At 35.2% G+C, this 57,671-nt stretch carries 53 protein-coding genes, 1 tRNA gene and 1 pseudogene (1 of these 55 running past the window's edge); 23 read left to right on the plus strand and 32 right to left on the minus strand.

The features are described from left to right. The 3 genes from KBJ98_RS08005 to KBJ98_RS08015 all read left to right on the plus strand — a co-directional run. A partial coding sequence (locus KBJ98_RS08005) for a DUF7507 domain-containing protein (protein ID WP_210789316.1) occupies nt 1-1,466 on the plus strand: 1,466 nt, incomplete at its 5' end. A 52-nt stretch (nt 1,467-1,518) separates the two neighbouring features. Then, nucleotides 1,519-2,433: a PorP/SprF family type IX secretion system membrane protein gene (locus tag KBJ98_RS08010; RefSeq protein WP_210789318.1), complete on the plus strand. Its 915-nt coding sequence runs from the start codon at nt 1,519-1,521 to the stop codon at nt 2,431-2,433. A gap of 1 nt (nt 2,434) precedes the next feature. After that, complete coding sequence (locus tag KBJ98_RS08015) at nt 2,435-4,393, plus strand: OmpA family protein (protein WP_210789319.1); 1,959 nt, start codon at nt 2,435-2,437, stop codon at nt 4,391-4,393. Between the two features lie 152 nt (nt 4,394-4,545). Here the strand turns inward: KBJ98_RS08015 and KBJ98_RS08020 are convergent, their stop codons facing one another. Next, a complete protein-coding gene (locus KBJ98_RS08020; protein WP_210789321.1) occupies nt 4,546-4,878 on the minus strand; it encodes an ArsR/SmtB family transcription factor in 333 nt (110 codons plus the stop codon). A gap of 179 nt (nt 4,879-5,057) precedes the next feature. Between KBJ98_RS08020 and KBJ98_RS08025 the strand changes: the two genes are divergently transcribed. Next, entirely contained in the window at nt 5,058-8,186 is a 3,129-nt protein-coding gene (locus tag KBJ98_RS08025) for a TonB-dependent receptor (RefSeq protein ID WP_210789323.1), read from the plus strand. Nucleotide 8,187: 1 nt separating this feature from the next. Here the strand turns inward: KBJ98_RS08025 and KBJ98_RS08030 are convergent, their stop codons facing one another. From KBJ98_RS08030 to KBJ98_RS08040, 3 genes are all read right to left on the minus strand, one after another. Beyond that, the gene (locus KBJ98_RS08030; protein WP_210789325.1) at nt 8,188-9,480 is read right to left on the minus strand and encodes a type II toxin-antitoxin system HipA family toxin; all 1,293 of its coding nucleotides are present in this window, start codon (nt 9,478-9,480) and stop codon (nt 8,188-8,190) included. Beyond that, a complete protein-coding gene (locus tag KBJ98_RS08035; protein WP_210789327.1) occupies nt 9,480-9,827 on the minus strand; it encodes a helix-turn-helix domain-containing protein in 348 nt (115 codons plus the stop codon). The genes KBJ98_RS08030 and KBJ98_RS08035 overlap by 1 nt, the downstream gene beginning before the upstream one ends. Before the next feature lie 274 nt (nt 9,828-10,101). Then, nucleotides 10,102-10,175: transfer RNA gene (locus KBJ98_RS08040), tRNA-Arg, on the minus strand. A 93-nt stretch (nt 10,176-10,268) separates the two neighbouring features. Between KBJ98_RS08040 and KBJ98_RS08045 the strand changes: the two genes are divergently transcribed. Continuing rightward, nucleotides 10,269-10,781, plus strand: coding sequence for an adenine phosphoribosyltransferase (locus tag KBJ98_RS08045; protein ID WP_210789329.1), 513 nt, complete (start codon nt 10,269-10,271; stop codon nt 10,779-10,781). On the opposite strand, the gene KBJ98_RS08050 is transcribed toward KBJ98_RS08045, so the two are convergent. The 4 genes from KBJ98_RS08050 to KBJ98_RS08065 form a co-directional block, all read right to left on the minus strand. Then, on the minus strand, nt 10,778-10,918 hold the full coding sequence (locus KBJ98_RS08050) for an SsrA-binding protein (protein WP_210789330.1): 141 nt from the start codon (nt 10,916-10,918) through the stop codon (nt 10,778-10,780). The genes KBJ98_RS08045 and KBJ98_RS08050 overlap by 4 nt on opposite strands. A gap of 68 nt (nt 10,919-10,986) precedes the next feature. Then, a complete protein-coding gene (locus tag KBJ98_RS08055) occupies nt 10,987-12,762 on the minus strand; it encodes a M56 family metallopeptidase (RefSeq protein ID WP_210789331.1) in 1,776 nt (591 codons plus the stop codon). Nucleotides 12,763-12,798: 36 nt separating this feature from the next. Then, the gene (locus tag KBJ98_RS08060; protein WP_210789332.1) at nt 12,799-13,167 is read right to left on the minus strand and encodes a BlaI/MecI/CopY family transcriptional regulator; all 369 of its coding nucleotides are present in this window, start codon (nt 13,165-13,167) and stop codon (nt 12,799-12,801) included. A gap of 331 nt (nt 13,168-13,498) precedes the next feature. Continuing rightward, nucleotides 13,499-14,725, minus strand: a complete 1,227-nt coding sequence (locus tag KBJ98_RS08065; RefSeq protein ID WP_210789333.1) for an MDR family MFS transporter — start codon at nt 14,723-14,725, stop codon at nt 13,499-13,501. Between the two features lie 210 nt (nt 14,726-14,935). Between KBJ98_RS08065 and KBJ98_RS08070 the strand changes: the two genes are divergently transcribed. The 5 genes from KBJ98_RS08070 to KBJ98_RS08090 all read left to right on the plus strand — a co-directional run bounded on the left by KBJ98_RS08070 (nt 14,936) and on the right by KBJ98_RS08090 (nt 18,603). Next, nucleotides 14,936-15,538 (plus strand): DUF1684 domain-containing protein, encoded by a 603-nt coding sequence (locus KBJ98_RS08070; RefSeq protein ID WP_394369369.1) that lies wholly within the window; start codon nt 14,936-14,938, stop codon nt 15,536-15,538. Beyond that, complete coding sequence (locus KBJ98_RS08075) at nt 15,538-16,191, plus strand: TatD family hydrolase (protein ID WP_210789335.1); 654 nt, start codon at nt 15,538-15,540, stop codon at nt 16,189-16,191. The genes KBJ98_RS08070 and KBJ98_RS08075 overlap by 1 nt, the downstream gene beginning before the upstream one ends. Before the next feature lie 40 nt (nt 16,192-16,231). Next, nucleotides 16,232-16,945, plus strand: coding sequence for a tRNA threonylcarbamoyladenosine dehydratase (locus KBJ98_RS08080; RefSeq protein WP_210789336.1), 714 nt, complete (start codon nt 16,232-16,234; stop codon nt 16,943-16,945). A gap of 84 nt (nt 16,946-17,029) precedes the next feature. Further along, a complete protein-coding gene (locus tag KBJ98_RS08085) occupies nt 17,030-17,704 on the plus strand; it encodes an HAD family hydrolase (protein ID WP_210789338.1) in 675 nt (224 codons plus the stop codon). 53 nt (nt 17,705-17,757) lie between these two features. After that, on the plus strand, nt 17,758-18,603 hold the full coding sequence (locus tag KBJ98_RS08090) for a DUF2911 domain-containing protein (RefSeq protein ID WP_210789341.1): 846 nt from the start codon (nt 17,758-17,760) through the stop codon (nt 18,601-18,603). Nucleotides 18,604-18,769: 166 nt separating this feature from the next. Here the strand turns inward: KBJ98_RS08090 and KBJ98_RS08095 are convergent, their stop codons facing one another. The 12 genes from KBJ98_RS08095 to KBJ98_RS08150 form a co-directional block, all read right to left on the minus strand. Continuing rightward, nucleotides 18,770-19,342, minus strand: coding sequence for a hypothetical protein (locus KBJ98_RS08095; protein ID WP_210789343.1), 573 nt, complete (start codon nt 19,340-19,342; stop codon nt 18,770-18,772). A 38-nt stretch (nt 19,343-19,380) separates the two neighbouring features. Further along, nucleotides 19,381-19,677 carry a hypothetical protein gene (locus KBJ98_RS08100; protein ID WP_210789345.1) on the minus strand — a complete coding sequence of 99 codons (297 nt, stop codon included), beginning with the start codon at nt 19,675-19,677 and terminating at the stop codon, nt 19,381-19,383. Nucleotides 19,678-19,751: 74 nt separating this feature from the next. Continuing rightward, entirely contained in the window at nt 19,752-21,476 is a 1,725-nt protein-coding gene (locus tag KBJ98_RS08105) for a sodium:solute symporter (protein ID WP_210789347.1), read from the minus strand. A 120-nt stretch (nt 21,477-21,596) separates the two neighbouring features. After that, nucleotides 21,597-24,128 (minus strand): PIG-L family deacetylase, encoded by a 2,532-nt coding sequence (locus tag KBJ98_RS08110; protein ID WP_210789349.1) that lies wholly within the window; start codon nt 24,126-24,128, stop codon nt 21,597-21,599. Between the two features lie 158 nt (nt 24,129-24,286). Continuing rightward, on the minus strand, nt 24,287-24,820 hold the full coding sequence (locus tag KBJ98_RS08115; protein WP_210789350.1) for a hypothetical protein: 534 nt from the start codon (nt 24,818-24,820) through the stop codon (nt 24,287-24,289). Nucleotides 24,821-25,102: 282 nt separating this feature from the next. Next, on the minus strand, nt 25,103-26,926 hold the full coding sequence (locus tag KBJ98_RS08120; RefSeq protein WP_210789352.1) for a hypothetical protein: 1,824 nt from the start codon (nt 26,924-26,926) through the stop codon (nt 25,103-25,105). A gap of 86 nt (nt 26,927-27,012) precedes the next feature. Further along, nucleotides 27,013-28,218, minus strand: a complete 1,206-nt coding sequence (locus tag KBJ98_RS08125; protein ID WP_210789354.1) for an AI-2E family transporter — start codon at nt 28,216-28,218, stop codon at nt 27,013-27,015. Nucleotides 28,219-28,371: 153 nt separating this feature from the next. Then, a complete protein-coding gene (locus KBJ98_RS08130; protein WP_210789356.1) occupies nt 28,372-28,908 on the minus strand; it encodes a mechanosensitive ion channel domain-containing protein in 537 nt (178 codons plus the stop codon). Between the two features lie 5 nt (nt 28,909-28,913). Further along, complete coding sequence (locus tag KBJ98_RS08135) at nt 28,914-29,498, minus strand: Maf-like protein (protein WP_210789358.1); 585 nt, start codon at nt 29,496-29,498, stop codon at nt 28,914-28,916. Continuing rightward, nucleotides 29,491-30,411, minus strand: coding sequence for a geranylgeranylglycerol-phosphate geranylgeranyltransferase (locus KBJ98_RS08140; protein WP_210789360.1), 921 nt, complete (start codon nt 30,409-30,411; stop codon nt 29,491-29,493). The genes KBJ98_RS08135 and KBJ98_RS08140 overlap by 8 nt, the downstream gene beginning before the upstream one ends. Nucleotides 30,412-30,432: 21 nt before the next feature. Then, nucleotides 30,433-30,960: a KdsC family phosphatase gene (locus tag KBJ98_RS08145; RefSeq protein ID WP_210789362.1), complete on the minus strand. Its 528-nt coding sequence runs from the start codon at nt 30,958-30,960 to the stop codon at nt 30,433-30,435. Further along, a complete protein-coding gene (locus KBJ98_RS08150) occupies nt 30,944-31,717 on the minus strand; it encodes a Rossmann-like and DUF2520 domain-containing protein (RefSeq protein ID WP_210789668.1) in 774 nt (257 codons plus the stop codon). The genes KBJ98_RS08145 and KBJ98_RS08150 overlap by 17 nt, the downstream gene beginning before the upstream one ends. A 200-nt stretch (nt 31,718-31,917) precedes the next feature. Between KBJ98_RS08150 and ccsA the strand changes: the two genes are divergently transcribed. Next, nucleotides 31,918-35,130, plus strand: a complete 3,213-nt coding sequence (ccsA, locus tag KBJ98_RS08155; RefSeq protein ID WP_210789365.1) for a cytochrome c biogenesis protein CcsA — start codon at nt 31,918-31,920, stop codon at nt 35,128-35,130. A 235-nt stretch (nt 35,131-35,365) separates the two neighbouring features. Here the strand turns inward: ccsA and KBJ98_RS08160 are convergent, their stop codons facing one another. Further along, nucleotides 35,366-36,151, minus strand: coding sequence for an anti-sigma factor (locus KBJ98_RS08160; protein WP_210789367.1), 786 nt, complete (start codon nt 36,149-36,151; stop codon nt 35,366-35,368). After that, nucleotides 36,151-36,681, minus strand: a complete 531-nt coding sequence (locus KBJ98_RS08165) for an RNA polymerase sigma factor (protein ID WP_210789369.1) — start codon at nt 36,679-36,681, stop codon at nt 36,151-36,153. Before KBJ98_RS08165 ends, KBJ98_RS08160 begins: the two co-directional genes overlap by 1 nt. A 447-nt stretch (nt 36,682-37,128) precedes the next feature. On the opposite strand from KBJ98_RS08165, the gene KBJ98_RS08170 reads away from it, so the two are divergent. Both KBJ98_RS08170 and KBJ98_RS08175 read left to right on the plus strand, forming a co-directional pair. Beyond that, entirely contained in the window at nt 37,129-39,342 is a 2,214-nt protein-coding gene (locus KBJ98_RS08170; RefSeq protein WP_210789371.1) for a TonB-dependent receptor, read from the plus strand. Nucleotides 39,343-39,574: 232 nt separating this feature from the next. Continuing rightward, complete coding sequence (locus tag KBJ98_RS08175; protein ID WP_394369372.1) at nt 39,575-40,075, plus strand: glutathione peroxidase; 501 nt, start codon at nt 39,575-39,577, stop codon at nt 40,073-40,075. Between the two features lie 182 nt (nt 40,076-40,257). Here KBJ98_RS08175 and KBJ98_RS08180 read toward each other — a convergent pair whose 3' ends face one another. Both KBJ98_RS08180 and KBJ98_RS08185 read right to left on the minus strand, forming a co-directional pair. Continuing rightward, nucleotides 40,258-41,208: a tRNA dihydrouridine synthase gene (locus KBJ98_RS08180; RefSeq protein ID WP_210789374.1), complete on the minus strand. Its 951-nt coding sequence runs from the start codon at nt 41,206-41,208 to the stop codon at nt 40,258-40,260. A 59-nt stretch (nt 41,209-41,267) separates the two neighbouring features. Continuing rightward, a complete protein-coding gene (locus KBJ98_RS08185) occupies nt 41,268-41,765 on the minus strand; it encodes a GNAT family N-acetyltransferase (RefSeq protein WP_210789376.1) in 498 nt (165 codons plus the stop codon). A 96-nt stretch (nt 41,766-41,861) separates the two neighbouring features. Here KBJ98_RS08185 and menD point away from each other — a divergent pair, with 96 nt between their 5' ends. Next, on the plus strand, nt 41,862-43,523 hold the full coding sequence (gene menD, locus KBJ98_RS08190; protein WP_210789670.1) for a 2-succinyl-5-enolpyruvyl-6-hydroxy-3-cyclohexene-1-carboxylic-acid synthase: 1,662 nt from the start codon (nt 41,862-41,864) through the stop codon (nt 43,521-43,523). A 90-nt stretch (nt 43,524-43,613) separates the two neighbouring features. Continuing rightward, nucleotides 43,614-43,955: a DUF2853 family protein gene (locus KBJ98_RS08195; RefSeq protein ID WP_210789378.1), complete on the plus strand. Its 342-nt coding sequence runs from the start codon at nt 43,614-43,616 to the stop codon at nt 43,953-43,955. Between the two features lie 70 nt (nt 43,956-44,025). On the opposite strand, the gene KBJ98_RS08200 is transcribed toward KBJ98_RS08195, so the two are convergent. After that, nucleotides 44,026-45,378: a M28 family metallopeptidase gene (locus KBJ98_RS08200; protein ID WP_210789380.1), complete on the minus strand. Its 1,353-nt coding sequence runs from the start codon at nt 45,376-45,378 to the stop codon at nt 44,026-44,028. A gap of 439 nt (nt 45,379-45,817) precedes the next feature. On the opposite strand from KBJ98_RS08200, the gene KBJ98_RS08205 reads away from it, so the two are divergent. The 8 genes from KBJ98_RS08205 to KBJ98_RS08240 all read left to right on the plus strand — a co-directional run bounded on the left by KBJ98_RS08205 (nt 45,818) and on the right by KBJ98_RS08240 (nt 54,372). Next, nucleotides 45,818-46,672, plus strand: a complete 855-nt coding sequence (locus KBJ98_RS08205) for a CvfB family protein (protein ID WP_210789382.1) — start codon at nt 45,818-45,820, stop codon at nt 46,670-46,672. 450 nt (nt 46,673-47,122) lie between these two features. Further along, complete coding sequence (locus KBJ98_RS08210; protein ID WP_166134218.1) at nt 47,123-47,992, plus strand: 1,4-dihydroxy-2-naphthoyl-CoA synthase; 870 nt, start codon at nt 47,123-47,125, stop codon at nt 47,990-47,992. Between the two features lie 79 nt (nt 47,993-48,071). Beyond that, the gene (locus KBJ98_RS08215) at nt 48,072-48,593 is read left to right on the plus strand and encodes a PH domain-containing protein (RefSeq protein ID WP_210789384.1); all 522 of its coding nucleotides are present in this window, start codon (nt 48,072-48,074) and stop codon (nt 48,591-48,593) included. Then, on the plus strand, nt 48,593-50,104 hold the full coding sequence (locus tag KBJ98_RS08220; RefSeq protein WP_210789386.1) for a PH domain-containing protein: 1,512 nt from the start codon (nt 48,593-48,595) through the stop codon (nt 50,102-50,104). Before KBJ98_RS08215 ends, KBJ98_RS08220 begins: the two co-directional genes overlap by 1 nt. A gap of 83 nt (nt 50,105-50,187) precedes the next feature. Then, complete coding sequence (gene menA / locus KBJ98_RS08225; RefSeq protein WP_210789387.1) at nt 50,188-51,147, plus strand: 1,4-dihydroxy-2-naphthoate octaprenyltransferase; 960 nt, start codon at nt 50,188-50,190, stop codon at nt 51,145-51,147. Nucleotides 51,148-51,234: 87 nt separating this feature from the next. Then, a complete protein-coding gene (locus KBJ98_RS08230) occupies nt 51,235-51,912 on the plus strand; it encodes a metal-dependent hydrolase (protein WP_210789388.1) in 678 nt (225 codons plus the stop codon). A gap of 176 nt (nt 51,913-52,088) precedes the next feature. After that, the gene (locus tag KBJ98_RS08235) at nt 52,089-53,294 is read left to right on the plus strand and encodes a tetratricopeptide repeat protein (protein ID WP_210789389.1); all 1,206 of its coding nucleotides are present in this window, start codon (nt 52,089-52,091) and stop codon (nt 53,292-53,294) included. Between the two features lie 25 nt (nt 53,295-53,319). Next, nucleotides 53,320-54,372 carry an o-succinylbenzoate synthase gene (locus tag KBJ98_RS08240; RefSeq protein WP_210789390.1) on the plus strand — a complete coding sequence of 351 codons (1,053 nt, stop codon included), beginning with the start codon at nt 53,320-53,322 and terminating at the stop codon, nt 54,370-54,372. Nucleotides 54,373-54,409: 37 nt separating this feature from the next. Here the strand turns inward: KBJ98_RS08240 and KBJ98_RS08245 are convergent, their stop codons facing one another. From KBJ98_RS08245 to KBJ98_RS08280, 7 genes and pseudogenes are all read right to left on the minus strand, one after another. Next, a complete protein-coding gene (locus KBJ98_RS08245; RefSeq protein ID WP_210789391.1) occupies nt 54,410-54,886 on the minus strand; it encodes a nuclear transport factor 2 family protein in 477 nt (158 codons plus the stop codon). Between the two features lie 231 nt (nt 54,887-55,117). Then, nucleotides 55,118-55,471: a hypothetical protein gene (locus tag KBJ98_RS08250; RefSeq protein ID WP_210789393.1), complete on the minus strand. Its 354-nt coding sequence runs from the start codon at nt 55,469-55,471 to the stop codon at nt 55,118-55,120. Continuing rightward, nucleotides 55,468-55,821, minus strand: a complete 354-nt coding sequence (locus tag KBJ98_RS08255) for a phage holin family protein (RefSeq protein ID WP_210789396.1) — start codon at nt 55,819-55,821, stop codon at nt 55,468-55,470. Before KBJ98_RS08255 ends, KBJ98_RS08250 begins: the two co-directional genes overlap by 4 nt. A 54-nt stretch (nt 55,822-55,875) precedes the next feature. After that, nucleotides 55,876-56,139, minus strand: a complete 264-nt coding sequence (locus KBJ98_RS08260) for a YtxH domain-containing protein (protein ID WP_210789399.1) — start codon at nt 56,137-56,139, stop codon at nt 55,876-55,878. 132 nt (nt 56,140-56,271) lie between these two features. Continuing rightward, nucleotides 56,272-56,424 (minus strand): lmo0937 family membrane protein, encoded by a 153-nt coding sequence (locus tag KBJ98_RS08265; RefSeq protein WP_210789402.1) that lies wholly within the window; start codon nt 56,422-56,424, stop codon nt 56,272-56,274. Nucleotides 56,425-56,551: 127 nt separating this feature from the next. Then, a pseudogene (locus tag KBJ98_RS08275) lies at nt 56,552-57,163 on the minus strand (porin family protein). Nucleotides 57,164-57,495: 332 nt separating this feature from the next. After that, a protein-coding gene (locus tag KBJ98_RS08280) for an EamA family transporter (protein ID WP_210789408.1) crosses the window boundary here: on the minus strand, nt 57,496-57,671 show its final stretch. Its footprint extends 715 nt past the window's final position; the window shows 176 of its 891 coding nt (coding positions 716-891); its start codon lies off the right edge, out of view; its stop codon occupies nt 57,496-57,498.

The raw sequence follows: 57,671 nt of genomic DNA on the forward strand, positions 1-57,671 counted from the left end.
TAACCAATCTTCCAAAGACATCAAGCGTAGCTTTGGTGAAAACAGCCGTTTACAATGGCAATGCGACAGCAGCTCAAGTAGGCGATACCATTACGTACACCTTTACCATTACCAACACGGGTAATACCACTTTAAGCAATGCAGTTGTAAGCGATGCTAAATTAGGAATGACCAATGTTGCAGTAAGTCCGAGTACTTTGGCACCAAACGCCAGCGGTACTTTAACACAAAACTACACGATTACTCAAGCCGATATCAATGCCGGAACGGTAACGAATTCAGCAATAGGAAGCGCTACAGATCCATCAAATGTGACAGTTTCAGATACATCAGGAACAACAACTACGAATGATACGCCTACAGTAACGACAGTTCCGTCTGCGCCAAGCACATCAAGCGTAGCTTTGGTGAAAACAGCCGTTTACAATGGCAATGCGACAGCTGCACAAGTTGGCGATACCATTACGTACACCTTCACCATCACCAACACGGGTAATACCACTTTAAGCAATGCAGTTGTAAGCGATGCTAAATTAGGAATGACCAATGTTGCAGTAAGTCCGAGTACTTTGGCTCCAAACGCCAGTGGCACTTTAACACAAAACTATACCATTACCCAAGCTGATATCGATGCGGGCCACGTTGTAAATTCAGCACTGGCTACGGGTCGTACACCACAAAATGTCCTTGTTCAAGACACCTCAGGAACTTCAATTACTAATGATACTCCAACCACAACAATTTTAAATTCTGTGTCAAGTATAAACCTTTTAAAAGAGGGTGTATATGAGGATTCAAACAATGACGGAATCGTAAATATTGGAGATAGAATTAATTACACATTTACTGTTCAAAATACGGGACAAACAACTTTGAGCAATGTGATTGTTTCTGATCCTAATGTTACTGTTGTTGGGCAAGCAATTCCAACTCTGGCAGTAAATGCAATAAATAGTACTAATTTCTCAGCTTCATATCTCATTACACAAAGTGACATAAGTGCGGGCGTAGTATATAATTTGGCAACAGTTTCGGCAACAAACCAGCAAGGAATGACAGTGACAGCCACATCAACAGATCCAACGCCTTGTGTTACTTGTCCAGTTAGTCCGACTTGCTTAACGTGTACAATTACCGAGTTGCCTATTAATAATTGTGCTGTAGAAGTGTTTAATGCCGTATCGCCAAATACTGGTGACGATTTTGAGCGTATTTTATACATCAAAGGAATTGAATGCTACCCAAATAATACGGTGCAAGTGTTTGATCGTTGGGGGGTGAAAGTCTTTGATATCGCAGGCTACAATAATACAACGAAGGCTTTTAGAGGAATGTCAGAAGGTAGAGTGACTGTACAACAGACCTCAGGATTACCGACAGGAACTTATTTTTATGTGATTGATTACACCAATTTTACAGGTGAAAAAATAGAAAAAACAGGCTATTTACATTTAGAAAACGATTAAAGTTTCATTGCTCTCCAATTTTTGCATTGCTTACTTTTCTAAAACTAAAACCATGAAAAAAATACATACACTTATCCTGCTTGTTTTTGTTTGTAGTGCTTCATTTGCACAACAAGACTCACAATATACGCACTACATGTACAATACCATTAACATCAATCCTGCCTATGCTGGTAATAGAGGTGCACTAAGTATATTCGGGTTGCATCGTACACAATGGATGGGACTTGAAGGAGCTCCTACAACTTATGCTGCCTCAATAAATTCGCCAATTGAAAACTCAAAATTGGGTTATGGATTATCTTTGGTGAATGACAAAATTGGTGCGGGAAATCAAAGTAACATAGCTGTTGATTTGTCGTATACAATAATGATTTCAGAAGAATTTGACTTGTCTTTTGGTTTAAAAGGTTCTGTTGATTTATTGAATGTGGATTACACAAAATTAAATCGATATAATGTCAATAATCCAATTTTTCAAAACAATATCGACAATGAATTTTCACCAAATGTGGGAGCTGGCTTATTCTTTTTCTCTGAAAAAATGTACTTAGGAGCTTCTGTTCCATACTTTTTAGCAACCAAACATTTTGATGATAATACTAGCGGTATTGAAATTGATCGTTTACATTATTATTTTATTGGGGGTTATGTCTTTGATTTGAGTTCGAATGTAAAGCTAAAACCTAGTTTCCTGACAAAAGTAGTTGCCGGTGCACCTTTGCAAGTCGACCTTTCTGCTAATGTTATGTTTTCGGAAAAATTCACCTTGGGATTAGCCTATCGTGTAGACGCAGCTGCTACAGCAATGACTGGTTTTCAAGTAAATAAAAATTGGTTTATTGGTTATAGCTATGATTTTGAAACCACCAAATTAAATAATTATAATTCAGGTTCGCATGAACTTTTTTTACGTTATGAGTTGCCAAAAATCAATAGAAGAATAATAACACCAAGATTTTTTTAAGATGAAAAACTTTCCTAAACAACATATACTTTTTACACTTTTTGTCTTTGGTTGTACCGTTATTAGCACTGCGCAAAGCACTGAAAAAAAAGCAGCTACAGATTATGATAATTACGCTTACGTAGATGCCAAAAAAACCTACGAACGTTTGTATGCGAAAGGATTAAAATCACCTGATTTAATTTTGAAATTAGCAAACAGTTGTTATTTTAACGCCGATTTTGAAAGCGCAGCTAAGTATTATAAAGCATTTTTTGATTTGACACCTAGTACGGCATCCGCTGAATTGTATTACCGCTATGCGCAATCCCTCAAAGCAATTACGGAGTATGCCAAGGCAGATGAAATGATGGAAAAATTTAAAGCACAAAACAGTAGCGACAGTCGAGCTAAATTAGCAGTAAATCAAAAAGATTACTTAGCTGTTATTCGCAGTAATTCTGGGCGCTATGATATTACTAATGCAGGTATTAATAGCAAATATTCAGATTACGGATCTGCGTTTCATCAAGATAAAGTTATTTTTGCGACTGGAAGAGATGTTAGTTCAAAATCGGATAAAATGGATCCTTGGACAGGTGAAGGATATACCAATCTTTATGAAGCAAATAAAAATGCAGATGGAACCTTGGCTTCAGCCAAAATTATGGAAGGCAATTTAAATAGCAGATACCATGAGTCTACACCTGTATTTACCAAAAATGGTAAAACAGTATATTTTACGCGTAACAATTTTGTAAACGGAAAAATAGGAAATGATAACAATGCAACCATTTTATTAAAAATCTATAAAGCCGAACTGATTGACGGACAGTGGAAAAATATTGTTGAGTTACCCTTCAACAGTGATCAATACAGTACAGCGCATCCTGTTTTAAGCACCGATGAAAAAACACTCTATTTTGCCTCAAACATGCCTGGAACTATTGGACAATCGGATATTTTTAAGGTAGCAATCGGATTTGATGGTTCATTCGGAACTCCGGAAAATCTAGGGAATAAAATTAATACCGAAGGCAGAGAAACTTTTCCCTTTATTTCTGCTGAAAATGAATTGTATTTCGCCTCTGATGGGCATCCAGGACTTGGTGGCTTAGATGTTTTCGTTGCAAAAGGTAAAAAAGAAGGAGTTTACGATGAAGTTATAAATGTAGGAGCCCCATTAAATAGCTCTAAGGATGATTTTGGTTTCATTATTAATACAAGTAACAAACTAGGATTTGTTACCTCCAATAGAGATGGCGGAGTAGGTGGTGACGATATTTATCGCATCAAAGAGATTAAACCTCTGCAGACCGCTTGCGAGCAAACTTTAGCGGGAGTAGTAACAGATAGCAATACCAAAAAAGCAATTGAGGGTGTGCAAATTGTATTGTATGATGATAATTATAAAAACCAACGCTCGATGATGACCGATGCCGATGGTAAATTTAACTTTGGCGTAGTCGACTGTTCTCAAAAATATTACTTGCAGTTATCTAAAAAAAATTACCATGTTGAGGAAATACCTGCTACAACAGGCGATCAATCAGGCGAAACATTTTTGCCTATAGTTCTTGAGGAGAGTATTCAAAGAGTGGGACTTGGTGACGATTTAGCAAAAGTTTTTAAAATTAATCCTATTTATTTTGACTTCAACAAAGCAGATATCCGCATGGATGCTGAAATCGAACTTTCTAAGATATTAGATTTTTTATTGGCTAATCCAGGAGTTAAAATCGAAATTCGATCCCATACTGACAGCAGACTATCAGATGCCTATAATTTTAATTTATCTAAAAGACGCGCCGACTCAACTAAAAATTGGTTGATAAAATATGGTGTAGACGCTACCCGATTAAAAGCTTATGGCTATGGTGAATCGCAACTTCTTAATAAATGCGCAGATAATGTAGTTTGTACTGAAGCTGAACATCAGCAAAATAGACGTAGCGAATTTATCATTGTCGAAATTAAATAATTTTCGATTCGCATTGAAAAACCAAATTGGGAAGCAGTGTATCAAAGCTACTTCGCTAGTATGGTTTTTTTATGATGTAATTATTTGGCATTGTGCATCGAAGATTTTGTACTATTTCTAATCGTACTACCAAGTCATAACCAAACAATGTCTCAACAACAATTCCTTTTAGGTCGATTGATCATTGTTCTTTTGTTCAATCGATCAAAAATGGTAAAAAGACGTTCCAATTTATTCCATTCCAAAGTATAAAGCGATTGTGTTCCGCTAAATTTTCTACAAATTAGTTTTTCTTCTAACAAGTCATTCAAATGCTTGGATACAGTTGATTGTGAAAGGGGTAATTCTGCTACCAATTCCTTACAGGTACGGTCTTTATGCTTAGATAGAATTGTTATAATTTGAATGCGTGCTGGATGCGACAAACATTTTGCCATTTGTGATAATTCCAATTCTAAAGCATGAAAAGTATTGTTGTCTTTCATATTAATCGTATTTATTAGATGAATAAAATCTAATTTTTAAAATGTTTTTTGGTTGTTTTATCTATTGTTTATCAGTTAGTTGTGATTTTTAATATAAATATTAATCGTTAAAGTACGATTGAAAGATACAACTTTCTCATTAGTAGTTACGTATATTTCATAAATATAAATTAGGCTACATGAAAAACATTTTTACTTTTTTCCTATTATGCTGTTCTTTAATGCTTTGTGCTCAAGAAACCACAGGAATTTTAAAAGGAAATATTACTGATTCGCAAGGAAATTTTTTACCAGCCGTGGCTGTCACGGTGCTACAAAAAAGTACTGGAATTCAATACAATACGCTATCACAAGGTGATGGATATTACGAGTTCAATCAATTGCCGCCAGCAGCTGATTATCAGGTTAAAATTGTACTCGATGGCTACGAAGCGTTAATAATAGAATCGATTCAAATTTTATTGGGAAAAGCAACAAAAAAAGATTTGCAGTTGATTGGGAATGCCCAACAACTTCAAGAAGTTACGGTAGTTTCTAATTCTGGCTCTAAAAAAAATAATGAAAAAAGATTAAAAATTGAGGTGATAACGAGTCTGCCCAGCGCAAACAGGAGTATTCAAGATGCTACACGATTATTACCAGAGGCCAATTTAAATTCTTTTGGAGGTGCTAATTATCGCTTCAATAATTTGTCTATTGATGGTAGCTCAACAAATGATGTTCTTGGTTTTCAGGAACCGGCTAGCGGTGCTGCGGGATCAACTGCGTCAGGAACTCCAGGCGGTTTAGCAGGTACACAACCAATTGGATTTGGTGCCATCAGTGCTTTGTCTGTAAAAACAGCTCCTTTTGATGTAACCTTTGGTAATTTTACTGGTGCCAGTATAAACGCGGTAACAAAAAGTGGCTCTAACAATACCGAAGGTTCGGTGTATACTTTTGTAAAAAATAGAAATTTAATTGGTTCACATGCCAATGGTATTCGACAAGAAAATGCCGTTTTTACTGATTATACCTACGGTGTAAGTTTGGGCGGTAAACTAATCAAAAACAAATTGTTTTACTTCTTTAATGCCGAAGTTGGTGACCGCAATGAAACAGTGCTCAATGCGCCTGGCAGCGCCACTTCAAATATAGATTCGGAAACCGTGTCAATTATTGCGGACCGACTAAAAACAAAATACGATTACGATCCCGGAACAGCACTTGATGCGCAAATTAAACGAAAAAATACCAAGCTCTTTCTGCGTTTAGATTATAATATTTCAGACAATCACAAGCTCACACTTCGCAATAATTTTGTTACTGGATTTGCAGATAATCTAGAATGGACACCTACAGTTTACAATTTCACCAATCAAGGTTACCGTCATAACTCTACCACAAATAGTATTGTAGCAGAATTAAAAAGTAAATTTTCAAATGCTTTGTCTAATAAGTTGACCGTTTCGTTATCTACTGTTAATGATGATCGAACTTATTCCGGACGCGTATTCCCGCATATTGAAATTTTAGACAATACTGCTAATACTATTTTTGCAGGAACGTATCGCGAGGCATCTGTTTATGGATTAACTTTAAACACCATTCAATTAACCGATAATGTAACCTATTATGTGAAAAATCATAAATTTACAGCAGGAGCATCAACAGAAATCAATGCTATTGAATATCGTTTTTTAACTGCCTTTAACGGAAGATGGCAATACAATTCAGTTGCTGATTTTCTCAACGATCAACCAAATCGTGTAAGAGGCGTCTACAATATTGAGAACAATGATTTTGAGTTGAATAAAAGAACACCATCTGCTGATTATTCGGTTCTTTTATCAAGCGCTTATGTGCAAGATGAAATTAGACTTTCAAAAAAGTTTTCGATTCTTGCTGGATTTAGATTGGACTGGCAAAATACACCAACACCGTTTCCAGTTTCTGATGACATCAAAAATACTCCTGAATTTGCTGGCTACCAAAATAAGATAAATAGTAGGCCAATAATCAATCCTCGTTTTAATTTTAATTATACAATTGATTCGGCTGGGAAGTACAATTTAAAAGGAGGAACAGGACTTTTTACAGGGCGAATGCCATTTGTTTGGTACGCCTATGAATACTATATCTCGGGAACCAAATATTTTAATATCGATTACCGACCAACAGGTAGCTTGGATTTAAATGAAGATTTGAGTCAACTAGCACCGTTACAAAGCAGAAGATTAACAGAAGTGAATTTGATAGACAACAATTTTAATTTACCTCGAGATTGGAAATCGAATGTATCTCTTGACGTAGCTTTAAAAAATAATTTTGCTTTAAATATTGAGGCTACCTACACCAAAACTTTAGATGGTTTATTGTTTCAATCCATCAACCGTAAAGAAGATCAAAAAAGTAATTTTGCAGGAGCTGACAATCGTCCGTATTACAACACTTCGGCAGAAAGCATAAAGATCAATCCGAACTTTACGAATGTATTTTTGTTAACCAATACTTCCCAAGGCTACCGATACAATCTTACTTTTGGCTTGACCAAAACAGAGGAACGCTACAATGGATTTTTAGGATATACCTATGGCGTGAGTAAGGATATTTCGAGCACCAACCGTAACTCACATGCGGCTAATTTTGAATGGAATCAGGCTTTAGTAGCCAATTCGCCAGAGTTGACAGCATCTAATTTTGATTTGCGTCACAAAATAGTTTCTTATCATTTTTATGATCTTCCAATCAAATCAAGCACTTTAAAATTTGGGCTTTTGTATAACGGAAGATCAGGAAGTCCGTTTAGTTTTGTGTACGAAGGTGACGTAAACCGTGATGGATCGGCAAAAAATGATATTCTTTATATACCTAGAGACCAATCGGAAATTAGATTGCAAAACATAGTAAATAGTAGCAATCAAGTGGTAGTTTCGGCTGCAGACCAATGGTTACAGTTGGATGCGTACATTAATCAAAACGATTACTTGCGTAAAAATCGTGGTAGTTATGCCAATCGTAATGCGGCGCGCACGCCTTGGAATCATCAGGTTGATTTGAAAGTTATTTTTGAAACAAAACTCTTTAAAAACAAACTCGAATTTGGTCTTGATGTTTTTAATGTTGCGAATTTAATTTCTAAAAATTGGGGAACTCAAGTCTATGTTCCTAACATTAATAATTCGGGTTATGCCTTACTTGATTTTGTGCGTATCGAAAATCAACAGCCTGTTTTTCAATTTAAAAATCCACAAGGTAAACCATGGTTTGTTGATAATTTGAATTCAAGATGGCAAGGACAATTGAGTGCGACTTATCATTTTATGTAAGTTATAGTTTCAAGTGGTAATTGCCAATACGTTCTTTGAATTTTGGATCAACTTGAGCTTGATCGGCAAAAGTGTACCAATTAGCAACTTTCAATTGAATTTGGTCTATAATATTAGTTGCTTTTTTGATATTCATTGATTTAGCAACTTGTAAAAGATCATCCCTCTGAAAATCTTTTCGTTTGCCGTTAATGCTTAAATTGTGTTGGCTCACCCATTCGCTGTCTGGGCGGTACGCAAAACAAATATCGTACGCGGGAGCAAGTTCCCAACTACCGCCTTGTTGCAGTCGAAAAGCAAAATTTTTAGTATGATCGTCGCAATTTCTAGCAATTACATTAAAAACCATTCTGCGAAATAATTGCTCGGCTTGCGGATAGGGCAGGCGCAACAAACGCATGGTTTGAAAAAGTTGCTCGTAACTAAAACTGTTTATTTGATTGAAATCGTAATGCTGCATGGCGCACAAGGTCTGAATGTGATGCTTTTGCTGGCCTCCTTCACGATCAAAGCGCTTGGTCATAAAATGCGCTCGGTTATTTTCTTCAAGTAAACGCGACTCCATCATGTCAATTCCACAAGCTTTAGCCATATAATAGTACGCTAGTTCAATACGGCCGTAGCCTGTGCTTTCGCCAAATTGTACATCGCTCACCGTATCAAGTTTTATTAACCAATGTTCAAAACCATTTGGAGCATTGGTTTGACCAGATTTGACTTGTCCTGTTTTTGAATTGTAGGCAATGATCGCTTTTGGTCTTGCGCCTCCTGCCGAAGTTCCTATTTTAAGAATATCGAGCATGGCTTTTTGTTCGTCTTGAGTTAAATTAGTTTCAAATTCGTCTCTACGGGAAAGCATTTTTTGAGAAATCTGAATCAAACTATCAATTTCTATATCAAAAGCTCTTTTGGTAGGTTGTAGTTGCGATGGCTCAAATTCTAAAGCGCCCATACCACGAGTGCCAATAAAACACAAAAGCTCCACAGGATTCATACTGTTTTCAGGACGACCATTTTGTGCAAGCCAACTATTGATTAATTGATTTCCGTAATCATCGGGTAAAACGTCGGCTAGCAAGCCAGGTAATCCTTTAAAAGTTTTGATTTGTTGTAATTCTGGAAACGAAAAAATACGATTAGTAGCGTTATTAATTGGCATTTTCAATGGAGCTAAATCGGTTTTAGTAGCAACAAATTTCGGATCGTATTCAAAACTAGCCAAGCCGGTTGTTGCATTCCATGCAATCGCTCCTACAGTGGTTCCCCAAATTTTGACAAAAGCAGTTGTTATCATTACCAAGTAGAATTTGATGAATTATCTGTATTGTTATTTCTGGCGCGTTGTCTTTTTTGTTTTTCTTGCTTGGCAAGTTGTAACGGACTTATTTGTTCTTGAATTGTAAATGAATTCAAGACGTATAATAAATCCAAAACACGAAGTACTTGCAAAAGTGTTGGAAGTGTAACTGTTCCGCCTTTTTCTAATAAACTTAGGGTAGAGCGGCTGATGTTGGCAGCTTGCGCGATTTCCTCTTGCGTTTTATTTTGTGACAAGCGATGGTGTTTTACAAATGCTCCAATCGTTTGTGATAAAGCCAAATCACTCATTGCAATCCAATCTATGTATGGTTTATCATTCATAATGTTATTAATTAAGTATTAATGATTGCTTTGTCATACAAAATTACAATAAAATATAGTATTGGTTATATAATGTTTGCTTTTTTATTTTTAAACATCTAGTGTCGAATACAAGTAGAGTTCTAGATTGTAAAAGTATATATCTAGTTTCTTGAAAAAGGAAGGTGGGTGATTTTATAAGATTCGCTATTTGTATTTTAGATAAGTACAAAGTAAAAATAGAGGTTCCGAAAAGTATAAACATAAAAAAACCCCAACAAATGCTGGGGTTTTGTGACCTCGACTGGATTCAAACCAGTAACCTCTTGAGCCGTAATCAAGTGCGCTATTCAGTTGCGCCACGAGGCCTTTTGCAAAGCGACTAATTGTCTTGCTTGCGGGTGCAAATATAGGCATAAATGTGTAATTTGCAAGCGTAAAATTGTAAAAAAATAAAAAAAAATGAACTTAAAAAATTACATCCGTGATATTCAGGGTTTTCCTAAAAAAGAAATTGTGTTTAAAGATATCACTCCGCTGCTTTTAGATCCTCAGGCAACACAAAAATGTCTTGAAGAACTAGTCAATGCTGTAAAAGATTTGCAAATTACAACCGTAATTGGTGTTGAAAGTAGAGGTTTCTTTTTCGGAACGTTGCTGGCTCAACAATTAAATGTGGGTTTTGTTCCGGTTCGAAAGCCTAAAAAGTTGCCTTATGAAACAATTTCGGCTACATATGCACTGGAATATGGCACCGATTCGTTAGAAATTCACATTGATGCTATCAAAAAAGGCGACCGCGTGCTTATTCATGATGATGTTTTGGCTACTGGCGGAACTGCTGCAGCCGTATGCGAATTAGTAGAACGATTAGGCGGAATTGTGGTGCAGTGTAATTTTTTAATGGAGTTGTCTTTTTTAAATGGTCGCGACAAAATTAAAAATTACGACACTTTTGCAGTGCTAACGTATTAGCGCAACGCACGCGTAGTAACATAATAACGGTAGGCCAATACGGCAAGCTGCCATTTTTTGGCTTTAGAGATGTCCGTTCCGCGTTTGGTGAAACTTGGTAACACTATTTTATTGATTTGAGCTAAAACTTTGTACATCTGTTATTTTTTTGAGGCAAAGGTATAAAAAAAGACAGTCTTGGATTAAGACTGTCTTTGTATAACAATTAATCATTCTTCTTTTGTTTTGCTTCAAAGACTTCCATTGCTTTTTCGAAATCTTTCATTTTCTTTTCGAACTCTTCCATTTCCTCGTTAAATGGTTTCATTTGTTTTTCAAATTCCTCCATTTTTTTTTCAAAAGCTTTCATTTGTGGTTCCATGGCTTCCATTTTTTTATCAAAGGCTTTCATTTTTTTATCAAATTCAGCCCATTCTTTTTCGTTTTTGTAGTTACGAACTCCTGATGGTGCTTTTGGTGCAGCTGGAAAAATAGGCGCTTTTGGTGTTATGAAATTAAACTTCGGCGCTACTGGAGGTACTGGTGGCTGAGGGCGCTCTATTACGCTACCATGTTCGCCGATGTAATTTTTGGTAATAATTCGGATAGAATTTCTTTTTCCTTGTTCGTCTTTAGTAACATTTACGCTTGTGATTGCGCTAGGTAGTAAACTTTCCGCTTCTAGGGCACTCACACGTTTGTCATTTACGAACACCTCAGTATCTTCAGGGATGCCATTTTTTTCAGTTCTAATCTGTTTAATAACAGTTACGTTGTTTTCTTTTTTAACGACGGATAGATTATTTGGATCAATGCGGTCTAGACTTACTTCATTCGACGAAAATATGTTTCCGCTTCCGATTGTGCTTGAGCTTTCCTTGGTGAAAATTTTAATAACAGATTTATCATTATTTTTTTCAACATTAACAGTTGCAATATCGTTCGGGTTTGTGCTGTCCAATTCTTTTTTGGTTACCTTTTTTCCGTTGATAAAAATACTGGTGTTTTCATCTGTAATTTCAGGAAGATTTTTTGATACTAATTCGCTTGTTTTACCTTTTTTCACAGTATCTGATACGGCAAGAGTACTAGTGTTTTGATTTTTTGTGTTAGAACTAATTGTTGTACTAGTTTTCTCTTGCGCAAGTACTTCAATTTGAAATAATACAAAAAAGGCGACTAAGGCAGGAATAACTGTGGTGTATTTCCAAGAATTCCATTTTTTTGATTGATTTTTGTTTAACATAACGATTCGTTTTTTGATTAATGATTGATAAAAAGGATTGGTAAGCGCAACACAATTTTGGTGTGTTGTAATTTTTAAAAGTGTGAATTGGTATTCTTTTTTGTTAGTTGTTTTTTGAATTGCATGATGATCTGCAATGAATTCTAAATTTTGCACCATCGCTTTTTTGTAAAGCCACACAAGCGGATTAAACCAAAAAACAATACAAAAAATGCGGCTCAATAAAACGTCAGCCGAGTGGTATTGGGCGCTGTGAACTTTTTCGTGTGCAATTATATTATTGAGTTCATTAGCGCTGTACAGTGATGAATTGTACACTATTGTTTTAAAAAAGGAGAAAGGCGCTGTGTTTTCAGTTGTATCTACAAAAGTGAAACCCTTTATTTTTTCTGAGACATGCATTTTTAGAATTCGCTGAAGTTTGTATATGTCTAAAATAAACTTTCCAGCTAAATATAAAACTCCCAAACCATAGCAAATACTGCTAATAAGCCACCAATTAATTGTGGGAGGAGCTTCGGTTTTGTAGTCGCGCACCGGAAGATTTGTCCAATCAATAGGGTTTGGATTGGAATCTACCCAAATAATTTCCGTGTAAGTAAGCAACGGAAATACGGCCGAAGTCACTAAACCTACTAATAAAAACCATCGATTTCCAGTAAAAAACGTCTCTTTGCGGAGCAACACGTAATACACTGCAAAAAACAATGCTAGTAAGCCGCTGGCTTTAATGAAGTAGAGTTGAAGTGGTTCCATTTTTATTTTTGGTTTTAGAAAATAGTGGGTAAACGACTAGCTGTTTTGTTCTTGTTGCTCAATCATATTTAAAATTTCACGCAACTCAGCTGCCGAAATTTTTTCTTCTTGTGCAAAATGGGAAACCATATTTTTATACGAGCTGTTAAAAAACGTATCAATTGCGGTATGCATAAAACGCTTACGGTATTCTTCGAGGCTCACTGTTGGGAAATACTGATGCGAATTGCCATAGGCGGTGTGCGATACATATCCTTTTTCTTCAAGATTACGAACTATAGTTGATAATGTATTGTAATGCGGTTGGTCTTCGGTAATTTCATTCATAATGTCTTTCACGAAAGCTTTTTGTAGCTTCCAAACAATGTGCATGATTTCTTCTTCTTTGTTAGTAAGTTTTTGCATGATGTTTTTATTTGATTCAAACGTACAACTATATTCCTAGTTTGCAAACTATTTTTATAGTTATTTAACTAAATTTTTAGTTTTTGGTATTTTTTTTGTAGTTAAGAGCTTGTTATTTAATCGAATACTTGTTTTTTTAGTAGTGTTTTGAAATTGAAAACGTTTTGATAGATTTAAATGGGTTTCTGGAAACGGGTTTGCGTGAGGGATAGGAGCAAACCGCCGCAGCGGTGCAGATAGCCCGACGCCATAACAGCAAAGGGGCTACTCAAAATAATTATGAGTAGCCCCTTTGCTGTAATGGGGGCACGCCCCAATTTTTAAAAGGATTTTATTTTACAGTTGTTTTTTCTTTCTGAACCATTTTTTGCACCCAAACGCAACCTGCAACGGCCAAAATGCCCAATGTGCCCATAAAAAACCAATTGGCTTGATAACCATACGAGGCAATAATTTCGAGTCCCGTTTTAGAACTCGCAATGTGCGCCAAACTAAAACTCATGGTAAACAGCGCCATGTAGCGTCCTTCGTGACCTTTCGGAGCGCGACTCAGAGCAAACGAGTTGGAAAAGGGAAAAATAAACATTTCGCCAAACGTGATAAATAGAATACTTACAACTAGGATTCCTGCCCAAAAATGAATTAATAACACATAAAAACTAAGCGCCATAAGTAAGGAACCCCACAAAATAATTTTGAGCTTGTCAATGTTTTTACGCTGACTGTAGCTAACAATTGGCATTTCGAGAAAGAAAATCAGTAAGCCGTTTAAAGACAGTAACAAACCACTTTGAAACTCGGTCAGGCCAAATTTTTCGTTGTGGTACAAAGGTAAAGTGGTGAAAAGTTGAAAAAATAGTACTGCGGTGACAAAACACACAAACAGAAATATCCAAAAAATTTGATCTTTGAAAACCGAAGTTGGCAAATCAGTTTCGGCCTGATCTGTTTCCAAATCTGCTGGTTTTTTGCGCTCTTTCACGAGCAACCAAAAAATCAAAATCGAGATAATACAAGAACTACCATCAACCCAAAAAAGTCCGCTGTATCCCAAATTCATAATGATTAATCCGCCCAGCGCTGGTCCTGCGGTGAATCCTAAATTTACGGCCAATCGAACTAAAGTGAGCGCTCTGGTGCGGTTTTCGGGCTTTGCGTAGGTGGCGAGTGATACAAACATGGCGGGTCTAAACATATCAGCAACCGTCATAATGCAAAACATACTCAAACAAAGTCCCCAAAATGTACGCACGAATTGCACCGCAAACAGCAGTAATCCGCTGGTAAATAAGCTGAAAACCATGATTTTGTAAAAACCAATTTTATCAGATAATTTTCCGCCCAACCATGAACCTAACATCGAACCAAAGCCGAAAGCGACCATAATCCAGCCCACTTGCTCGTATGAAAATTGTAAATCCTCTTTTAAATATTTTGATAAAAACGGCAAAACCATCGTGCCGGCCCTATTGATGAAGGTAATTAGCGTCAAAATCCAAACTTCTCTGGTAAATCCTCTAAAATTATTGATGTAGCGTGTAAAAGCAGTTTGCAGCATAGCCTAGAATTGTGAGTTGCAAATTTACGATGTTTTTCAGGAGCTTTTTCCAGCTATTCGCTACAATCTTTTATTTTTTTAAAGAAAAAAAATAAAAGGATTTTCGCTGCTATCTGGGCTAGGGTTTCGGTCTTCGGTAGTCATTTCTACCAGTTACTTTTCGTTGTGGTATTCTAACTTTTAGACTATTTTTGCATCAAAATCAAACCTTTGAAAACACTTTTCACTTTTCTGCTTTTTTGGATGTGTACTTTTGCATTCGCTCAAAAGTCGTATCAAGCCACCGCTGTAGCTCAGTTTCAGAAAAAAATGAATACCGAATTTGCTGATGCAGCCACGAGTCCGCTTACAACAGAAGACCGAGCCAAGTTCAAATCGCTTGATTTTTTTCCGGCCAATGCTTCTTTTTTTGTACAAGCAACTTTGGTAAAAACACAAAATGCAGTTCCTTTTGCTATGAAAACCACCACAAGCAGACAACCTTTGTATGTTAAATATGGTGAATTGCATTTTGAATTGGAAGGCAGAAAACTTAAGCTAAACGTATACCGCAATTTGGAACTTGCCAAGCAAGCAAAATACAAAGACTATTTGTTTTTACCTTTTTCTGATCGTACATCGGGTCGTGAAACCTATATTGGCGGTAGGTATGTTGATTTAAAGATTCCAAAAGGGAAAAAAATAGCGATCGATTTTAACACCGCTTACAATCCGTATTGCGCCTACAATTCAAAATATTCTTGCCCAATAGTACCTTTAGAAAATGATTTGGATGTTTCGATTACGGCTGGCGTAAAAAAGTTTCACGACTAATGGAGTTTTTTAATGCACATACACACCTTTGGAGCAAGCAAACGCATATTGTAGAGTTGGTCAATCAATATCCGCAGGAATTGAATGAGGCAATACCACAGTACTCAATTGGCATTCATCCTTGGTATATTAACGAAACGCGCCTTGCTGCAGATTTTGATATCATGCAAAAAAGTATGAGCCAACCCAATTGTTGGGCAGTAGGTGAGTGCGGACTTGACAAACGCATCGAAATGCCTTTACCATTACAACAACAAGTTTTTGAAACCCAATTGCTGCTTGCTCAAAAATACAACAAGCCGGTCATTATTCATTGTGTAGCAGCGTTTCAAGAAGTTGTTTCCATCAAAAAAAAGCTGCAAATTACCGTTCATTTGATCATACATGGTTTTTCAAAAAATAAAGCGGTAGCACAGCAACTGCTTGACAATGGTTTTTACATTTCATTTGGTAAATATTTACTGCGCAACCCCGCACTGGAAGAAGTTTTTACAAGCATCCCCAACGATCGTTTCTTCCTAGAAACAGATACCGTCGAAGAGGGAATTGAGGCTGTTTACGAACTCGCTGCACGTTATAAAAACACAACAGTTGCAGCCATACAAACACAAATACAAACGAATTTTAATACCGTTTTTGGACCTAAAATATAATTTTTAATTTCAAAAACTTTTCAACTTAAAACAGAATAGAATGGCAGAATGGACAGAGAGAGCAGAACTTTTATTTAAAAAAGAAGGTCTGACTAATTTACAAAATGCAAACGTACTCGTGGTAGGATTGGGCGGTGTAGGCTCATTTGCTGCTGAATTTTTAGCTAGGGCAGGCGTGGGTAAAATGACAATTGTTGATGGTGACGTGGTAGATATAACTAATATCAACAGGCAATTACCAGCTTTACACTCTACAGTAGGACAACCAAAAATTACAGTTGTAGGAGACCGTTTGCAAGACATCAACCCCCAATTACAACTAACGCGAGTGCAAGAATTTTTGTCGCCTGAGCGTGCTTTTGAAATTGTTACTCCTGATTTTGACTATGTTTTAGACTGCATTGACAGTGTAACTCCAAAACTAAACTTGATCATAGCGGCCAAACGCAAAAGAGTAAAAATTATTAGTAGTATGGGCGCTGGTGGAAAAATGGAAGCATCGAAAGTAAAGGTTACCGATATCACTAATACTGTGAATTGTTTCTTTGCTAAAACTATTCGCAGGCGTTTAAAAGAAGTCAAAATAGACAAATTAAAAGTCGTTTTTTCTTCTGAAATTCAAGACGAATCTAGTTTAAGAATGACCGACGGCTCTAATTTTAAAAAGTCGTTTTACGGAACCAACAGTTATATGCCAGGTTTGTTTGGGTTGTATGCTGCTGAAACGGTGATTCGTTATTTGATTAAAAAATAGGATTGACTTTTTATTTCTTTATTCAGTTATTACTAATTCGTACATAATAATTCATAACTCATAATTCATAACTCATAATTTAAAATGATCCAAACAGTAATTTTTGATATGGATGGCGTAATCGTTGATACAGAGCCGGTACACCGCTATGCTTATTTCAAGCAATTTGAAGAGTTAAATATTACTGTAACCGAAGAAATGTATACTTCATTTACAGGATTTTCAACGCGCAATACGTTTCAAAAATTAAAAGAACTTTTTGTAATTGACCAAGAAGTAGAAGATTTGATTCAGCGCAAGCGTACCATTTTTAATGATGCTTTTGATACCAAAATCGATTTAGAATTGTTGCCAAGAGTAGAAAAATTGATTAAAGATTTGCATACTAATGGAATGCAATTGATTTTGGCTTCATCAGCTTCAAAAGTAACGATCGAGCGCGTTTTTAGTCGGTTTAAACTCCATGATTATTTTACTCATGTGGTAAGCGGCGAGGATTTCCCGAAATCAAAACCGCATCCAGCTATTTTTGAGCATGCAGCCAGTTTATCAATTGCTCCAAAAGAAAATTGTATTGTAATTGAAGATAGTACCAATGGCGTGAAAGCTGCAAAGGCGGCCGGTTTACTTTGTATTGGTTACAACAGTTTGCATTCTGAAGCACAAGATTTGGCTTTGGCCGATGTAATTGTGCAAGATTTTAAAGAGTTGAGTTTTCAAACCGTTCAGCAAATAGACTCGAAATTAAGGAATATTTAACATTTCCTCGGTCTTGAATTTGTAAATTTGGGCAACAAAAAAATTAAAAAACAATGAAAAAAATAATCCTTGCGCTAGCTTTAATTGTTAGCGGTTTGAGTGCTGAGGCACAATTAAAAACACCACAATCAAGTCCGAAAGCAACTTTATCACAATCAGTAGGTTTAACTGATGTAGAGATTGTGTATTCTAGACCAAGCGCTAGAGGACGTGTAGTTTTTGGAAACTTAATTCCGTTTGGAAAAGTTTGGAGAACAGGTGCAAACGAAAACACAACAGTTTCTTTTGGTGATGATGTAGTTATTGATGGTAAAACCTTAGCAAAAGGGACTTACTCTTTGTTTACTGTTCCAAAAATTGAAAGCTGGGAAGTGATTTTTTACAAAACAACGGATAACTGGGGAAATCCAGCAGAGTGGAAAGAAGAAAATGTTGCTTTGAGAACTACAGTAAAACCTGAGACTTTAAATAAAAAAGTAGAAACTTTTACAATTGGTTTGAGCAATATCGACAACAATTTTGCATTTCTTGAAATGTACTGGGAAAACTCATATGCAGCAGTAAAATTTGAAGTACCAACGCAACAAAAAGCAACAGCTAACATCAATAAAGTTTTGGCGGGTCCAGCTGCAGGAGATTATTTCTCTGCTTCTCAATTTTTGTTTCAATCTAATGGCGACGCTAACAAAGCATTAGAATATGTGAACAAAGCATTAGACATGACGAAAGAAAAACCATTTTGGTATAACAGATTAAAATCGTTAATTCAAGCTAAATTAGGTGATAAAAAAGGTGCTATTGAAACTGCAAAACTATCATTAGCAGCGGCAGAAGCAGCTAAAAACCAAGATTACGTAAAAATGAATAAAGATAGTATTGCAGAGTGGAGTAAAAGCTAAACGAGTGCAATAAGAATTTTAAAATCCCGTCCGGTAAATCGAGGCGGGATTTTTTTGTAGCTCGTTGTTGTAAATTGAGTCTGGAGTTTATTAATTGGATTTTTGAAATCATCCTAACTTCAAATTAAGTTTAAATAAATTATTGAGGGAGGACTTTATAGGTTTTCTAATCGTCAGTCTTTGTGATTTGACGATTAAATTTTGCATTGATAATTTTATTTATTTCAAGTCCTAATTTTTTAGCGTTGTCTGCTTCTGAATTTGGCATTTGAAATTGTAAGATTGGAGTAGCAATATTTTGTACTTGCATAAAATGAGTAATTGTGATAAAGTCGGAACCCAATTTTCCAACACGACTTATCTTATTGACTTCTGTTTTCATTTTTACTTGTAGATTACCGTTCAAAGGTATTTTGGTTTCTTTGAGATTATATCTAAAAATTAAATATTTTTCTGTGATTTGAATACAATCTACAAGTTGGCGAATTATTGTCATTGTTGAAAGTATAACAAAAAGTAATCCTATTGAAACTCCAATAACTTTTGAAAGTATGTCAGAAGTTTTAAAAAAAGGAGCAACCATTAAAAAGAAACCACCGAACAAGAAAATTAGGGCTCCCAATATAGATTTGTCTCCTAGGCAGAATTTGTGTTTAATCACTATTTCCTGATTATCCACTAAAATTTTTAAATAAGCTTTGTTAGCTATTTCTAAAACGGCAACATTAATTTTTGTCAATACTTTTCAGTTTTGTTTATATGTTCTTGCCACAATCTTTAATTTAGAATTTTAGATCTAAAAGAAAATATAAGAATCAAAGTTATTAATGTAATTATGTTCGTTTTGTATTCAATATATTTTTTGCTTTTATAGTTTGCAAAAGTTTTAAGCCCCAAATATCCAATTATAGTAGCAAACGGTAAATAGTCTAAAATTAATTTAACATACCAAATTTCTGCAATTCTACTTGCTGTTGCGCCTTCTCCAAAAATTCCCCAAAAAATAAAAATTTCGATACTGAACAATATGATGAGCACTACAAAAAGTAGTATACTACTCACCATAATTGCCATGTAATCGGTTTTTAAGTTTACGAATTTATGTATATTCAAAATTAGCTATATTAAAATAAAAAAGTAATTATCTATTACGCCTCTAGTACCTTTTCTTTTCTAAAAATCGTGTACTGCAACAACTGTGAAAGTACAATTGTGCCCATTGCACCAATAAAGTTTAACCATAAATAACCCAGTTTTTCTTGACCACTCGGGTAGATGTAAATAGCATAGTAGTAAATCACAAAAATCGCTAATTGACAAACTACTGCGCTGTAGAATATTGCTTTTGATTGTACTTTTTTACTGTAAAAACCAACGAGGAATATTCCTAGCACCGTTCCGTAAAAAATAGAACCAATGATGTTGACTAACTGAATTAAGTTTTCAAATAAAGTTCCCACGCAGGCAAATAAAATAGCGATTACACCCCATAAAAGCGTGAAGAATTTAGTTGCGTACAAATAGTGTTTTTCTGATTTTTCTTCTTTAATGTTTCTCTTGTAAATATCAATTGCTGTTGTTGAGGCCAAAGCATTTAATCCCGATGCTGTTGATGACATGGCCGCTGAGATTATAACTGCTAACAACAAGCCAATTAAACCTTTTGGTAAATAATTCAGAATAAAATGAAAAAACACATAATCCTTATCGTTGGTTTCGCTGTTGCTATCGGCTTTAGAAATAATTTCTTTGGCGCGATCGCGTAAGTCTTTTTCTTTTGAGGATAGCGCTACTAATTCTTTTCTTAAAATCGGATTGTCATAATCTTGATTTAACTGATCGATGTATAATAAGTTGATTACCTTTTTATCTTCTGAAAGTTCGTTTAATTTCTTTTCAAGAGCGTTGTATTCGCCTTTGTAGGCTGATTTTTCAATGAGGGCTTTATTGTTTGGATTAAAGTTCAAAGGCACTGGATTGAATTGAAAAAATACAAATACCATGACACCGGTTAGTAAAATGAAAAACTGCATCGGTACTTTTAAGAGTCCGTTCATGATGAGTCCCATTTGACTTTCACGCACTGATTTTCCTGATAAGTAGCGACCAACTTGCGATTGATCGGTACCAAAGTAGGCTAGGGCCAAGAAAAATCCTCCTGTGATTCCGCTCCAAAAAGTGTATTTTTCCTCTGGATCGAAAGAGAAATTTACGATATTCATTTTATCATTTGCCCCAGCAATATGCAAAGCACTTGTAAATGTCATATCATTAGGTAAGTAATACAAGATCAAGAAAAAAGTAATAAACATTCCCGACATAATCACAAACATTTGTTGTTTTTGGGTCACGTTTACCGCTTTTGTTCCTCCTGAAAAAGTATAGATAATCACCAAAACACCAATCACAATATTCATGTAGGTAAGATTCCACCCTAATATAGCCGATAAAATAATTGCTGGTGCGTAAATCGTTAGTCCCGTACCTAAACCTCTTTGAAACAAAAATAAAATGGCTGCCAGCGAACGGGTTTTTAAATCAAAACGTTTTTCTAGATATTCATAAGCGGTATATACTTTGTATTTGTGGTACAAAGGAATAAAGGTAACGCAGATAAGTACCATGGCTATTGGTAAACCAAAGTAAAACTGAACAAATCCCATTCCGTCATGATACGCTTGCCCAGGAGTTGACAAAAAAGTGATTGCACTGGCTTGTGTGGCCATTACCGAAAGTCCTACTACATGCCAAGGAGTTTCGTTGTTTCCTAAAATAAAATCCTCAACATTTTTACTGCCTTTGGTTTTCCAAGCGCCGTAAATAACAATAAAAAGTAAGGTAACAATAAGGATAACCCAGTCAAATAATTGCATAGTTTAGGCGTATAATTTCATAATAAGACAAAAGATCAAAATGTAGAGCGCGTTGGCTAGGAGCACCCAAGTATAGTTTTTTTTCCAGGTTTTTGGTTTTTTGGTTTCCATGGTTTTGTTTTAAGGCTTTATTTTTTGTTCAGGTACCGTTATGGTTTGTTGAATTGAGATCATATTGGCCAATAATTTATAGGCGCCGGTTACACCTTCAGGTAGTTCTCTAAAAAAGCTTAGCCCTGTGTAAATGTAATGTCCTTTTCCGTAAGGCGCTACCAATAAAGCGCCATTTTTTGGGGACTCACCTTGATCGTTTGATGATATGATTGGTGTGAAAGCTTTGTCAAAGGTACTTGGGTAGTACAAACCTTGCTCTTGTTTCCAGCCTTTGAAATCTGCCACTGTTATTTTGTTTGGGAAATTTAAAACAGGGTGATTAGGTGTTAAGAAACGAACTTCGGCATCTTCTTCGGTTACGCGATCTCTTGATAATTTTATTGGATATGGCGCAAGTTCATCAGTTACTAAGTCAGAAGAAGTATTGTATTGCACAATCATCGTTTTTCCTGATTTTACAAAATCGAAAAGAATTTTTTGTTTGTTTTTTAGTTCATTTACGGTGTTGTAAGCACGTACGCCAGTAATTACTGCATCGAACGATTCTAAACTTTCAGGTGTAATTGCATCTGGCTTTAAAATGGTTACGCTGTAACCTAATTGAGATAAGCTATTAGGAACTTCATCTCCAGCGCCCATGATGTAAGCTATTTTTTCACCAAAGGATTTTAAATCGGTTTTAATTATTTTCGTTTGCGCTGTTTGCAATACTTGTTGCTTGGTTATATGGTCAAAATTGATGATTATTTGCTCTTTGTCAAATCGTTTGCCGTTTACGGTTGCGACACTTTTTGCAAAACCTTCAGTAGCATTTTGTGGCGCTGTGACTTCAAAAAATACCAATTGCTCGCTGCCTTTTTTGGCAATTTCAAACGGAATAGTAGTTGGAGTTACTTTCCAGGTGTTTGGGACTTCGAGCGCTAAAGTTCCTTTCACAGCATCTTTGCCCGCTTTAATTTTTACTCCGATGTATTTGGATTTATTGTCTCTAAAAAGCACAACTTTGTCTGTTATTGATGTGGTAACGTCTGGCACTACATCAAGATAGTTGTAGATTTCTCCTTTTACGTCATCATTGTATTTGTATACTACAGTGCGTTCAAAAGGAAGTGTAACTCCATTAACTTGAAGGTTAAAAATCACTTTCGCTTCGCGGATAATATCAGGAATTCCAATGTTTTCTTGCTTGTTTACAGCATACATGCCAACAGTTCCGTTTTCATTCAACCAGTAAGGGAAAGTATAGTTTGTTGTTTCTGGTAATTTTAAGTCGATTGAAAAATTTTGTAGTACATTATTTTTTAAATCTTTCTCTATTGTGGTCGTATTTTGTTCTGGTTGTGTAGTTACACTTTGCAATAGTAAAGTTGCATTACTTCGGTTGATAGCCTCCATTTTTAATTTCAAAACACTTCCAGGAGTTGTTTCTTGAGCAGGTGAAACAGCTTCAAGATACAAGCCTGCGCAGGCTGCAATTAATTCTTTTACTGCAGCAGCTTTCAAAGGAGCCCACTGTTTGTCACCTAAAGCGGTCATCATGCTGTATGCTTTAGTTAAAGCGGGAATACTTGCCGCTGGATTTTTATGATCAAAATCTTTGGCAATAGCAGTTAATAATTCACCAATCGGTTTGCCGCCTTTAACGCGATTCCAAGAGGTGTCAATTCCTTCAAAAAGTGATTTTTTATCTTGTAAAGGTGTACCGTTGATAAATTCAAGATACTCTGTTTCTTCACCTCGAGCGCCCGTACTGCCAAATCCTTGCGATTGATGACGGCTACGACTCAAAGCTGCAATTTCTTGATTTGATTTGCCAATACCCGTGAAATAAACACCCGTTTGTAAAGCAATTAGATTTGTTTTGTCGGCAGCATTAAATTTTTCGATAGTGCCATAAAACCACCACGATGTGTTAAAAAATTGTCGTTTGGTTTGCCAGGGTTGTACCCATTTTAATTGTTCAGGAAAACGATTTGGGTTTGCAGCCTCTTTAAAACTTTCAACACTTAACATGGCAGATGCGGTGTGGTGTCCGTGTGTGGTACCTGGTGATCTATGGTCAAATCGATTTACAATTACGTCAGGTTGAAATTTTCGGATAGCCCAAATTACATCTGCTAAAACTTGTTCCTTATCCCAAATAGCAAGAGTTTCGGTAGGATTTTTAGAAAAACCAAAATCATTAGCACGAGAAAAAAACTGTTCTCCTCCATCAATTTTTCTAGCTTCAATAAGCTCTTGAGTTCGAATCACTCCTAATAATTCTCTTAGTTGTGTTCCTATTAAATTTTGTCCACCATCACCTCGGGTTAATGATAAATAACCTGTTCTTGCTTTTTGATCGTTAGCCAAATACGAAATCAATCGTGTGTTTTCATCATCAGGATGTGCAGCAATATAAAGCACTGATCCTAAAAAATTTAATTTTTCAATTTGGTTATAAATTTCTACACTATTTAATTTGGCGGGTTGTTGAGCGCGTAGGGTAGGAGCACAAAATAGGAAACAAGTAAATAATGGAACTAGTTTTTTAAACATTCTTTTAAAATTTAGTTGGCAGTAGCTTCAAATGTAGGAATTAAATATTTTTTGTAGAAATGTTTTCACTTTTCTTTAATGTTACAATGTTTTTTTAACAAAAAAAAGAGAGAAAACAGCTTTGGTTCTCTCTCTTTCTTGTTGTGTTACCTGAAAAGTTAGTCTCTATCATGACCTCTTCCGCCTCGATCGTGGTTGTCGTGTCCTCGGCCACCTTTTCTGTGGTCGTCATGACCTCTTCCTCTGTCATGGTCTCTATCATAATACTTTCTTTTGTCAACGTAGGTTTTAGTAACATATACATCACGATCGTTTCTACCTATGTTACGTTGTGGACGTCCTCTGTATCCATGGTAATATTTAACTTTATGTGTTTTGAAATTAGCATAAGGTCTTGATCCACGATAATCGGTTAATACAACTTTATATCCTCGATACAAATCAAAGTTGCGGTATCTATATGGTAAAGATCTTGAGCGAACCCATCTACCATCGCCAAAATAAATAAATTGAGTGGCGCGTACATCATAATAGGCTTCAATGTCTGGGATGTAGTAGTAAGAGACATCGTTATAACCAACAGGTCCCCATTGAGGTGCTCGACCGATGTTTACGTTTACTGATACTTGTGCTTCTATTGTGCTGCTTGCAAAAAGAAGTAGTGCAACAGCGAGTAGTTTATATGTTTTCATAATATGTGATTTTAAGGTATAAAATTAAGTGCAATTGCGTATTTGAAATATTTCTATTTTCGAAATTCCAACAACTGTGCCAGAATTAAAATTTCTTCCCATATAGTTTTTTAAGTGTTTGCAAATCAATGAAATGTTATCTGAAAAAACATTTTAATCTTTGATAATTCCTTTATCATCGATGTAAAATTTTTTAAAAGCAGTAAATTTTAGAGCTTAGATTCTTTTTTCTTCTGCTTTGGTTATAGCTAATTTTGATCCCTTAATCGGAAAGTATTTAATTTACAATCTATAATTGACTATTCTAGGTTTGGCCAAATCAAAATCTTGTAATCTAAAGTCAGTGGTTTCTAATTCATTTGTTTTGAATATATTAGTACCATTGCCAGGAATTGAAGGATAGTACGAAAGAGAAATTTGAAATGCACTAAAAACTAAATAGTCGTTGTTAATAATGAATCCGACACTTAACTTAGAGTAGGCTTTACTACTTAAAATACTTTTATTACTGTTTCCTAATGTCGCTAGCGAATAGTTTAAATACGGATTTAATCTAAATCCCCACAATTTCCATGGTGAATAGGCTTGTGTTTGTAAAACTACTAATGCTTTTTGAGTTCCATATTGTGCCGTGTTAAAACCACTTATGCCTTCATTTTGATTGATTGATAATTGGTCTCCAATAATACTAGATCGGTGAGCACCTAGAACAATTTGAGGTTTTATAAATTGCCTGACTTTCCATTTTCCAATACTCATTAAGTTGGTAAAATAATTGGCTTCGAAAGTAAAAGCTGATTGCTGGGTTTTCGATCCATCAAAAAAGGAGCCTAACTCTATATTTGTACTTAAAAATCCCCATTCAAAAAAGTGTCCGAAAGCAGCTCTTGCGCCTGCATAAAAGCGATTTGTTTGATTTTTATTTTGGTAACCCGCGGTTAAACCATATATTTTTCCGGTTGGGACGTCTTCAATAATACCATTTTGAAAGATGTATCGGTCTCTTACGAATCGTCGTGACGTAATACCTAATCCAATTAATGCTAATTTTTCGTTGGCATAAAAATTATCAGGATCAAAAACAGCCGACGGACTTTCGCTGTATTGAATATTTAAAAAACGTCCGCTTAGCACCAGTTTAGAGCTTCGATCGTCTACCGTTTGACCTTTAAAAATTTGAAAAGCTCTACCAACCCAAAAATCTTGTGTATTAAATTTGAAATTTTGAAATTCAAAAACCGAATTAACATCCGGTAGCGTATCTTTTCTGAAGTTTTGCTCTATAAAAATACCACCAGCCCACTTGGCTACAGGCGAGTAAAATGGGCGCTCGAGTGCTACACTTTTGTTGTAGTATCCATCTAAATCTAGTCTGTATTTAACATCAGTACTAACAAAGGTATTTTTTATTGTCGGAATACGATACCCTACATCATAGGCCGTTTTACCATCTTCAAAGCGGTTAGTGATTTTATTTTGGAACTGATGTCCGGAACCTAAAAAATTTCGTTCGTTCAATTCAAAATTGATTCTCGAGCTAGATAGCGATCCTTGCGGAAGCATGCTCCATGAATCCAACACGCGAATGGTTACATCAACAGAGTCGGGGCTAGTTGTGCTACTATCGGGTGTAATATCTACCCTATTTATGTACCGTTGCGCTCGAATTAAACGCTCAGATTCTCGCACAAGTAAGGAATCGAAAGCCTTGTTTTTCTTAATTAAAAGTAAATTAAGAATTGCCAATCGGCTGGTTTTGATGTGCGCTCTGTTCCCCACTTTTTCTGCCCATCGAGTTGGTTTTTTAAGTGTATCAGTATCTGAATATCCAAAGGGATCGAGCGTGATAATGTTTATTTTACGAATAATTTTGCCTTCAAATGGGCTGTATTTTTTTTGAATTTTTGGTGTGCTTCTGCTGCGAATGGTATTTCTCTTAAACACTAATTTGTGCAGGATTTTGTTAAACTTATTTTTTTTCGAAAATGAAGTTATGTTGTTAGCTATTGTCGTCGAATCCTTTTTGCCTTCTCTTTTTTGCCCAAACGAAATTGTTGTTCCAAAAAAGAACAGCACGCATAACATTATTTTAAAAAACGTATTCATGACATAGTTGCGCCTACAAATAATGAATGGGTACAAAACAGAGAATTTTCTTTTGTAGTACGATTTTTGAAGCGATTGCTAAGATACTATGTTTTTGGGGTATTTACATCTGTTATGGTTGTAGTTTCAGTAAATACCGGCACCGGCACATCTGTTTTAATGACATTAGTTTTTGGTTCAGCATCTTCTTCGGAGTCAAATAGAGGTAGTTTAATATTGCGCCAAGTGTAGGTTTTAGGTAGATGATCGCCCATTAAATATCCCCAAGGTTCTAATGATTCGATGCGGTCAAAAATTACTTTTAGGACAGCTAATATCGGTAAAGCCAAAAACATTCCCGAAACACCAGCAATTGCTCCTCCAATAATGATGGCTATAATTGATATGAAAGCGTTGATTTCTACTTTCGAACTTACAATCATGGGTACTAAAATATTATTATCGATCAATTGTACCACGACAGTAACAACAATCACTCCAACGATTACTGACAAGTCTGGAGAACCGGTAAGGGATGCAACAATGCTTAGAACCCCTGCAAATAAAATCCCGATGTACGGAATCAAATTTAAGATGCCTGTTATGATTCCAAGTAAAATAGCATATTTCACTCCAATTAGCATAAAGCCAATGGTTGTCATGGTTGCCACACAAATTAGTTCGATGATTAAGCCAACGATGTAACTATTTATGGCCATTCGGATGTTGGTTAAAATATCTTTTAATTGAGCATGGTTTTCTTTACTGACTAGTTTTGCTAAAAACATCAAGAAATGGGTACGATACAATAAAATTAGAAAAGTATAAATTGGAATTAACGTAAGATTTAATAACGTATCTGTGAATGACATTAGCGTTGTTCCTATTATTTCTTTTCCTTTTTCCATAGAATCTTCAGTTGCAGTATCAATATATTCTTTTTGTTCAGAGGAACTTAAGTTGAAGTTGGCGCGAATGTAATCCTGAATATTTGCCAGATGAATGGTTAAGTTTTTTTCTATTTTATCAAAATCCTCAGTAAAATCGCTAATTTGAAAAGAAAGAAAAACAAACAACCCCACAAAGAATAGGACAAAAAGGAGTACAGCAATCATTACAGCAAGTACGTTAGGGAATCGTAATTTTGTTTTTAAAAATTGTACTATTGGATATAGTAAAATAGCGAACAAAAATGACATGATTATAGGCACGAGAATCCCTTGACCAATATAAAATAAAAATAGCAGCGAAATTAATGCTAGTAAAATGAAAGTTAGTTTTGCGTAAAAAGGGAATTGCATCGAGTTGCTCATATTATCTTTTTTTAGAATTACTAAAGTTATAAAACTAAATTTTTAAAGAGCAAAGATGAATAAAAAAAAAAACTAAGTATTTACATATTTAGGATTGAAAGTTATAGAATTTTAACTTTTCTTTTAAGGTAACAATTACGATTGATTGCTCCGCTAATCAATGAAATCTTGATCGTGAAATTCATTTTTAAGGATAGAAATTCCTTTTTGTAGTAATAAATTGTTTGGAAAAATTATTTTCTCACCATCAATTGTGCGCAAAAAAACATGAAAAGCGCCTATGTCTTCAATTTCTGCTTGAATAGGAAAGTCTTTGTCATGAATTTTAATTACGTCACCAATTTTAAACGGAAACGAAAAAAACAAAATAATCCCTGAGGTAATATTACTTAAAATAGACCATTGCGCAAACATAGCAACACCTACAACTGTTGTAAAGGAACTCAGTGCAATTATGATATCTTTTGCTTGAACTCCCCAAACGATAATTAGTGCAATTACCACCAAAATATTTAAAAATAAGTGCAAGTATTTGATAACCAAATTGGTTCGGTGTTCAATAGTTTGGTTCGATTGCGCATAACGACGCACTAATTTAGTAGTTACAATACGTAAAATAATAAATACTATTGCAGTTATTCCGCTTGCTATTATCTCTCGAGAATACTCTTGAATAATGGATAAATTCATAAGATTTAAGGTAATTGGTTCAAATAATCAAAAACTTTATCAGTTGGCAAGCCCATTATATTATTGTACGATCCTTCAATTTTTTCAACTCCAATAAAACCAATCCATTCTTGAATGCCATAGGAACCCGCTTTGTCGAAGGGTTTATAGTTTTCTACGTAATATCGTATTGTCGCTTCGGTTAAATTATGAAAAGTGACTTTGCTATATTCATGAATAACAGTCGTTTTTTCATTGCTTTTAAAACATACAGACGTTATTACTTCGTGGGAACTATTAGAAAGTGATTGTAATATTGCTATGGCCTCTTGTTCATTTTTTGGCTTTCCTAATGCTTGGTTTTTATGCCATACAATGGTGTCGCTTGTTATCAAAATACCATTTTCGGGTATTTCATTTTCAAACGCATTTGCTTTTAAAACAGCCAAATAATCTGTTATTTCGTGCGCTTTCAAATGCGATGGGTAGACTTCTTCGGTATCTTTTAATCGAATTTCAAAATCCAAATCTAAGTCCTTTAAAAACTGCTGCCTACGCGGGGAGCCTGATGCTAGGATTATTTGGTATTTTTTTAATTTATCTTTAAGCATTGTATTGTAAATTTAGATTAAGGAATGCAACTGAGATAATTCCGAAGAACAAAACCCATTTAAGCACTGAACTCAATAAATGATAATCAGATTTATTTTTTGCAGACCACATTTTAATGGTAAAATAGAGTAGTGGACCAGTTACAAAAATCAAAAGGTAGACCACTACAAAAAGCAAATCCATCAAATACATGTTGATGTAACGCAGCAAAATCAATAGGGGAGCAAAACTAATCGCAAATACCAGCTTGCTAGTTTTTGCGACGCCTAAAACGATGGGTAAAGTCGCCATTCCTTGTTGTGAATCACCGTCTAAATCCTCCAAATCTTTGACTATTTCGCGCAATAAATTGACGATAAAAGCAAAGATGGCATAGTCCGTTATGATGGAGAAAAAGAGACGCATTTGCTTTTGGTTATCTAAGCCGGTTGCTGGATACAAATCGAAAACACCAATAATCAGGATGCTGACTGATAACAATAGTGCAACCACAATATTTCCAACAAGTATCATTTGCTTTAAGCTAGTAGCATAAAAATAAAGAGTGGCAGCAATAAAGATAAAGACAGCCGCAAAGCTAGGTTTCATAATCACATTCGACAGATAAAAACCAAGAGCTACACCAACTGTAGTTAGAGCAATATAGTAATTATAGGCTTTTTGTTCTGAAATAGTAACCCCAACAATTTGTTGTCCAGGTTTGTTAATAGCATCAGTTTGTTGATCGTAAATGTCGTTGATCACATAGCCACCTGCGGCAATACAAACAGTTGCGACCACCAACAAAAGGTACTGCCAATCGGCAAGTGCGAGCGGTATTGATTGCCATTTAAAAAATGCAAATCGAAATAACAATTGCATCACTACCAGCATTATTAGATTTTGATAGCGAATCAGTCGAAGAAAATTCATAAGCTATTATTTCTTTTTCTTTTAATCGTGTTGTCCGTTAAAATGTTCCATCCATTTGCCTTGTACTTTCATTACTTGTTCAATAACATCTCGCACTGCTCCTTTACCACCATTTTTATGCGAAATGTATCCTGATATCCCTTTAATTTCTGGGCTCGCATCCTGCGGACAAGTTGCTAATCCTACTAATTTCATGACATGATAATCCGGAATATCATCACCCATATACAAAACTTGCTCAGAATCTATTTTATTAATATCTATGTAATCATTAAAAGTAGCTACCTTATCTGGAGTTCCCAAATAGATGTCTGTAAGACCTAAATTACGCAGTCGTAAACGGACTCCTTCATTACTTCCGCCAGAAATAATACATACATTATACCCACTTTCAATAGCGGCTTTCATAGCATAACCATCTCGAATGTGCATTGTTCTTAACATGTCACCTTCGTTGGTTACAAATACTGAACCGTCTGTAAGCACACCATCAACATCAAAAATAAAACTAGTGATGTCATTCATTATTTCTTTATAGCTTTTTGCCATTTTCTTGTATCGATTGAGTTAAAAGTTGATAAATTTCTTTTTGATATTCCTCTTTCAAAAAATTGAGGTGTGTTGTTATTGTATTTTGATCGTTGCGTTTTGCTGGTCCCGTTTGCGCATCGATGGGTGAGAGTATTTGTATTTTTGCTGCTGTTTCTTGAATTAATGGTTCAAGTATGTCAAATGGAACTTGATTTTCTTGGCAAATTGTTGCTGCAATGGAATACAAATGATTGGTAAAATTATTAGCAAAAACCGCAGCTACATGCAATGCCTGGCGCTGATCGGTATTAATTGCAATTACTTTATCTGAAATTGCTTTTCCCACTTTTTGTAGAACATGAAAATCAGTTGCATTTTCACTTTCGATACAAATAGGTATAGGTCTAAAATTAATTTCTTTGTTTTTGGTAAATGTTTGCAGGGGATAAAAAACGCCCTTGCGGTTGTTGTCGTTTAAAATTTGAAGTGCTGCCGCTCCTGATGTATGAGCTACCAATCTATTTTTGAAAGGTATTTGTGAGGCTACTTCGGCTATAGCGTCATCGGATACACAAATAATGTACAAATCGGCTTCGGTCAACTCTTCAAAAGAGGTTGTAATACGATCCCAAGAAACTAAAGAGGTAATCGTTGCAGAATTTCGGGCGTAAACTTGCACCAATTCTACATCACTACCATGTGAATTTTCATATTCAAACGCGGCAATTAAATGCTGTGCCACGTTTCCTGAGCCTATTACTACTACTTTGATCATCATGCAAAAATAGAAAAAAAATATGGCAAATTTTTGCAAAGACAAATCGCTTTTGGTACTGTTTTGTAATGCTTTTAGTTTCAAAAAAATTAGGCCGTAACGGTGTTCTTAATTTTGATTTAATTAACAAATGTGCGATTCGCGAAGTCAACATTTTTAAGTACTTTTGTGGCACTTTTACAAAACATAACCCCATAAAAATGGAGAAAAAAATAGTTTCTTTTTTGTTTTCAACTCGCTTAATGGCCTTTTTGTTTGTTGCATACGCTGCTGCTATGGCTACCGGAACTTTTATTGAAAGCAAATACAACACAGATACCGCAAAAATTTTAATTTACAATTCATGGTGGTTTGAAGCCATTCATGTTTTTTTTGTGATCAATTTCATTGGTAACATCAAGCGTTACCAACTTTTAAAGAAAGAAAAATGGGCGACATTGTTGCTGCATTTATCTTTCATCTTCATCATTTTGGGAGCTTTTGTGACGCGATATATAAGCTATGAAGGTGTTATGCCGATACGTGAAGGTGCAACTGAAAACCAAGTTTTTTCAGAGAAAACATTTTTGACTGTTTTTGTTGATGGGGAATATCAGGGTCAAATGCGACGCAGAGTTTTTGAGGAAAAGGTGTTGTTTTCACCTGTGACCTCAAATGATTTTACGATGTCAGGTAAATTTGCTGATACACCCTTTGAGATTCAGTATGAAAATTTTGTTATGGGTGCAACAGAGTATGTGAAACCAGATCCAAAAGGAATTACTTATTTAAAAATTGTAGAGGCAGGTGATGGTGGCCGACACGAACATTTTTTAAAAGAAGGTGAAGTTCAAAACATTCATAACGTTTTGTTTTCGTTAAATAAATATACGGATGGCGCCATTAATATTACAACAATTGGAAAAGAATACACTATTCAAACTCCTTTTGAAGGTAATTTTATGCGAATGGCTGATAAGTTACAAGGTAAAGTGACAAAAGACGATGTTCAGCCATTGATGATGCGTTCGTTGTATAGCGTAGGCGAGATGCGATTTGTTTTTCCAGATCCTGCGGTAAAAGGAATCATCGATTATAAGTCGAATAACGATTTTAAAGCAAAAACTCACGAAGATGCAGTAACGGTAAAAGTGATTGCTGAAGGTCAGGAAAAAACTGTAACCTTATTGGGCTCAAAAGGTAAAGTTGGGGAACCAAAGACTGTTAAAATTGGTAAAATCGATTATACTTTCTTTTTTGGAAGTAAGGCGTATGAGTTGCCTTTTAAAATTAAACTAAATGATTTTATAGCTCAAAAATATCCGGGTACTGAAAAAAGTTACTCTTCATTTGAAAGTAAAGTAACCGTGCAAGACAAGGAAATTTTTGATGCACGCATTTATATGAATAATGTACTAGACCATGATGGTTACCGTTTCTTTCAATCTGGTTTTGATCCCGATGAAAAAGGTACTATTCTCTCTGTAAACCATGATTTCTGGGGTACGGGACTTACTTACGTTGGATATTTTATTCTTTATTTTGCTATGATGGCCATCTTATTTACAAAGCATTCTCGTTTTGCTGACTTAAAGCGAAAACTAGAAGTTGTTAAAACCAAAAAGGCTAAGTTTTTACCTGTTGTATTGCTGTTATTTAGTTTGGGTTCATTCGCACAAGCACAAGAACACAATCATGACGAGCATGAAGGTCATGTGCATGAAGAAACTGCAGCTACGCCTACGCCAACACAGCATGCAAGCCATTCACAAAAAAAACTAAGCCAATCTGAACTTTTAGCTTTTATCACGAAAAACAAAGTTTCAGAGGCACATGCAGCGAAGTTTGCCCGTTTGGTTATTCAAGATGCTGGAGGAAGAATGAAACCGATTAATACTTTTTCTTCAGAATTGTTGCGAAAAGTAAGTCAGAGTAATTCATTCAATGATATGAATTCGGACCAAGTTTTTCTATCCATGACGCAATATGCAAACTATTGGATTGATATTCCAATTATACATTTACGAAGAGGAAATGACAGTATCAGAAAAATTATCGGCGTTGATAAAGAAGCCAAAGTAGCACCTTTTGTTTCATTTTTTGACGAAAAAGGAAATTATAAACTAGCCAAATATCTAGAAAGTTCATTCAATGCGGCCAATCCAAATCAATTTGAAAAGGATTTCATTGAAACAGACAAAAGAGTTAACTTAATGGAATCTGCTTTGAGCGGTAGAATTTTGAAAATTTTCCCTATTCCTAACGATGCGAATAATAAGTGGGTTTCATTTTTAGAATTGAATGAAGCAGGATTAAAAGGAATGGAGGCAACTTATACCAAAAGTGTACTTCCTTTGTATTTTGGAGCACTAGCTAATGCCGCAACCACTGGCGATTTTAAAACATCAGATGAATTGGTAGAAAGTATTACTGGTTTTCAAAAACGTTTTGGTAGTAAAGTAAGGCCAAGTGAAGATAGGATATCTTCTGAAATACTCTATAACAGGTTTGACGTATTTAATAAATTGCAAACTTGGTATATGCTGGGCTCTATCTTAATGTTGTTATTTACAATTTTACAAATTTTTAAAGAGCGCAAATGGTTGCATTATGCAGTAAATGGTATGCACATTATCATTGGACTTCTTTTTGCGCTGCATACAGTTGGTTTAATTGCTCGTTGGTACATATCTGGTCATGCTCCTTGGAGTAATGCTTATGAATCAATTATTTATATTGCGTGGGCGACTATGTTTTTCGGATTGGCTTTTGATCGCAAATCAAAACTTACCGTAGCTTCATCAGCTTTTGTAACCGCTATGATTTTATTTGCTGGAAACTTAAACTGGATTGACCCTGAAATTGCAAACTTGCAACCGGTTTTAAATTCGTATTGGTTGATGATACACGTTGCTGTAATCGTTGGTAGTTACGGTCCGTTGGCTTTAGGAATGATTTTAGGAGGTGTTGCTTTGTTGTTAATGTTGTTTACCAATGAAAAAAATAAAGTAAAAATGGATTTGAATATTCAAGAGATTACTTATATCAATGAAATGGCATTGACTATTGGTTTGATCATGCTTACTATCGGTAACTTTTTAGGAGGCCAGTGGGCTAATGAAAGTTGGGGACGCTATTGGGGTTGGGACCCAAAAGAGACGTGGGCTTTAATTACTATTATGGTTTATGCATTTGTAATTCATGCGCGTTTTGTTCCTTCATTGCGAGGTAAATGGATCTTTAATCTGATGAGTATGTTTGCATTTTTATCAACTTTGTTTACATATTACGGTGTTAATTTTCACTTAGTAGGATTACACTCGTATGCAAGTGGAGAAGCTCACTCCCTTAATTGGATTTATTATACTTTGGGTGGAATTGCTTTATTTGGTGCAGTTTCGTATCCTAAGTATAGAAAATATTATAAAAAGTAAATTATAACTTATCTTCATAAAAAAGCCCAACTATTTCAGTTGGGCTTTTTTTATTGGAGGGTTACATCACAATATTTAAAGTTCATCGTAATATTTATGCCATGATTTAAGGAGAAGAATTAAATTTTCTCGAAATTATTGGTGCCAGGGTAATTAATTACTGTACTAAATAAATGCATAAAAAAAGGGCTCAACTGTTGTTGAACCCTTTTCTCTTTTAAAAACTAGTTTGGTTTTATACTTTACCCAAAGTATATAATTGTTCCATTGTAGGAGTTAAACTTCCACCTGCTGGTTCTAATGTGATTCCGAATCCTTCGGCACCGCTTGCACTGCTTACTGCAAATAATTTTTGATCGTTTTTATCAAAATTTTCAAGTAAACCAATGCTCGTAGGAGTGAGAGGATTTAATTTAAGTGCCCAAACTTGATAAACCATTCCTTCTGGTGGTTCAGGTAAATTTGCAGCATCAATATAAACTACCTCAGTTTCTTGATTCCAATATACCTTTGCTGAAGACTGAGGGCTAACTGCCTGTCCACCCAAACTTACGACTGTGTTTTTGATATCACGAACTACTGCTAAGCTTGATTCAACCGCTGTGTTTTTAATTTTTAAAGTGTTGAATTCTTTTTCAATTTTAGCCTTGTCTTCTTGAGCAGCAGCCACAATTGAAGAAGTTTGATTCAACTCATTATATTGATATGCTACACCCACTAACAATGCTACAGATGCGGCCCATCCTAAATATTGGAATTTATTCCTTTTAGGTTCCAATTGAATTACGGGAGCGTATTTAAGCTCTAATTTTTCTTTAATTTTTTCGTAATTAGCCACCGAATGAAAAGGTGAAAAACTAGATGATAGTGCTACAATAGCTTTTTCTATCGAAATGATTTCTGAATTAATTTCAGCATTATTTTTTGCCTTTGCGGCAACTTCTTCACTCTCTGTTTCCGTTAATAAACCATAAACATAAAGTTCCAGAATTCCTGAGTCAATATATTCTTTTGTTTCCATTATACTTTCAAATAATTTCTGAGATCGTTAATACAATTTCTGTTTTGTGTTTTTACTGTTCCTAAAGGTATAGCCAACTCGTCACTAGCCTCTTGTTGGGTGTAACCTTTAAAAAACAATAAGTCAATTATTTGAATACATTTTGGTTTGAGTCTTTTTACAAATTCATTTAATCCAATTGTATCCACTTTGTCCGACAGTATCGTGCTGTCTTCAAAATGATTTACGAAATTATCTGTAGAAAGGTTTTTTTGGCTGTTATTAAAATTTTTGGAGCGCAGTTTGTCAATTGAAGTATTTCTAGCAATATTAAGGATCCAGGTATAAAATCGTCCTTTACTTTCGTTATAAGAATCAATGTTTTTCCAAATTTTCACAAAGACCTCTTGCAACACATCTTCGGCCTCTTCTCTGTTTTTTACTAAAACATTGATTACCGAGAACAGACTTTTGGAATACATATCATAAAGATGTGTGAATGCCCTCTCATCTTTTTTGTATATCAGTACTAATAATTCTTCTTGACTCATAGTTTATATTGTTTATCTCTTACAAATTTATGCAATTTCAATTAAAAGAAGACTGATTTTGGCCAGTCTTCTGGTTTTAAAATCTAAAGAAAACTATCTTTTGAACGTAAATATACATAAAAAGTTGCCTTTTCTTAAGGTATAGTCAAAAAAAGATGATTTATGTAAAACCATTTTAATCTTATTTCCGTAAATAAATTTAAATAGATGTAAACAGTTTTAAAATCAAAAAAAAATAAACTTGTTTAACTTTCTATTTTAACACTTTTCTTTTTCAAAGTAGTTCTCTGATTGTCAATTTTTTAAGTGTTATATGTTAATTGTACGTTCTTATTTTTCTTGATATTGCCATTGAAAAGAAATATTTTCGCCCTCTAATCTCTATACATATTAGTATTTAATATCATCTCATAAGTACTTCATATGTATAGTTTTATATCAAAACAAATGAAAAATATTTTTTTGACGTTGTTAACATGTTTCGGTTTAACGACTTGGGCGCAAATTAAAAAAGCGAAGATTGTAGATAAAAACGGCAATCCAATAGAAAATGTGTACGTGTTGAATACAAAATCTCAAACACATGCACACAGTAACGAATTTGGAGTTTTTACCTTATCTGAAACGGTTGACGGAGATCCTCTTGAAATAGTAGCCTTTGGTTATAAAAGACTAATTCGTGCTTTTAATTCAAATGAAGAAGCTATTGTTCTTGAAGATGGGCTATTTCGTTTAAAAGAAGTTGTAATTCAACCCAAACTTTCGGCTATGAATGTCATTTCAAAAATCGATTTGCAAACTTCGCCAGTAAATTCTTCACAAGAGATTTTACGTAAAGTTCCGGGTTTGTTCATTGGTCAGCACGCAGGCGGAGGTAAAGCAGAGCAGCTTTTTTTAAGAGGTTTTGATATTGATCATGGTACTGATATTGCCATTTCTGTTGATGGAATGCCTGTAAATATGGTTTCGCATGCGCACGGTCAAGGTTATGCTGATTTACATTTTGTTATACCTGAAACGGTAGATAAAATTGATTTCGGAAAAGGAACTTACTATGCGGACAAAGGAGATTTTGCAACGGCAGGATATGTAGCTTTTCAAACGAAAGATAAAATCGAAAACAGTAGTATTGGTGTAGAGATTGGTCAATTTAATACGCTCAGAACAGTAGGATTATTTGATCTTTTGGGGCAACAAAAAAATCAAAGCGCTTACATTGCAACTGAATATATTCTGACAGATGGTCCGTTTGATGCGCCTCAAAATTTTAATCGAATCAATCTTTTAGGGAAATATTCGGTTAGTTTGAATGATGCAAGTAAGTTCTCAATTTTAGCTTCTCGTTTCAAAAGTAAATGGGACGCGTCTGGACAAATTCCACAACGATTGGTTGATTTGGGAGTGATTACTAGATTTGGTGCAGTTGATAGTACGGAAGGTGGAACAACTTCAAGAACTAATTTTAATGTGGCTTGGTCAAAACCAATTAGTGAAAACAGCTATTTTAAGGCCAATGCTTTTTATTCAAATTACGAGTTTGAATTGTTCTCGAATTTTACCTTTTTTTTGAATGATCCTGTAAATGGTGATCAAATAAAACAAAAAGAAGAGCGAGCGATTTATGGTTTGAATGCTGATTTACATCAAAAATCATTTATCAATGACGCCGAAGTACTTATGCAATACGGAATTGGTTTTAGATCAGATGCAACAATTGACTCTGAATTATCAAGTACGCTGAATAGAAAAACCGTTTTGCAACGATTAAAATTAGGCGATATAGAGCAATCTAATTTATTCTCGTACGCAAATGCAGAATTTAAGATGGGAAAATGGATTATAAATCCTGCATTGCGCTTGGATTATTTTAAATTCAATTACCAAGATAAGTTAGCCAACACGTTTCAAACACAGGCAGAAACAGAAGTGAAGTTTTCGCCAAAATTGAATTTTATTTATTCAAAAAGTAATGAATTACAATTTTTTGTCAAATCAGGAATGGGTTTTCACTCAAATGATACAAGAGTGGTGGTTGAAAATAATGGCAGAGAAATACTTCCAACAGCAATTGGTACTGATATTGGTACAATTTGGAAACCAATACCATCACTATTAGTAAATGCTGCTTTGTGGCATTTGTATTTGGATCAAGAATTTGTGTATGTAGGTGATGCGGGAGTGATTGAGCCGAGTGGGAAGTCCCGTAGAATGGGAGCAGAACTTAGTTTACGTTATCAATTGAATGATCATTTGTTTTTTGACGCAGATGCCAATTATACTTATGCGCGTAGTATTGAAGAGCCAAACGGGCAAGATTTTATACCGTTAGCGCCTGATTTTACAACAACAGGTGGCTTGAGTTTTCAAAATGTGCACGGATTTTCAGGAGGCTTGCGCTATCGTTACCTCAAGAATCGTCCAGCTAATGAGGATAATTCTATTATTGCAAAAGGCTATTTTATATCTGATTTGAATGTAAATTATCAATTAAAGAAAATTAATATTGGCATTACCATCGAAAATATATTCAATACCGAATGGAATGAAACACAATTTGCAACAGAATCGAGGCTTCAAAATGAGCCAGAAAGTGTTGAGGAAATACATTTTACTCCAGGAACGCCTTTCTTTTTGAAAGGGAAAATTACCTACGCGTTCTAAATACCACGAGAAGTTTTTGTTGTTTATTTGTTTGGAAGCCTGACAGTTCATAGGGTCGGGCTTCCTTTTTTTATTTAACCACTGTTTAACAAAAAAATAATTTATTAAAACAAAAAAAGAAGTACTTTTAACAAAAATTATAATTATGAAAAACTTAGTTTATATAGCAACTTTTGCTTTAGTATTATTTAGTTGTCAAAACCAAGCACAACCAAAAAAATCAGACAAAATTATGAGTACAGCAGTTACAGCTAAAGAAAACATTTATCAGTTTAAAGTAGAAGATTTATCAGGCAAAACATTTGATTTTAGTACGCTAAAAGGGAAAAAAGTGATCATTGTAAACACAGCATCTAAGTGCGGATTAACTCCTCAGTACAAAGATTTAGAAGCGGTATATAAAGAATACAAAGATAAAGGGTTGGTAATTGTTGGTTTTCCAGCAAATAACTTTGCGTCACAAGAGCCAGGAACAAACGAGGAAATTGCAACATTTTGCCAAATGAATTACGGTGTTACTTTCCCGATGATGGATAAAGTTTCTGTAAAAGGTGATGATATGGCTGATATTTATCAATTTTTAACTCAAAAATCTAAAAATGGTTTACAAGATTCAACTGTAGAATGGAATTTTCAAAAATACCTAATCAATGAAAACGGAGAACTTGAAAAAGTAATCTCTCCTAGAGTTTTGGTTACGGATCCAGAAGTAATGAATTGGATTAAAGCATAAGCAGTTAGCTGATTTTATAAAGTATAATATTTTCAAAGAGATTTTCAGTCAAATGAAAATCTCTTTTTTTGTGATTTAACTAAGTTTCCAATATTTCATAAACATTGAACCATTAAGAAATTAAGTTAAATGAAGTATCAGCGCTTAATTCTTCTTCATTTCTTAATGGTTTATATTTTCCTCTAGATTTTTTCGTTTTTGAAAATTTCAGCTACAGCAGCTTCATAATTACGGATACTTTGTGCTTTTTTTATCTTTTTTAAAACTTTGTGTGGATTTGAAAAAGTAGTACTAAAATACTCCCATAAATGATACATTTTCAGTAAGATATGCGTACTTCCCGATAATGACTCGCTGTAAATAGCGTATAAAGTATCATGAAAAGCGCTAAACAATTCTATTTTATTAGCTGGATAGTCGGTAGTGTTATTTTTTATCATCGTTGGTAAAAAAGGATCGGCAATTAAACCGCGGCCAATCATCCAATGTGAAATAGATGGGAAACGCTCTTGCATTTCTCTAAAACCTTCTACCGAAGTGATATCGCCGTTATAATACAAAGTATGTTTGGCTTGATCAATACATTTTTGAAAACCATCAAGATCTACCCCGCCTTTATACAGTTGTTTTCCTAAACGAGCATGGATGGCAATATTTTTAAGCGGATATTTGTCAAGAATAGGAAGCACATCTAAAATTTCTTGCGGAGACTCATAACCCAAGCGCATTTTCATTGATACCAAAATATCCGTTTCATTGTGTGCTCGTTCTAGTATATGATTGATTTTTTCGGTATTGCTTATCAATCCGGAGCCCATTCCTGATTTTGTCACCATCGGATACGGGCAACCTAAATTCCAATTGAGTTCTTTATAGCCTAATTCCAAAACATATTTGGCAACAAACAAAAATTCTTCGGCATCGTTGGTAATTACTTGCGGAATCACCTCCAAATCTAAATTATTGTCCAATTGCAAGTCGCGCTGATAAGATGGTTTGATTACTAATTTACCATTAAGTCGGATGTATGGCGAATAAAAAGTGTCAATACCACCAAATAATTTATTTTGGGCATTGCGAAAACGAAAATCGGTAAATCCTTGTAAAGGTGATGAAAGAAGGGTAAAGCTCATATTGATTTAAAAAACACAAAGGTATCTTTTATAACGCAAGTACCCTAATTATAGCTGAATTACTCTAATATCAATTGCATGAACACCGAGTGTAACCAACGATCAAATTTAAAACCAGATTCTTTAATTACGCCAACCGTTTTAAAACCAAATTTTTCGTGAAAGGTAACGCTGCTCTCATTTTCTGCATCAATTACGGCAATCATGGTGTGCAGTTTTTGTTGTTTTGCTAACGAAATGAGCTCTTGCAACAGTAGTTTACCAATGCCTTTTCCATGAAAATTTTCATCAACATAAACTGAGTGCTCTACTGTAAATTTATACGCTTCGCGGAAACGAAATTCGCTATACATCCCAAAACCAACTACTTGATTTTCAATTGTGGCTACTATCACAGGGAAATTTTTAGCCAGTTTGTCTTCTATGATATTTTTTTGTTGGTCTAATGTTCGCACGTTGTAATCGTAAAGCGCTGTAGAGTGCAAAATATTGTAATTGATAATATCGAGAATGGCTTGAGTATCTTCGGGTTGATAAGGGCGAATGCTTACAGACATGGCTATTTGATTTGGTTCAAAATTAACAAAAAACCTCTAAAAGAAAAGGAAAAAGCCTGCCAAGTTTGTAACTTTGTAACTCAGAAAAATGACATGATGATATACCCCAAAATACCTTTAGCGCAAAGCATAATTGAGTTGTGTTTGGCCAAAGGAATTACCAACATAATAATTTCGCCCGGTTCACGTAATGCTCCTTTAACCATAGGTTTTGCAAGCAATCCTGCGTTTAACTGCTACAGTATTGCCGATGAGCGTTCGGCCGCATTTTTTGGTTTAGGAATTGCACAGCAAACCAAGCAGGCAGTAGCCTTGGTATGTACTTCTGGATCAGCTTTGCTAAATTATTATCCCGCTTTTGCGGAAGCATTTTACAGTCAAATTCCATTGATTGTAATTTCTGCTGATCGTCCGCAAAGTAAAATTGATATTGGCGATGGGCAAACGATAAGGCAAGAAAACGTGTTTGCTAACCACTCGTTGTACAATGCCAATTTAAAAGAAGAGGTGTCGAATGAAAACGATATCAAAATTAATGAAGCTATAAATACGGCTTTGACTCAAAAAGGACCTGTTCATATCAACGCACCTTTCGAAGAGCCTTTGTATGAAACAATCACAGACTTGTCGGTTAGTGTAAATGTTGTTCCTGTTGCAATTGAAAATACAATTCTAGCAATTGATGAAGTACAAAAAGCTGCTGAAAGTTGGAATAAGTCATCAAAAAAAATGATTTTAGTAGGTGTCAATGAACCAAATGCGGTTAACGATACCATAATTGAAGCTTTTGCTCAAGATGAATCGGTTGTGGTGCTAACCGAAACGACTTCTAATTTGCATCATGCTACCTTTATCAGTAACATTGATACAATTATTACGCCTTTCTCGGATATTGAGTTTGAACAACTGCGCCCTGAAATCTTAATTACTTTTGGTGGAATGGTAGTATCAAAACGCATTAAAGCTTTTTTACGAAAGTACAAACCAAAGGAACATTGGCACATCGATCCGTTGCGTGCTTATGATACTTTTGGAGCGTTGACAAAACATTTTACCGTAACTCCCAATATATTTTTTGAGGCATTATTTCCGCTTGCGCAAAAGGGAAGCAGTACTTACTTCAAGGAATGGGACAAGATTAAAAGTCTTAGAAAATTAAAAGCCGACTTGTACTTGTCGAAAATTCCTTTCTCAGATTTTAAAGTATTTGAAAAAGTAATTCCAGCACTACCGCAGCACTCTCAATTGCAAATAAGCAATAGTTCGGCCATTCGGTACGCCCAATTAATTGAAATTGATCCTAGCATCGAAGTGTATTGCAATCGTGGAACGAGTGGCATTGATGGCAGTACGTCTACTGCAATTGGTGCGGCTGTTGCCAATAAAAAACAAACCGTGTTTATTACTGGTGACATCGGATTTTTATACGATACCAATGCACTTTGGAATCACTACATTCCCAAAAATTTTAAAATTATTTTGATTAATAATGGTGGTGGTGGTATTTTTAGGATTTTGCCAGGTCATGCCGAAACTCCTGTGTTTAATACTTATTTTGAAACTTCACATTGCTTAACAGCCGAGCATTTGGCAAAAATGTATGGTTTTAAATATACCATTGCTAGTGACGAAAGAAGTTTAAACACTGCCCTTACCGAATTATTTGCTCAAAATGAACAGGCTTGCATTCTTGAGGTTTTCACACCTACATTAATAAACGATCAGATTTTATTGAATTTTTTTAAAGAGTTAAATTAAATTTAATCTCACTTTTCTTGGTTCAGAAGATTTTATGTTTAAATTTGGTTGTGTTACGAAACTAATAAACAACCATTAAACCAATTATTTATGAGTGCAAGAGAAGAATTAATTACCAAGTATGCTGCTGATTTAAAAGAAAAATGCGGTGTAGAACCAAATATGGATTTGCTAACCAAAGTTACTATTGGATGCGGACCATCAATTTATAATGCAGATGCTGCTACGGTTGCAGGAAGTCAACAAGCTGAATTGGACACTGTAAAAAATAACTTTTTGATTAAAAAATTAGGTCTAACTGACGGTCCTGAGCTTGATGCTGCTATTGATGCAGTTATGGAGCAGTACGGACGTTCAAACAGAAATAAGTTTAGAGCCGTGATTTATTATTTGTTAACGGTACATTTCAAGAAAGAAAGCGTTTACAATTAATAAACTTTGTTTAACTGCATAAAAAAAGCGTTCGAATCATCGAACGCTTTTTTGTTTTCAGTAGTTGCATTTATCGAATTGGCAATGGAAACACTGGCAAACTTGAATGCCCTAATTCATCTACTGCTTGAACAGCAAAGAAGAAATTGTCTTTTGAATAAGGTATTTCAACTTTAGTACCCTTTACAAAAATTGTTTTTTCCCAATGTTGTGAGGACGTTTCACGAACTAAAATGTTATAGCCATAAACTGGTTTTCCTGCGGGTGCAGTCCATACCAAAGTAGAGAAATTAGTTAAGTCTTTTACTTCAATTCCAACGTTGGTTGGAGCTTTTGGTGACCAAGCTAAGTTGCTGTAAGAAGCTAAGTTAGATAAGGTTACTTTTTTCATATATTCAAAGTCCATAAACTCTACTAAGTCGCCGTATTGAATGTTGTTTTCCTTACGAACGTCTTGGTGTTGGTGGTCGTAGTTCTCGTTCATTTCACAAAAACGAACAGCTGTAAAACCATTTTGACTAAAAGGTGTGTGGTCTCCACCACGCAAGAAACGATCGTTGCGGTATACCAAAGTGATATCCAATTGATCTACATATTGGTTGGTTACCGTTTTAATGTAACGTGCTAATTGTCTTGATGGGCTGTCGTTATCACGGTTAATAGACTTTCTAATTTTAGCTTCAGCCTCAGTTTCTAAAAACGGAATTGCCTCACTAAACACGCGCACTCTTGTATTGTCGCGCAACATTGTTCCACTCGAAAGACTGTTACCAATCATGTCGTTGTTGAACATGGCAATTAAGTTCCACTTTTCGTTTTTAGCTTTATCAGCTAAATGTTTGGCACCGTACAAACCTTGTTCTTCACCAACAACTGCAACAAAAATCAAGGTAAAAGGGAATTCTCTTTGGCTCATGATGCGCGCCAATTCCATCATAGCAGCAACTCCTGAGGCATCATCATTGGCCCCGGGAGCATCGCTTTTAGCATCCATCACGTCAGATGCTCTAGAGTCTAAATGGCCGCTAATGACCATCACACGGTCATCAGTAGGGTCAGTACCTTTTAATGTAGCCATTACGTTACCCAACTGGCTGTCGGTAGCAATGCGGCGTCCATCGGCTTTTACAGTAAAATAGTCAATTACAGATGTCAATCTGCCGCCTGAAGCTAAAGCATATTTATCAAATTCAGATGTTACCCAGCGTTGTGCAGCACCAATGCCACGTGTATTACTTTTGGTATCGCTTAAAGTATGACGTGTACCAAACGAAACGAGTTTGCGTACGGTAGCTTCCATGTTTTCCGATTTCACTTCGGACAGCATTTTTTTAATTTCAGGATCGTCTACGGTTGATTGTGCCACGCTCGAAAACGAGAAACAAACCAACAGTACAAATGTAATAATGGATTTAGATTTCATTAAGTAGTTTTTATTAGTTTCTTCAAAGTTAAGAAAAAAGAAAATGAATGCTGCTTGCGTGTTTAATTTTAGGATTTGTTTGAAGTTAAGGTTAGATAGTTTTAGGTGGTATTTGGATTGAAATTTGAATTGTGAATTTATTATTGAAGACCTAACAGGTTTTTAAAACCTGTTAGGTCTCAGCTAATTAATTTTTTAAGACTTGCAATGGAGAACGTCGCCTGAAAACATAAATTGCAAATCTAGCCCCGATGGAAGCGAGTATCCCACGCTTTTTTGCGTGGATACTGTGTACAGCGGGACTGCACGCGAGCAGTAAGACAGTTGTGTGCTCCCAATAAGAAAAAAATAGAAATATTTAGACTTTATTTTTTGTGGACCGTTTCTTAATATCCTATTTTCAAACTTCGTACCTTTGCGCTTTAGAAATTGAATTACAATGATTGAAATAGGAAAATACAATACGCTTACTATATTACGTGATACCCAAGTGGGTTTGTTTTTGGGAAATCCAGAGCTGGATCCTGAAGGAATTCACGATGTGTTACTGCCAAACAAATACGTTCCTAAGGTATTCGAAATAGGTGAGGAGCTCATTGTGTTTGTGTATTTGGATCACGAACAGCGACCTGTAGCTACTACGCTTGAACCAAGTATTTTACTAAACGAATTTGCCTTGCTAAGGGTAAACTATACCAATCAAGTGGGAGCTTTTATGGATTGGGGAATGGAAAAAGATATCTTGGTTCCTTTCAAAGAGCAAGCACGCCCAATGGAAAAAGGCAAGCGCTACTTGGTGTACTTGTATCTTGATGAAAAAACCAATCGTTTGGTTGCATCGAGTAAATTAAACCAATTTTTAAAAAATGAAAACCTTACGGTCGAAAAAGGAGAAGAAGTTGATTTAATCGTATCGCACATAACGGAGTTGGGGATTAACGTAATCATCAATGAAAAATACAAGGGTTTGATGTACAAAGACGAGGTGTACGATGATGCAATCCGTACAGGAGATCGTATGCGCGGTTACATCAAAGCTATTAGACCTGATAATAAGATAGATGTTTCGCTTCAAATTCAGGGTTACCAAAGTATTGAACCAAATGCTGAGAAAATTTTAGACGAGCTAAGAGCGAGTCGTGGTTTCTTGCGCCTCACCGATAATTCTCATCCAGAAGATATTAAAACGGTACTTAAAATGAGCAAGAAGACTTTTAAAAAGGCTATCGGCGCTTTGTATCGAGAACAACGCATCGAAATTAAAGAAGACGGTATTTACCTGATTAAAGAGTAAAAAAAGAAAGACTAATCGATAATGATTAGTCTTTCTCGTTTTAATGTTAGGCTTGTACCTGCAAGCGTATCATTAAAAAATACAGGCTGCAATTTGTTTATCAATGCGTTTACGTTATTATAGCAACAGTTTTGCTATTTCTGTTATACTTTTAAACGAAGCAAACGATACAACCTTTTCTATATTTTGTAGTAGTCACAAAGCACTACTGATTTCATTTTTGCAATTTTATCGAATCAAAACATAACTTAAAGTAAAATGTGTTTAAATTTAAAATACATACACATTTTAAATGGATATCATATTGATTATCATATGTTAAAGTTATAAAAAACGATCTAATAAGTTGCTTTTTTGGTTTTAAAAATTACTTTTTTTAACATTTGTTTTCTATAAATCAGATAATTATTACCACAAGCTTATCGAAATGGAATAGGGATAATGTAAAAAATGATTTATTTTTACACTGAAAATTTTAAATCATTCAAAATGGATTGGATTACTGCCAAAGAGTACGAAGATATCACTTATAAAAAATGCAATGGGGTAGCCCGAATTGCCTTTAACCGTCCGGATGTGCGCAACGCATTCCGACCAAAAACAACTGCTGAATTATACAATGCTTTTTACGATGCGCAGGAAGATACCTCTATTGGTGTGGTATTGCTGTCTGCTGAAGGTCCTTCGTCTAAAGATGGCGTTTATTCTTTTTGTAGCGGTGGCGATCAAAACGCACGTGGGCATCAAGGATATGTGGGCGACGACGGGCAACACCGATTAAATATTCTGGAGGTACAACGATTGATTCGCTTTATGCCAAAAGTTGTTATTGCTGTCGTTCCAGGATGGGCAGTAGGTGGTGGACATAGTTTGCACGTGGTTTGCGATATGACTTTAGCTAGCAAAGAACACGCTATTTTCAAACAAACCGACGCTGATGTAACCAGTTTTGATGGAGGTTACGGCTCAGCATATTTGGCCAAAATGGTGGGACAGAAAAAAGCAAGAGAAATTTTCTTCTTGGGACGCAATTATTCAGCGCAAGAAGCAATGGATATGGGCATGGTGAATGCAGTAGTGCCTCACGATGAATTAGAAGCAACTGCATACGAATGGGCTCAAGAAATTTTGCAAAAATCGCCTATGGCTATCAAAATGCTGAAATTTGCCATGAACTTGACTGATGATGGAATGGTTGGTCAGCAAGTATTTGCTGGTGAAGCAACACGTTTAGCATATATGACTGAGGAAGCTAAAGAAGGTAGAAATGCGTTTCTTGAAAAGAGAAAACCAAACTTTGAAAAAAAATGGTTGCCGTAATGTAATAATTTAAATTGCTAATTCAAAATAAAATCACTTTAAGTACTGATATATAAGTGCTTAAACAATTGTACTCTTTATGGAATTATTTACGAATGATATTATTGACACTCAAAATTTACCCAAATTAGAGTCTATTCCGTTTACGGCTTTGAATAGTAAATACGGAATCGTTATTGCTTGTAATTTGGCACTGATTATCGGCGTACTTACTGGCGGTTTGTTTGTCCTTGCTGAACTTGAACCTGATGTTTTTAGCAACCGAATTTGGTTCATTATTGGTGTTTTGACGCCTTTGTCATTGTTATTAATTGTTTGTTTTGCAATCATTGGTTTCAAGAAAAAAGGCTTTGCTTTTCGTGAGCATGATGTGGTCTATCGTTCAGGAATTATTGCTACGAATACTATCGTAATTCCTTATAATAGAGTGCAGCATGTGGCTTTACATGAAGGCTTTGTTTCACGATTTTTAGGATTGGCAAAGGTTCAAGTTTTTACCGCAGGCGGTAGCGCAAGCGACATTGAAATTCCGGGTATCGAAAAAGAACAAGCCGAAAATATCAAACAATTATTGATGGGTAAAATTCAAAAACAATTATAATGCGCACTGATTTTAGTCAGCCGCAAAGGCAGTCAGCCGTTGGTATTTGGGTTTTGTTTTTTTATACCTTACAACAATACGCACGAGCCTTTTGGCCTATTTTTTTGGTTTTCTTTTTTAGGTTAAAAAACTTTTATTTGGGGTACATTTTTGGAGTGATTGGCCTTTTTTTAGTGCTAATCGCTCTCATTTCGTACTTAAAATACAGGAACTTTACTTTTTATCTGGATGAAGAAAATCAAGAATTCATTATCAACGAAGGCATTTTAAACAAGACCAAAACTGCCATCCAACTCAATAAGATTCAGCAAGTAAACATCAACCAGTCGTTTATTCAAAAGATAATTGGGGTTTATGAATTGCAAGTTGATACCGCTGGGAGCAACAAAAAAGAGGGAAACATAAAGGCAATTTCGCAGCAATTGGCTTTGGATTTAAAAGCGTGCTTGCTTGAAAATGAAGGCAAAGAACGAATTTTAGGTCAAAATGAACCTGGTACAGCAGCAGAATTTGAAAGCAACACGACGATAACTCCTTTTATAAAAATTAGTTTTTTTAGCTTGTTAAAAGTCGGAATTACATCGAACTATCAGCGCACTATTGCCTTGTTGGTTTTGTTTTTCAGTACTGTTTTCGAGAGTCTTTCAAAATTATCCGATCAAGAAACTGGCTATGAGCAGGATTTTGGGGCTTATTTTGATTATTCGCAAGGATTAAAGGCCATAATCATGGGGTTTTTCATGGTACTTGTTGCTGTTTTGTTACTAAATATTATTCGGGTTTTTGTGCAGTTTTTTAATTTTAATATTGCCAAACAAAAAGGTTCATTACTTTTATCATACGGCCTTTTAAACTCCAAGAGCACTATTGTAAAACCAGAGAAAGTTCAAATCACCACCGTAACACAGAATTACTTTCAACGTAAGTGGGGTATTTTAGACATTAGAATTAAACAAGCAACGGGTGGCGCCGAAGAACAACGCAAATCAGCTATTGAAATTCCGGGTTGTGATCCAACGGAACGAGACGCTATTTTTCAGTTGTTATTTTCTAAACTACCTGAAAAAGGAATCGAATTTATTCCCAATTACCGAAAGTTAGTTTTTGGGCTTTTTATAGCTGTAGTTATTCCTGTGGCCTTGTTTTTTGGGTTGGCAAATACTTTTTTTCCTGAGATAATGGAGTATGTAGGTTGGGTTCCGTTTTATGTTGTACTAATGATCGTTTTACAGTATTTTAAGTTCAAAAATTATCGCTTGTACATTCATCCGGAATTCATCATTAAAACGTCGGGCGCTTGGGATGTGAGCGAAGCAATTATTTTACCTCAAAAAATTCAAGCCATTACCACTTCACAGCTGTTTTGGCACAAAAAAGCGGATATCGGCTCAGTCATTTTGCATACAGCAGGAGGGAATATTTCATTTCAATTGGCCAATTATACCGTGCTCAAGGAACATATCAATCGATGGTTGTACGAATTAGAAACTTCCAATAGCAATTGGATGTAAAAAACAATGCATATCGTTCTTTTATACCGTACATTTGTACATACAATTGTCAGTGAAAAAGAATTTAAAAAATAAAAAATAGCATGAAGCAGTGGATTGAAGCCGCACGTTTACGAACCCTACCTTTATCTGTATCCGGAATCATCGTAGGTAGTATGTACGCGTTGCGACCAACAAATACAATTGAAACACCTACAGAAGTTTTTAGCTGGTCTATTTTTGGGCTTGCTTTATTAACAACCTTGGGCTTGCAAGTGCTCTCTAATTTTGCTAATGATTATGGCGATGGGGTAAAAGGAACTGATAATTCTGATCGGGTAGGTCCAATGCGTGCCATTCAAAGTGGCGCTATTAGTGCCGCCGCCATGAAGCAGGCTATTATAATAACTTCGGTTTTAACGTTGTTTTCAGCAGTAGCCTTAATTTATGTTTCTTTCAAAGACACTAATCTTTGGTTTTCACTTTTCTATTTGGTTTTGGGAATTCTAGCAATCGTTTCGGCCATTCGGTACACGGTAGGGAAAACTGCTTACGGCTACCGTGGTTTCGGGGATATTTTTGTCTTTGTTTTCTTTGGTTTGGTGAGTACTTTGGGAGTTAATTTTTTATATGCCAAACAACTTGATTTCGATTTATTCCTTCCTGCTGCCGCTATAGGATTATTAAGTACTGGAGTTCTTAATTTGAATAACATGCGCGATGAAGCTTCAGATAGAAAATCAAATAAAAATACCATGGTAGTAAAAATGGGTGGTGCCAAAGCAAAAAAATACCATTATTTCTTGGTAATTACGGCTATGGTTTTGGTTCTTGTTTTCGCTATTTTAAGTGAGTATCGCCTTGATCAATACCTTTTTGTTTTGGCTTATATTCCGTTAATCAAACATTTAAAAACCGTACAAGCCAATCAAAATCCAAAAGAACTCGATCCCGAATTAAAAAAATTAGCATTAAGCACTTTTGCATTGTCTTTGCTCTTAGCGTTGTGTATGGTATCGCTTATTCAGGATATAATTGTAAACCTGTTTTTAGGAGGTCGTTAAGTTTATTTTACCCCAAAAAAGAGTTTTATTTTACAACTTTTGACTATATTTTTTCGTTAATTCACACAAACCTTTAATTCAATTCTTATGAAAATTACATTTTATGGTCACGCTTCACTAGGTATCGAGGTAGGTGGCAAAAACATTTTAGTAGATCCTTTTATTTCTCCAAACCCAAAAGCGGCTCATATCAATGTAAACGAGTTGGCTGCTGATTATATTTTACTCACTCACGCACACGGCGATCACATAGCTGATGTTGAGGCTATCGCCAAAAGAACCAATGCCGTAATTGTATCCAATGCTGAAATTGCTGATTATTACAGTGCCAAAGGTTTTCAGGCTCACCCGATGAATCACGGCGGAAGCTGGAATTTCGATTTTGGTAAAGTGAAATACGTTAATGCTGTGCATTCAAGTTCTTTTCCTCACGGAGCTACTGGCGGAAACCCAGGAGGTTTTGTTATTGAGAGTGAGCACAAAAACATCTACATTGCTGGCGATACGGCTTTGACAATGGATATGAAACTTATTCCAATGCGTACCAAATTAGACTTAGCTATTCTTCCAATCGGGGATAATTTTACCATGGATGTTGAAGATGCTATCCTTGCATCAGATTTTGTGGAGTGTGATAAAGTTTTAGGTTACCATTTTGACACTTTCGGTTATATCGAAATCAACAAAGAAGAGGCAATCCGTAAGTTTTTCAACAAAGGAAAAGATTTAATGCTGCTAGAAATAGGTGCGTCTATCGATTTATAAATGGTTTAGGAGCTTTTTCCTGATAGTAGTGAAAATCCTTTTATAAAATGGCTGGCCTTAACAGGCTGGCCATTTTATAAAAGGATTTTCACTACTATCAGGGCTAGGACGAGCGTTTAGAATTAGACGATCGTTAATTTCTAAACCAATCGATTTCAGAGTTAACTATCTTAATTATGTTACAAAAAAAATATTTTTTTACTTACTTCGCGCTCTTGCTAGCCTCAGGTGTTTTCGCTCAAAAAGAAGGCTACTGGGATAAAGCGCGCGCTACGACACAAGAAATTCAAGTTTCGGCACGTGACCGAATGCTAGTCAAAACTCAAGATTTACCTGAAGGCACTACCGAAATTTTGTTTCGCATTACTTTGCTAGATAAAAATCATCAAATGGCGAGTAGTTTAGTATCTGTTCTCAAGGCTATTCCTGATCCTACCGGAATAAGTCAAGGTTCTGCCGGAGCGGTTTTTTTACTTTCTAAAATATCGGGCGACGATACCTGTAAATACGCCGTTTTTACCTCAGCTAGTGCTGCGCAACAATACGTAAAAGACGGTTCTGCTAATGCAGCTTGCTTCGAGCAAAGCAAAGCTGTTAGTAAAGATGCACAATTATTATCTGCTGATAAGAGTCTTTGCTTGCAGCAAAACTCCAGTAACTTATGGTTTGCTTTTGAAAGCAAAAATTGGATCATGAGTCAAAAAATTATTTTAGAAGTAGTGCCGTGGGTTGATACAAAACTAAGTCGTGGTTGGACAGTCGACAGCCGAAAAGCAATAATTGAGCAATGCAAGACCTCTAATTTGGCGAAAAAAATGTCTAATTCGGATGATTTTTGTGTTTGCATTTTAGATAAGATTCAAAACAAATACAAGGCTAAGGAATTTACAAAATTACTGCCTGCAGAACAGTCCAAAGCTTTTAAAGATTTCGGTAACAATTGTTACGGCGAAACGAGTTTGTCTCAATCTATTTATGCTGATTTACGCACGCAAGCTACAACCTTAGCCAAACAAGGCAAACCAGCCGAAGCAATAACGCAATTGTTAACTATCGTAAATGATGGTCAAGCAACAGCTTTAGATTATAACGCATTAGGTCGCAATTATCTCATGACCAAACAATACGGAAAAGCAATTAAGTATTTACAAGAAGGAGCTCAAAAAGACCCATCTGAATTGCTTATACAGCTCAATTTGGCTCATGCGTATTTGCTAAATGATAATTTTTCAGCAGCCAAAAAAATACACAAAACCTATCAAAATCAAAATGTAACGGCACAGGCTAGTTGGGTAAAACAAACGGAGCTTGATTTTGCTGCTTTTGCAAAAGCGGGTATTCAATCAGCAGATTTTGATCGTATTTTGAAGTTACTTCGTTAACAAAACAAGTTTTAAAAACAATATCGTGAAAGCAACTTATCATAAATACATGCTCGAGTTCAAGCGCCCGTCAGGCACCTCTCGCGGTATTTTAACAGAGAAAGAAACGTGGTTTATTATCATCGAACACAATGGTAAAAAAGGAATAGGAGAGTGCGGTATTTTGCGCGGCTTAAGTGCGGATGATCGTCCGGATTACGAGCAACGTTTGCAATGGACTTGCGAGAATATTAATTTGGGAGTTACTGCACTTTGGGATGCGTTGATAGAGTTTCCGTCAATACAATTTGGCGTTGAAATGGCTTTTCAATCTTTAGCAAGTGCCAATCCGTTCGAGTTGTTTCCATCTGATTTTACAAACGGAGCCCAAGCCATGGATATTAATGGTTTGATTTGGATGGGCGAGGAGGCCTACATGAAAGAGCAAATTGAAGAGAAATTAGCAGATGGTTTTAGATGTGTAAAACTTAAAATTGGAGCTATCGAATTTGAAAAAGAATTGTCTTTATTGCGTTATATTCGTACTCATTTTACTGCTGATCAAGTAGAACTTAGAGTTGATGCTAATGGTGCTTTTGATAAAAATGATGCTTTAGATAGGTTAATACAATTGTCTGAATTTAAACTACATAGTATTGAGCAACCTATTGCTAAAAATCAAACTGACAGTATGGCAGAGTTCTGTAAAAACACTCCTTTCCCAATTGCATTAGACGAAGAGTTAATTGGTGTTTATTCTACCACAGATAAAGAAGAATTATTACAAAAAATTAAGCCGCAATACATCATTTTGAAACCTAGTTTTGTGGGTGGATTTCGAGGTACTCAAGAGTGGATTGACTTAGCCGAAAAACATAAAATAGGTTGGTGGATTACCTCAGCATTAGAAAGTAATATTGGCTTAAATGCGATTGCTCAATGGACGTATTTGCAAAACAGTCCGCTTCCACAAGGATTAGGAACCGGTGCTTTGTACACCAATAATTTTGACAGTCCACTACAAGTAAAAGGAGGACAACTTTGGTACAAAAAGGATTTGGGTTGGTCTTTTGATTTTGCTACTTTGGAGAATAACTAAGGATAAAAATTTTTTAAAAGTAAAAAAAAACGGGGCTTTACGAGCTCCGTTTTTGTATATAATTTTGTAAAGAATTTTTGGCTCCTTGTTGAATTTTATTTTGAAAAAATCCGGTCCAACCCAATATAGCACCTTTTAATCCAAATGCTTGTTTCGACCATTTGTAAAGGTCAAAATCATCGACATGCTTGATGATTAACCCATTTTTAAAATAAAATTGGGCTTGAATGCGGTTGACAACAGTGGCATTGGTTGCACTAAAAGGATAAGTGGCTGTCCATTGTGCTTTTCCTAAGTATTCATTGGCTAAAACATTACTCAAATCAATTTTCAAATTGCCTTTGCTCTTTTTTATCAACATTTCCCACATGGCAAGTACTTCTGAAGCTTGTAACACTCCAAATACGGGGTCTCTGAACTCTACATTTGGATCATAACAACTTTTCATTGTTGTTATATCACCTTTAACCAAAGCTGTATAAAATTTAGATATAAGATGTTCGTTACGATGCATACCGAAAATGATTGAAAATATAGTAACTGCTTCTAAATGATTTTATAATAAACGCCAGTAAATTTGAGTGATCAAACTTATTCAAAGCAGTTTGCTATATAAAATATAAAAATAGCAACTTTTTTTCCATTATGTCTTGATTTTTAATAAAATTATGACGCAAAGTACTTTCTTTTAGTAGCTTACTTTTTAATTAAAACCTTTTCTATCCATTACAGGGGATAATTATTTTTATTCGTTGTCTCGTTGCTCGTTAAAATTTGCAGCTTTTTTTTGTACCAAAGCGCCTACAGCAAATTGCAAAAGGGTGCCAAATACTTTTTTTATTGGATTATGCGTGCTGCCAACTACTGCTTTACGTGTTAAATAACCTGTGAGCAACCCCAAACCATTACTTATTAAATCACTTTTTAAATCAGAGGATTGACGGACTTCGCCAAATGTTCTTTTTAGGATATTGATTGGTTTATAATGGCTGTACGTTTCATGATATTGATTTTTAAGGTCTAACAACTCCAATTCTTGTTTTCGCTTCAAGAGATCAATAGCTTCTTGTAAAGTGTCTGAGGGATTGATACGTTTCATAGCGTTTTGTTTTTAAGCATTTTTACAATAATCAAATTGCTGATTGGTGTTTTGATCCACTGCTCTTTGAATACAAACAGCAAAACAGCTATTAGCAAATAAAATATTGCTACAATAAAAAAACCAAAGTGTATTTTGCCTACAAGATCACCAATATAAAAAGAAAGGCCAATGTTGACTAGCAATGCGAACATTCCAAGTACAACACCAATCATCATGCGTGATAACAATGACGAGGATAAATCGGCCGCTTTATCAATTGCTTGTAACTTGGCTAATTCAATTGAAGTTTTGGTGTAGGTCTCTGCTTTTTCAAAAAGATCCTCTATTGAAGGTGTTTTTTTTTCCATGATAGTTGTGTTGCATTAAAAGTTCAAACAAAGTGAATTCGTTTGAAGTGACATTTAAAGTTTTTTGGCAGCTTGGTTTAAAGCTTCTGTACCTTCAATTATTGCATCTTTACCTTCTTCAGTCGCTGAATTGTATTTTTTTTGAATAGTTCCGATTAAGGCATCAATTTGACTTTTTAAATCTTCTGCATAATCAGCGCTTTTATCGGCTATTTTTTTTCTGGTTTTGCTACCTTTTTCAGGTGCAAATAATACTCCTAATAATGCTCCAACGGCTACTCCGCCTAAAATTCCTAAAATTACTTTATCTGCTTTCATATTAATATGTTTTAATGTTGTTGTTTTTAGTTTGCCTTAGCAAATGCATGACACTATTTTTTCATATAACAACAAAACTTAAGTTTTTAATAAAAAAAAACTAAGTTTTGAAGGTATGGAATTTAAAAGGTCTTAGATATTTCTTCCTGAGATAAGTCTGAATAGTACTGCAATAACGGCAATAACTAAAAGGAGGTGAATGATTGATCCTAGACTGTAAGCGAAAAATCCGATAGCCCATAAAATAACTAAGATAACTGCGATGGTGTAAAGAAGATTGTTCATAATTTTGGTTTTTAAAAGGTTAGATTGAATTAGCCGTTGGTTGTATTTGGTGAGGTTGTACTAGACTTTATTTCAGTATGATCAATAACTATTCACCAGTTGTTACATCCAACGGCTTATTTATGATTTAGTTAAGTCTTAATCCGATGTAGGCACTAAGCACACTATTCTTGGCATCTGATGAATTAAAATCACCTTCTTTTCCAATTTTGGTTAAACCGTAGTTGTAACGTACTCCAAAATTTACAGCATCTAAATCGATACCAATACCTGCAGCAACACCTGCGTCAAACTTGTTAAAATCGTTTGTGTCTAATTCTGACTCTCCGCTGATAAGTTCTTATTCAAAAGTTCTTTTACCGCTTACCATGTATGCAGCATAAGGACCAACGTGAACGTTTAAATTTTCTGTTAAATTAGCTACTAATAATACAGGAACTTCAATATAATTTACATTGAATTTAGATGTACTATTGTTAGTTACTAACTCAGCACCTTTAGTCGTGTAGTTGATCTCAGGTTGAATTGCAATACTATTTGTAATAGGTAATTTAGCATACAAACCAGCATTGAATCCTGTCAAAATATTATTATCATCTACTGTATCAGTATACATATTAGAAAAGTTTAAACCTCCTTTAAATCCAAAAGCGGCTGTCTTTTCTTGTGCTTGCATTCCTGTAAATGCTAATAAACCAGTTACTACTGCTGCATAAAGTGTTCTTTTTGTATTTTTCATGACTTTGTTTTTTTAATTGTTTTTATATAGTACAAAGATGGGATGCTTCACCATAAATCGTCTTACACGAATTTGTCTTATTGTTATACAATTCACATATTTTACAAAGCACAACTCTTTTTTGGAGCTATTCTATGAGTTTTTTTACCAATTTGGATAAAAATGGACTACAATTGTTTGCTTAATGATGATTTTTTATTCGAAGTAAAGTGGTTGCTTGTCGCACGGATCTACTATAAAGCAATACTCTTTCAGAGCTTGTTTTTGTACTAACAATTAAAACCTTAATGATTAAAGAAATGGATTGATTCGAAATATTTTGCTAGTACTAATTATTGAATAGGATTTTTTAATTTTTCATCATCTTTGAGTTCTGCTGTTCTTTTCGAAGTAATCGTTGATCCAGCAGATGCAATAACCACACAGCAAAGCGCTATAATTTCATTTGTGTTAAGACGCTCGCTCAAAAAAAGTAGTCCGCAAATAGCTGCTGCAGCAGGTTCTAAAC

Origin of the sequence: Flavobacterium erciyesense, assembly GCF_018069925.1 — a bacterium.
Taxonomy (GTDB): domain Bacteria; phylum Bacteroidota; class Bacteroidia; order Flavobacteriales; family Flavobacteriaceae; genus Flavobacterium; species Flavobacterium erciyesense.

Excerpts from the sequence above, each read along its gene's own strand:
- KBJ98_RS08010 (WP_210789318.1), top strand. The coding sequence starts at position 1,519 with ATGAAAAAAATACATACACTTATCCTGCTTGTTTTTGTTTGTAGTGCT.
- KBJ98_RS08015 (WP_210789319.1), top strand. The coding sequence starts at position 2,435 with ATGAAAAACTTTCCTAAACAACATATACTTTTTACACTTTTTGTCTTT.
- KBJ98_RS08020 (WP_210789321.1), bottom strand. The coding sequence starts at position 4,878 with ATGAAAGACAACAATACTTTTCATGCTTTAGAATTGGAATTATCACAA.
- KBJ98_RS08025 (WP_210789323.1), top strand. The coding sequence starts at position 5,058 with ATGAAAAACATTTTTACTTTTTTCCTATTATGCTGTTCTTTAATGCTT.
- KBJ98_RS08030 (WP_210789325.1), bottom strand. The coding sequence starts at position 9,480 with ATGATAACAACTGCTTTTGTCAAAATTTGGGGAACCACTGTAGGAGCG.
- KBJ98_RS08035 (WP_210789327.1), bottom strand. The coding sequence starts at position 9,827 with ATGAATGATAAACCATACATAGATTGGATTGCAATGAGTGATTTGGCT.
- KBJ98_RS08045 (WP_210789329.1), top strand. The coding sequence starts at position 10,269 with ATGAACTTAAAAAATTACATCCGTGATATTCAGGGTTTTCCTAAAAAA.
- KBJ98_RS08050 (WP_210789330.1), bottom strand. The coding sequence starts at position 10,918 with ATGTACAAAGTTTTAGCTCAAATCAATAAAATAGTGTTACCAAGTTTC.
- KBJ98_RS08055 (WP_210789331.1), bottom strand. The coding sequence starts at position 12,762 with ATGGAACCACTTCAACTCTACTTCATTAAAGCCAGCGGCTTACTAGCA.
- KBJ98_RS08060 (WP_210789332.1), bottom strand. The coding sequence starts at position 13,167 with ATGCAAAAACTTACTAACAAAGAAGAAGAAATCATGCACATTGTTTGG.
- KBJ98_RS08065 (WP_210789333.1), bottom strand. The coding sequence starts at position 14,725 with ATGCTGCAAACTGCTTTTACACGCTACATCAATAATTTTAGAGGATTT.
- KBJ98_RS08075 (WP_210789335.1), top strand. The coding sequence starts at position 15,538 with ATGGAGTTTTTTAATGCACATACACACCTTTGGAGCAAGCAAACGCAT.
- KBJ98_RS08080 (WP_210789336.1), top strand. The coding sequence starts at position 16,232 with ATGGCAGAATGGACAGAGAGAGCAGAACTTTTATTTAAAAAAGAAGGT.
- KBJ98_RS08085 (WP_210789338.1), top strand. The coding sequence starts at position 17,030 with ATGATCCAAACAGTAATTTTTGATATGGATGGCGTAATCGTTGATACA.
- KBJ98_RS08090 (WP_210789341.1), top strand. The coding sequence starts at position 17,758 with ATGAAAAAAATAATCCTTGCGCTAGCTTTAATTGTTAGCGGTTTGAGT.
- KBJ98_RS08100 (WP_210789345.1), bottom strand. The coding sequence starts at position 19,677 with ATGGCAATTATGGTGAGTAGTATACTACTTTTTGTAGTGCTCATCATA.
- KBJ98_RS08105 (WP_210789347.1), bottom strand. The coding sequence starts at position 21,476 with ATGCAATTATTTGACTGGGTTATCCTTATTGTTACCTTACTTTTTATT.
- KBJ98_RS08110 (WP_210789349.1), bottom strand. The coding sequence starts at position 24,128 with ATGTTTAAAAAACTAGTTCCATTATTTACTTGTTTCCTATTTTGTGCT.
- KBJ98_RS08115 (WP_210789350.1), bottom strand. The coding sequence starts at position 24,820 with ATGAAAACATATAAACTACTCGCTGTTGCACTACTTCTTTTTGCAAGC.
- KBJ98_RS08120 (WP_210789352.1), bottom strand. The coding sequence starts at position 26,926 with ATGAATACGTTTTTTAAAATAATGTTATGCGTGCTGTTCTTTTTTGGA.
- KBJ98_RS08125 (WP_210789354.1), bottom strand. The coding sequence starts at position 28,218 with ATGAGCAACTCGATGCAATTCCCTTTTTACGCAAAACTAACTTTCATT.
- KBJ98_RS08130 (WP_210789356.1), bottom strand. The coding sequence starts at position 28,908 with ATGAATTTATCCATTATTCAAGAGTATTCTCGAGAGATAATAGCAAGC.
- KBJ98_RS08135 (WP_210789358.1), bottom strand. The coding sequence starts at position 29,498 with ATGCTTAAAGATAAATTAAAAAAATACCAAATAATCCTAGCATCAGGC.
- KBJ98_RS08140 (WP_210789360.1), bottom strand. The coding sequence starts at position 30,411 with ATGAATTTTCTTCGACTGATTCGCTATCAAAATCTAATAATGCTGGTA.
- KBJ98_RS08145 (WP_210789362.1), bottom strand. The coding sequence starts at position 30,960 with ATGGCAAAAAGCTATAAAGAAATAATGAATGACATCACTAGTTTTATT.
- KBJ98_RS08150 (WP_210789668.1), bottom strand. The coding sequence starts at position 31,717 with ATGATCAAAGTAGTAGTAATAGGCTCAGGAAACGTGGCACAGCATTTA.
- ccsA (WP_210789365.1), top strand. The coding sequence starts at position 31,918 with ATGGAGAAAAAAATAGTTTCTTTTTTGTTTTCAACTCGCTTAATGGCC.
- KBJ98_RS08160 (WP_210789367.1), bottom strand. The coding sequence starts at position 36,151 with ATGGAAACAAAAGAATATATTGACTCAGGAATTCTGGAACTTTATGTT.
- KBJ98_RS08165 (WP_210789369.1), bottom strand. The coding sequence starts at position 36,681 with ATGAGTCAAGAAGAATTATTAGTACTGATATACAAAAAAGATGAGAGG.
- KBJ98_RS08170 (WP_210789371.1), top strand. The coding sequence starts at position 37,129 with ATGAAAAATATTTTTTTGACGTTGTTAACATGTTTCGGTTTAACGACT.
- KBJ98_RS08175 (WP_394369372.1), top strand. The coding sequence starts at position 39,575 with ATGAGTACAGCAGTTACAGCTAAAGAAAACATTTATCAGTTTAAAGTA.
- KBJ98_RS08180 (WP_210789374.1), bottom strand. The coding sequence starts at position 41,208 with ATGAGCTTTACCCTTCTTTCATCACCTTTACAAGGATTTACCGATTTT.
- KBJ98_RS08185 (WP_210789376.1), bottom strand. The coding sequence starts at position 41,765 with ATGTCTGTAAGCATTCGCCCTTATCAACCCGAAGATACTCAAGCCATT.
- menD (WP_210789670.1), top strand. The coding sequence starts at position 41,862 with ATGATATACCCCAAAATACCTTTAGCGCAAAGCATAATTGAGTTGTGT.
- KBJ98_RS08195 (WP_210789378.1), top strand. The coding sequence starts at position 43,614 with ATGAGTGCAAGAGAAGAATTAATTACCAAGTATGCTGCTGATTTAAAA.
- KBJ98_RS08200 (WP_210789380.1), bottom strand. The coding sequence starts at position 45,378 with ATGAAATCTAAATCCATTATTACATTTGTACTGTTGGTTTGTTTCTCG.
- KBJ98_RS08205 (WP_210789382.1), top strand. The coding sequence starts at position 45,818 with ATGATTGAAATAGGAAAATACAATACGCTTACTATATTACGTGATACC.
- KBJ98_RS08210 (WP_166134218.1), top strand. The coding sequence starts at position 47,123 with ATGATTTATTTTTACACTGAAAATTTTAAATCATTCAAAATGGATTGG.
- KBJ98_RS08215 (WP_210789384.1), top strand. The coding sequence starts at position 48,072 with ATGGAATTATTTACGAATGATATTATTGACACTCAAAATTTACCCAAA.
- KBJ98_RS08220 (WP_210789386.1), top strand. The coding sequence starts at position 48,593 with ATGCGCACTGATTTTAGTCAGCCGCAAAGGCAGTCAGCCGTTGGTATT.
- menA (WP_210789387.1), top strand. The coding sequence starts at position 50,188 with ATGAAGCAGTGGATTGAAGCCGCACGTTTACGAACCCTACCTTTATCT.
- KBJ98_RS08230 (WP_210789388.1), top strand. The coding sequence starts at position 51,235 with ATGAAAATTACATTTTATGGTCACGCTTCACTAGGTATCGAGGTAGGT.
- KBJ98_RS08235 (WP_210789389.1), top strand. The coding sequence starts at position 52,089 with ATGTTACAAAAAAAATATTTTTTTACTTACTTCGCGCTCTTGCTAGCC.
- KBJ98_RS08245 (WP_210789391.1), bottom strand. The coding sequence starts at position 54,886 with ATGCATCGTAACGAACATCTTATATCTAAATTTTATACAGCTTTGGTT.
- KBJ98_RS08250 (WP_210789393.1), bottom strand. The coding sequence starts at position 55,471 with ATGAAACGTATCAATCCCTCAGACACTTTACAAGAAGCTATTGATCTC.
- KBJ98_RS08255 (WP_210789396.1), bottom strand. The coding sequence starts at position 55,821 with ATGGAAAAAAAAACACCTTCAATAGAGGATCTTTTTGAAAAAGCAGAG.
- KBJ98_RS08260 (WP_210789399.1), bottom strand. The coding sequence starts at position 56,139 with ATGAAAGCAGATAAAGTAATTTTAGGAATTTTAGGCGGAGTAGCCGTT.
- KBJ98_RS08265 (WP_210789402.1), bottom strand. The coding sequence starts at position 56,424 with ATGAACAATCTTCTTTACACCATCGCAGTTATCTTAGTTATTTTATGG.